Source organism: Streptomyces sp. NPDC050703 (genome assembly GCF_040654435.1).
Classification (GTDB): Bacteria; Actinomycetota; Actinomycetes; order Streptomycetales; family Streptomycetaceae; genus Streptomyces.
Genome location: NZ_JBFAHX010000039.1, coordinates 1 through 56,811 on the forward strand (window position 1 = coordinate 1; position 56,811 = coordinate 56,811).

50 protein-coding genes and 1 riboswitch are annotated in these 56,811 nt (G+C 73.0%); of the genes, 14 read left to right on the top strand and 36 right to left on the bottom strand.

Translation table 11 applies throughout. The features are described from left to right. Positions 1-146 precede the first annotated feature (146 nt). The 4 genes from fxsA to AB0I16_RS28315 all read right to left on the bottom strand — a co-directional run bounded on the left by fxsA (position 147) and on the right by AB0I16_RS28315 (position 4,255). A complete protein-coding gene (gene fxsA / locus AB0I16_RS28300) occupies positions 147-725 on the bottom strand; it encodes an FxsA family membrane protein (protein WP_363252434.1) in 579 nt (192 codons plus the stop codon). Positions 726-805: 80 nt separating this feature from the next. Beyond that, positions 806-1,597 (bottom strand): polyprenol monophosphomannose synthase, encoded by a 792-nt coding sequence (locus AB0I16_RS28305; protein WP_363252435.1) that lies wholly within the window; start codon positions 1,595-1,597, stop codon positions 806-808. A gap of 491 nt (positions 1,598-2,088) precedes the next feature. Continuing rightward, the gene (locus tag AB0I16_RS28310) at positions 2,089-3,750 is read right to left on the bottom strand and encodes an amidohydrolase (protein WP_363252436.1); all 1,662 of its coding nucleotides are present in this window, start codon (positions 3,748-3,750) and stop codon (positions 2,089-2,091) included. A gap of 64 nt (positions 3,751-3,814) precedes the next feature. Beyond that, positions 3,815-4,255, bottom strand: a complete 441-nt coding sequence (locus tag AB0I16_RS28315) for an Lrp/AsnC family transcriptional regulator (protein ID WP_062779655.1) — start codon at positions 4,253-4,255, stop codon at positions 3,815-3,817. Positions 4,256-4,513: 258 nt separating this feature from the next. Between AB0I16_RS28315 and AB0I16_RS28320 the strand changes: the two genes are divergently transcribed. Then, on the top strand, positions 4,514-4,942 hold the full coding sequence (locus tag AB0I16_RS28320) for a hypothetical protein (protein ID WP_363252437.1): 429 nt from the start codon (positions 4,514-4,516) through the stop codon (positions 4,940-4,942). A gap of 372 nt (positions 4,943-5,314) precedes the next feature. Then, a complete protein-coding gene (locus AB0I16_RS28325; protein ID WP_363252485.1) occupies positions 5,315-5,545 on the top strand; it encodes a hypothetical protein in 231 nt (76 codons plus the stop codon). Here the strand turns inward: AB0I16_RS28325 and AB0I16_RS28330 are convergent. Then, entirely contained in the window at positions 5,508-6,680 is a 1,173-nt protein-coding gene (locus AB0I16_RS28330; RefSeq protein WP_363252438.1) for an acyl-CoA dehydrogenase family protein, read from the bottom strand. The two genes, AB0I16_RS28325 and AB0I16_RS28330, sit on opposite strands and share 38 nt — an antisense overlap. Before the next feature lie 407 nt (positions 6,681-7,087). Here AB0I16_RS28330 and AB0I16_RS28335 point away from each other — a divergent pair, with 407 nt between their 5' ends. Continuing rightward, entirely contained in the window at positions 7,088-8,332 is a 1,245-nt protein-coding gene (locus tag AB0I16_RS28335) for a glycoside hydrolase family 18 protein (protein WP_363252439.1), read from the top strand. 72 nt (positions 8,333-8,404) lie between these two features. On the opposite strand, the gene AB0I16_RS28340 is transcribed toward AB0I16_RS28335, so the two are convergent. Continuing rightward, entirely contained in the window at positions 8,405-8,551 is a 147-nt protein-coding gene (locus AB0I16_RS28340; RefSeq protein ID WP_363252440.1) for an SCO1431 family membrane protein, read from the bottom strand. A 194-nt stretch (positions 8,552-8,745) separates the two neighbouring features. Here AB0I16_RS28340 and AB0I16_RS28345 point away from each other — a divergent pair, with 194 nt between their 5' ends. Beyond that, complete coding sequence (locus AB0I16_RS28345; RefSeq protein ID WP_363252441.1) at positions 8,746-10,233, top strand: M1 family metallopeptidase; 1,488 nt, start codon at positions 8,746-8,748, stop codon at positions 10,231-10,233. Positions 10,234-10,304: 71 nt separating this feature from the next. Here AB0I16_RS28345 and AB0I16_RS28350 read toward each other — a convergent pair whose 3' ends face one another. Continuing rightward, positions 10,305-11,696, bottom strand: a complete 1,392-nt coding sequence (locus tag AB0I16_RS28350) for a peptidase C39 family protein (protein WP_363252442.1) — start codon at positions 11,694-11,696, stop codon at positions 10,305-10,307. Between the two features lie 205 nt (positions 11,697-11,901). Here AB0I16_RS28350 and AB0I16_RS28355 point away from each other — a divergent pair, with 205 nt between their 5' ends. Together AB0I16_RS28355 and AB0I16_RS28360 are read left to right on the top strand one after the other, a co-directional pair. Further along, positions 11,902-12,579: a hypothetical protein gene (locus AB0I16_RS28355; protein ID WP_363252443.1), complete on the top strand. Its 678-nt coding sequence runs from the start codon at positions 11,902-11,904 to the stop codon at positions 12,577-12,579. Positions 12,580-13,025: 446 nt separating this feature from the next. Continuing rightward, on the top strand, positions 13,026-14,945 hold the full coding sequence (locus AB0I16_RS28360; RefSeq protein WP_363252444.1) for an AAA family ATPase: 1,920 nt from the start codon (positions 13,026-13,028) through the stop codon (positions 14,943-14,945). Positions 14,946-14,973: 28 nt separating this feature from the next. On the opposite strand, the gene AB0I16_RS28365 is transcribed toward AB0I16_RS28360, so the two are convergent. From AB0I16_RS28365 to ribD, 10 genes are all read right to left on the bottom strand, one after another. Next, complete coding sequence (locus AB0I16_RS28365) at positions 14,974-16,065, bottom strand: hemolysin family protein (protein WP_363252445.1); 1,092 nt, start codon at positions 16,063-16,065, stop codon at positions 14,974-14,976. Further along, complete coding sequence (locus AB0I16_RS28370) at positions 16,062-17,402, bottom strand: hemolysin family protein (RefSeq protein WP_363252446.1); 1,341 nt, start codon at positions 17,400-17,402, stop codon at positions 16,062-16,064. The genes AB0I16_RS28365 and AB0I16_RS28370 overlap by 4 nt, the downstream gene beginning before the upstream one ends. A 216-nt stretch (positions 17,403-17,618) precedes the next feature. After that, a complete protein-coding gene (locus AB0I16_RS28375; protein ID WP_363252448.1) occupies positions 17,619-18,059 on the bottom strand; it encodes a PH domain-containing protein in 441 nt (146 codons plus the stop codon). 19 nt (positions 18,060-18,078) lie between these two features. Further along, the gene (gene hisG, locus AB0I16_RS28380; protein WP_363252449.1) at positions 18,079-18,936 is read right to left on the bottom strand and encodes an ATP phosphoribosyltransferase; all 858 of its coding nucleotides are present in this window, start codon (positions 18,934-18,936) and stop codon (positions 18,079-18,081) included. A 50-nt stretch (positions 18,937-18,986) separates the two neighbouring features. Beyond that, on the bottom strand, positions 18,987-19,259 hold the full coding sequence (locus AB0I16_RS28385; protein ID WP_055564821.1) for a phosphoribosyl-ATP diphosphatase: 273 nt from the start codon (positions 19,257-19,259) through the stop codon (positions 18,987-18,989). A 35-nt stretch (positions 19,260-19,294) separates the two neighbouring features. Further along, complete coding sequence (ribH, locus tag AB0I16_RS28390; RefSeq protein ID WP_363252450.1) at positions 19,295-19,780, bottom strand: 6,7-dimethyl-8-ribityllumazine synthase; 486 nt, start codon at positions 19,778-19,780, stop codon at positions 19,295-19,297. A 46-nt stretch (positions 19,781-19,826) separates the two neighbouring features. After that, positions 19,827-21,125: a bifunctional 3,4-dihydroxy-2-butanone-4-phosphate synthase/GTP cyclohydrolase II gene (locus tag AB0I16_RS28395; protein WP_363252451.1), complete on the bottom strand. Its 1,299-nt coding sequence runs from the start codon at positions 21,123-21,125 to the stop codon at positions 19,827-19,829. Then, positions 21,122-21,721: a nicotinamide mononucleotide transporter family protein gene (locus AB0I16_RS28400; RefSeq protein WP_363252486.1), complete on the bottom strand. Its 600-nt coding sequence runs from the start codon at positions 21,719-21,721 to the stop codon at positions 21,122-21,124. The genes AB0I16_RS28395 and AB0I16_RS28400 overlap by 4 nt, the downstream gene beginning before the upstream one ends. Before the next feature lie 44 nt (positions 21,722-21,765). Beyond that, entirely contained in the window at positions 21,766-22,386 is a 621-nt protein-coding gene (locus tag AB0I16_RS28405; RefSeq protein WP_363252452.1) for a riboflavin synthase, read from the bottom strand. Between the two features lies 1 nt (position 22,387). After that, entirely contained in the window at positions 22,388-23,446 is a 1,059-nt protein-coding gene (gene ribD / locus AB0I16_RS28410) for a bifunctional diaminohydroxyphosphoribosylaminopyrimidine deaminase/5-amino-6-(5-phosphoribosylamino)uracil reductase RibD (protein WP_363252487.1), read from the bottom strand. A gap of 239 nt (positions 23,447-23,685) precedes the next feature. Next, positions 23,686-23,816: riboswitch (FMN riboswitch) on the bottom strand. A 312-nt stretch (positions 23,817-24,128) separates the two neighbouring features. Here ribD and AB0I16_RS28415 point away from each other — a divergent pair. Next, entirely contained in the window at positions 24,129-26,456 is a 2,328-nt protein-coding gene (locus tag AB0I16_RS28415) for a chitinase C-terminal domain-containing protein (protein ID WP_363252453.1), read from the top strand. A 66-nt stretch (positions 26,457-26,522) separates the two neighbouring features. Here the strand turns inward: AB0I16_RS28415 and AB0I16_RS28420 are convergent, their stop codons facing one another. Continuing rightward, entirely contained in the window at positions 26,523-27,677 is a 1,155-nt protein-coding gene (locus AB0I16_RS28420; protein WP_363252454.1) for an ROK family transcriptional regulator, read from the bottom strand. Between the two features lie 97 nt (positions 27,678-27,774). Between AB0I16_RS28420 and AB0I16_RS28425 the strand changes: the two genes are divergently transcribed. The 4 genes from AB0I16_RS28425 (at position 27,775) to AB0I16_RS28440 (ending at position 32,750) form a co-directional block, all read left to right on the top strand. Next, positions 27,775-28,986, top strand: a complete 1,212-nt coding sequence (locus AB0I16_RS28425; protein WP_363252455.1) for an MFS transporter — start codon at positions 27,775-27,777, stop codon at positions 28,984-28,986. Positions 28,987-29,137: 151 nt separating this feature from the next. Beyond that, the gene (locus tag AB0I16_RS28430) at positions 29,138-30,550 is read left to right on the top strand and encodes a solute carrier family 23 protein (RefSeq protein WP_363252456.1); all 1,413 of its coding nucleotides are present in this window, start codon (positions 29,138-29,140) and stop codon (positions 30,548-30,550) included. Between the two features lie 231 nt (positions 30,551-30,781). Continuing rightward, positions 30,782-32,029, top strand: coding sequence for a Cmx/CmrA family chloramphenicol efflux MFS transporter (locus tag AB0I16_RS28435; protein WP_363252457.1), 1,248 nt, complete (start codon positions 30,782-30,784; stop codon positions 32,027-32,029). A 16-nt stretch (positions 32,030-32,045) separates the two neighbouring features. After that, positions 32,046-32,750: a DUF5995 family protein gene (locus AB0I16_RS28440; protein ID WP_363252458.1), complete on the top strand. Its 705-nt coding sequence runs from the start codon at positions 32,046-32,048 to the stop codon at positions 32,748-32,750. Positions 32,751-32,767: 17 nt separating this feature from the next. On the opposite strand, the gene AB0I16_RS28445 is transcribed toward AB0I16_RS28440, so the two are convergent. Both AB0I16_RS28445 and AB0I16_RS28450 read right to left on the bottom strand, forming a co-directional pair. Next, a complete protein-coding gene (locus AB0I16_RS28445; RefSeq protein ID WP_363252459.1) occupies positions 32,768-34,477 on the bottom strand; it encodes an NAD(P)/FAD-dependent oxidoreductase in 1,710 nt (569 codons plus the stop codon). 59 nt (positions 34,478-34,536) lie between these two features. Beyond that, complete coding sequence (locus AB0I16_RS28450) at positions 34,537-35,334, bottom strand: carbon-nitrogen hydrolase family protein (protein ID WP_363252460.1); 798 nt, start codon at positions 35,332-35,334, stop codon at positions 34,537-34,539. Positions 35,335-35,667: 333 nt separating this feature from the next. Between AB0I16_RS28450 and AB0I16_RS28455 the strand changes: the two genes are divergently transcribed. Then, positions 35,668-36,312 (top strand): Repetin, encoded by a 645-nt coding sequence (locus AB0I16_RS28455; protein WP_363252462.1) that lies wholly within the window; start codon positions 35,668-35,670, stop codon positions 36,310-36,312. Between the two features lie 4 nt (positions 36,313-36,316). Here the strand turns inward: AB0I16_RS28455 and AB0I16_RS28460 are convergent, their stop codons facing one another. From AB0I16_RS28460 to rpe, 6 genes are all read right to left on the bottom strand, one after another. Continuing rightward, the gene (locus tag AB0I16_RS28460) at positions 36,317-36,772 is read right to left on the bottom strand and encodes an Lrp/AsnC family transcriptional regulator (protein ID WP_363252463.1); all 456 of its coding nucleotides are present in this window, start codon (positions 36,770-36,772) and stop codon (positions 36,317-36,319) included. Positions 36,773-36,782: 10 nt separating this feature from the next. Further along, positions 36,783-38,252, bottom strand: a complete 1,470-nt coding sequence (locus AB0I16_RS28465) for an amino acid permease (protein WP_363252464.1) — start codon at positions 38,250-38,252, stop codon at positions 36,783-36,785. Positions 38,253-38,571: 319 nt separating this feature from the next. Beyond that, the gene (locus AB0I16_RS28470) at positions 38,572-40,014 is read right to left on the bottom strand and encodes a GuaB1 family IMP dehydrogenase-related protein (RefSeq protein ID WP_363252465.1); all 1,443 of its coding nucleotides are present in this window, start codon (positions 40,012-40,014) and stop codon (positions 38,572-38,574) included. A gap of 184 nt (positions 40,015-40,198) precedes the next feature. Continuing rightward, positions 40,199-40,528: a barstar family protein gene (locus AB0I16_RS28475; RefSeq protein WP_363252466.1), complete on the bottom strand. Its 330-nt coding sequence runs from the start codon at positions 40,526-40,528 to the stop codon at positions 40,199-40,201. 38 nt (positions 40,529-40,566) lie between these two features. Continuing rightward, positions 40,567-41,619, bottom strand: coding sequence for a sugar-binding domain-containing protein (locus AB0I16_RS28480; RefSeq protein WP_363252467.1), 1,053 nt, complete (start codon positions 41,617-41,619; stop codon positions 40,567-40,569). Positions 41,620-41,697: 78 nt separating this feature from the next. Further along, a complete protein-coding gene (gene rpe, locus AB0I16_RS28485; protein WP_363252468.1) occupies positions 41,698-42,384 on the bottom strand; it encodes a ribulose-phosphate 3-epimerase in 687 nt (228 codons plus the stop codon). Between the two features lie 138 nt (positions 42,385-42,522). Between rpe and AB0I16_RS28490 the strand changes: the two genes are divergently transcribed. Continuing rightward, positions 42,523-44,709 carry an MMPL family transporter gene (locus tag AB0I16_RS28490; protein ID WP_363252469.1) on the top strand — a complete coding sequence of 729 codons (2,187 nt, stop codon included), beginning with the start codon at positions 42,523-42,525 and terminating at the stop codon, positions 44,707-44,709. On the opposite strand, the gene AB0I16_RS28495 is transcribed toward AB0I16_RS28490, so the two are convergent. Further along, positions 44,683-46,155, bottom strand: coding sequence for a transcription antitermination factor NusB (locus AB0I16_RS28495; RefSeq protein WP_363252470.1), 1,473 nt, complete (start codon positions 46,153-46,155; stop codon positions 44,683-44,685). The genes AB0I16_RS28490 and AB0I16_RS28495 overlap by 27 nt on opposite strands. Before the next feature lie 56 nt (positions 46,156-46,211). After that, positions 46,212-47,156, bottom strand: coding sequence for a methionyl-tRNA formyltransferase (fmt, locus tag AB0I16_RS28500; RefSeq protein ID WP_363252471.1), 945 nt, complete (start codon positions 47,154-47,156; stop codon positions 46,212-46,214). A 263-nt stretch (positions 47,157-47,419) separates the two neighbouring features. Here fmt and AB0I16_RS28505 point away from each other — a divergent pair, with 263 nt between their 5' ends. Further along, positions 47,420-47,983, top strand: a complete 564-nt coding sequence (locus AB0I16_RS28505; RefSeq protein WP_363252472.1) for a hypothetical protein — start codon at positions 47,420-47,422, stop codon at positions 47,981-47,983. 185 nt (positions 47,984-48,168) lie between these two features. Here the strand turns inward: AB0I16_RS28505 and AB0I16_RS28510 are convergent, their stop codons facing one another. From AB0I16_RS28510 to AB0I16_RS28545, 8 genes are all read right to left on the bottom strand, one after another. Next, positions 48,169-50,352, bottom strand: a complete 2,184-nt coding sequence (locus AB0I16_RS28510) for a primosomal protein N' (protein ID WP_363252473.1) — start codon at positions 50,350-50,352, stop codon at positions 48,169-48,171. A 102-nt stretch (positions 50,353-50,454) separates the two neighbouring features. After that, a complete protein-coding gene (gene metK / locus AB0I16_RS28515) occupies positions 50,455-51,663 on the bottom strand; it encodes a methionine adenosyltransferase (RefSeq protein ID WP_363252474.1) in 1,209 nt (402 codons plus the stop codon). 347 nt (positions 51,664-52,010) lie between these two features. Next, on the bottom strand, positions 52,011-53,216 hold the full coding sequence (gene coaBC, locus AB0I16_RS28520) for a bifunctional phosphopantothenoylcysteine decarboxylase/phosphopantothenate--cysteine ligase CoaBC (protein WP_363252475.1): 1,206 nt from the start codon (positions 53,214-53,216) through the stop codon (positions 52,011-52,013). A 97-nt stretch (positions 53,217-53,313) separates the two neighbouring features. Continuing rightward, a complete protein-coding gene (gene rpoZ / locus AB0I16_RS28525; protein ID WP_005319902.1) occupies positions 53,314-53,586 on the bottom strand; it encodes a DNA-directed RNA polymerase subunit omega in 273 nt (90 codons plus the stop codon). Between the two features lie 62 nt (positions 53,587-53,648). Next, a complete protein-coding gene (gmk, locus tag AB0I16_RS28530) occupies positions 53,649-54,242 on the bottom strand; it encodes a guanylate kinase (RefSeq protein ID WP_363252476.1) in 594 nt (197 codons plus the stop codon). A gap of 38 nt (positions 54,243-54,280) precedes the next feature. Further along, on the bottom strand, positions 54,281-54,604 hold the full coding sequence (locus AB0I16_RS28535) for an integration host factor (RefSeq protein ID WP_005319887.1): 324 nt from the start codon (positions 54,602-54,604) through the stop codon (positions 54,281-54,283). 221 nt (positions 54,605-54,825) lie between these two features. Next, a complete protein-coding gene (gene pyrF / locus AB0I16_RS28540; RefSeq protein WP_363252477.1) occupies positions 54,826-55,671 on the bottom strand; it encodes an orotidine-5'-phosphate decarboxylase in 846 nt (281 codons plus the stop codon). After that, positions 55,668-56,774 (bottom strand): quinone-dependent dihydroorotate dehydrogenase, encoded by a 1,107-nt coding sequence (locus tag AB0I16_RS28545; protein WP_363252478.1) that lies wholly within the window; start codon positions 56,772-56,774, stop codon positions 55,668-55,670. The genes pyrF and AB0I16_RS28545 overlap by 4 nt, the downstream gene beginning before the upstream one ends. Positions 56,775-56,811: the final 37 nt, after the last annotated feature.

Below are 56,811 nucleotides of genomic sequence, written 5' to 3' on the forward strand. Positions count from 1 at the left end.
CTCAGTCCAAAGGATTCCCTGGCCCTGATCGACTCAGTGGCGCAGGATTACGGGCATGGAGAACAGCACCCTTGAGTATGCGTACGACCTGAGCGTTCGCGTGCGTCGCGTCCCGCGTGTGCCGCGGTCGCCTCGCCGGAGCCGCCTCAGCGCGGGAGGCGCGGGCCGTCGGGGCGCGGGCCGCGCGGCGGCTCGTCGTCCCTGACGACCTCGCCGGGCACGACCTTGCCGTCGGGGCGGTGCATCCGGGCCTGCTGGAAGGCGTCCCCGAAGCCGCCGGGCGTCGCCTCGCGGACCTTGCGCTCGAAGGTGCGCTCCGCATACCGCCCCAGCGCCTTCTGGACCGGCGGCACGAGCAGGATCAGCCCCAGGGCGTCCGAGATCAGTCCCGGCAGGATGATCAGCAGGCCGCCCAGCATCGTCAGGGCGCCGCCACCGCCCCGACGCTCCTCGGTGGGGGTGATGCCGCTCTGCTGCTGTTGCACGGCCTCCTGGAGCTTGCGGAACGCCCTGCGCCCCGCCCGCTTGATCACCGCGGAGCCGAGCAGCAGGCCGCCCACCAGGAGCAGGAAGACCACGAACCCGCTCGTGGCGCCCGCCACGACCGTGAGCAGCCAGATCTCCAGGACCAGCCAGGCGGCGACGCCGAGCGGCAGATACCTCAGCGGTCCTGAGCGGCGGCGGGGCCCGGCGGGGCGGAGGGGAGGCGGTGCGCCATTCGTCATGCCCCCAGTGTGCCTGGCCCCGCCTCAGGCCGGGATAAGGGGGATGATCACGAAGCGGCCGCGGGTCATGACACGGGTCCTCAGGGCTGCTTGCGGCCGATGGCCCGGCCCACGCGCTCGCCGACGCCCCAGGCCGTGACCCGCCACAGCGCCTCGACCACGATGTTCTGGCTCATCTTGCTGTCGCCCAGCTCCCGCTCGACGAAGGTGATGGGCACCTCGACGACGTGGTAGCCCGCCTTGACGGCGCGGCGCGCCAGGTCGACCTGGAAGCAGTAGCCCTGCGACTCGACCTCGCCGAGGCCGAGCCCTTCGAGGGTCTCGCGGCGGAAGGCGCGGTAGCCGCCCGTCACGTCGCGGATCGGCACGTCGAGCAGGAGGCGCGAGTACGTGCTGCCGCCCCGCGAGATGAACTCGCGGTGCTTGGGCCAGTTGACCACCCGGCCGCCCGGCACCCAGCGCGAGCCGAGCACGAGGTCGGCGCCCTTGAGCGCGGTCAGGAGCCGCGGCAGTTCCTCGGGCTGGTGGGAGCCGTCCGCGTCCATCTCGATGAGGACGCCGTAGTCGTTCTCCAGGCCCCAGCGGAAGCCCGCCAGATAGGCGGCGCCGAGCCCTTCCTTGCCCTTGCGGTGCAGCACGTGCACCTGGTCGTCGCCGGCCGCGAGCTCATCGGCGATCTTGCCCGTGCCGTCGGGGCTGTTGTCGTCGGCCACCAGGACGTGCGCGTCCGGGACCGCGGCCCGCACCCGGCCGACGATGGACTTGATGTTCTCCGCCTCGTCGTAGGTCGGAATGATCACCAAGGCCGTGCCGAGCGAGCCGAACTGCCTCCCCTGGTCCCCCGCTTCGGAGACCCGACCGCCGTCGTTCACTACTGCCCCTTCGTTCGTACGCAGAGGACCACCATAGTGGCCGCGGCCTGCGCCGCAGCGTCGGCACGGGGTCGGGGCTCACGTGCCGTGCGGATCAGGGCCCGGCGCCCTTCGGGCCGGCCTGGGACCCGCTGGCTGCGGATCGACCGAGAGCCGTTGTCTACTGAGCGTCCGGGCCCCACCCGAGTTCCACCTGCCGGCCGGCTGATGCGTTCCCTCTTCTCCGCGTCGCGGGCGCTGGACCTGGCTCCCGGTGGTGGTGTGCCGGTGCGGCACACCGCCCGTGACCCAGCGGCGTTCGACGACCGCGTGGAGGTTCGCCGGTCGGACGTCCTGTGGTGGACCCGGCCGAACCTACCGGCCCGCGACGGCTCCCTGTCAATAGCCCCGTGAACTGCGGTGTCCTCCGGGGCCGCCGGGTCAGCGCCCGGGATTCCCCGGCAGTACGGAGCCGCGCGGGGCCGTGAGCGGTGCCGCGCACCGCCGTGACATCACTCTTGTGGCCGCACGTAGACCTGCCGTCCGGCCACCACCGTGCGCAGGCAGACGGGGAGTTCGGCCCCCGGCGAGAGGTCGGGCAGACCGGGCGTGCCCGAGCGCGGGTCGGTCGACCAGCGGGCGACCCGGTCGTCCGGGGCCTGCACCACCAGATCGGAGGTGCGCCACACGGCGTAGTCCGCGGGCGCGCCGGGCACCAGGACGCCGGCGTCGTCGCGGCCGACCGCCCGCCAGCCGCCCCGCGTGTGGGCGGTGAACGCGGCCCGCGCCGAGACGCGGTGCTCGGGCGTGCGGTGGAAGGCGGCGGCGCGGACCGTGCCCCAGGGGTCGAGCGGCGTGACCGGGCTGTCGGAGCCGAAGGCCAGGGGCACGCCCGCGCGCAGCAGGGCCGCGAACGGGTTGAGGGTGCGCGCGCGCTCGGCCCCGAGGCGCTGGGCGTACATGCCGTACTCGCCGCCCCACAGGGCGTCGAAGGCCGGCTGCACGGACGCGGTGAGGCCGAACTCGGCGAAGGCGGCCACGGTGTCCGGCGTGAGCATCTCGGCGTGCTCCACGCGGTGCCTGGCGGCCCGTACGCGGGCCGGGCCGACCTTCTCGGCGGCCCGGCGCATGCCGTCGGCCACGGAGCTCACCGCGGCGTCCCCGATGGCGTGGAAGCCCGCCTGGAGGCCCGCCTCGGTGCACGCCACGACGTGGGCCGCAACGGCGGCGGCGTCCAGGTGGGCCGTGCCGGTGTGGTCGCCGTCGGCGTAGGGCTGGTGCAGGCAGGCGGTGTGCGAGCCCAGGGCGCCGTCCACGAAGAGATCGCCCGCGGCGCCGGCCGCGCCCAGCTCACGCGCGCGTGCCACGCCTTCGGGGCCGTGTTCGGCCCAGTAGCCGATCACGCGCGGCCCGGCCTCGTCGGCGGCGAGCCGCAGCAGCCCGGTGAAGTCGTCCTCGTCGGAGATCTCGGGCCCCGCGCACTCGTGGACGGAGCCGATGCCGAGGGAGGCGGCGTGCCGCAGGGCGACCCGCTGGGCCTCCTCGCGCTGGGCGGGGGTGACGGCGGCGAGGGCCGCGGCCCGCACGCCGTGGTGGGCGTCGTCGGTCAGCGGGGCGTCCCGGTGGAAGCCGGTCCGCGCGGTGACGCCGGGCACCAGGTCGAGCAGGGCGGTGGTGGCGACCGCCGAGTGGACGTCGATGCGGGAGAGGTAGAGCGGCCGGCCGCCGGTGGCCTCGTCGAGCTCCTCGCGCGTGGGCGGGCGGCCGCCGGGCCAGCGGGCGGCGTCCCAGCCGTGGCCGAGCAGCACCTCGTCGTGCGGCCTCGCGGCGGTGTGTTCGCGTACGAGAACGAGCGCCTCGTCCAGGGAGCGGGCCCCGGAGAGGTCGAGTCCCGTCAGCGCGAGGCCGGTGGCCGTCGTGTGCACGTGGGCGTCCGTGAACGCCGGGGTGACCAGGGCGCCTTCGAGGTCGACCACCTCGTCGACGCCGGCGGCGAAGGCGTCGGCCGCTCCCTCGGAGCCGACCCAGGCGACATGTCCGCGTTCGACGACCATCGCGGTGGCGAACGGGTCGGCGGGGCTGTGGACCTCGCCGCCGCGCAGCAGCACGGTGCGGTGTCCCTGGGGGGCGTCGGGGTCCCGCGGGTCGGTCCCGGGGGCGGTGCTCTCACTCATGGGTCCAGTCTCGCCCCTGCGTGCGGGCGCCCGACGCCGGGGTGGCCCGCCGGGCGTGCCGGGGTCAGAGCTGCGGCGGGCGGGCCTCGTAGGGCGTGGAGAGCACGACGGTGGTGCGTGTGGAGACGCCGGCGAGCGCGCGCAACCTGCTGAGCAGGTGCTCCAGCTCCAGCGGGGTGGCGACCCGCACCTTGAGGATGTAGTTCTCGTCGCCCGCGACGCTGTGGCAGGCCTCGATCTCCGGGACGCCCGCGAGGCGTTCGGCGATGTCGTCGGGGGCGCTGGGGTCGAACGGCTTGACCGAGATGAAGGCGGTCAGGGGCAGCCCGACGGCCTCGGGGTCGACGACCGCGGCATAGCCGCGGATCACGCCCCGCTGCTCCAGGCGGCGTACCCGCTGGTGCACGGCCGACGTGGACAGGCCCGTGGCCTTGCCCAGGTCGGTGTAGCTCATCCGCCCGTCCTTGACGAGCAGCTGCACGATCTGTCGGTCCAGCTCCTCCATGCCGTGAACCTACAGGGCGCGTGATCCCCCGGGATACCCGAGCGGCACGCGGGGTGTGCGGGACGCGCGTTCGCCCGTGTTCCTCCGGTGGCCACCGGAACGCCTCCCGCCAGGCAACTCCCCCCGGCATGTGACGAAGGACACATCCCTTCGGCCGTGTCCCGGGAGATGTCACGATTACCCCTACGACGGGACGGGAAGTGCTTGCTGTGGTCGAGGCCGCGGTGCCTTGTCGGCCCACCCAAGGGGGAGAGTCCCATGCAGAATCTGAAGCGTCCCGCCCGTGCCGCACGCGCGAAGCAGCAGCCGGTCGCAGAGCCCGAGCCGGAGGGCGTCGAACCGGCTGACGCCCTTCTCGACGCGTACGACACCTTCGAGATGTACCGCGTGACCTGCCCCGACTGCGGGCAGCCGATCGCGCTCCTGGCCGACGAGGACGTCCTGCCGGAGCACGCGCTGTGCCCCACTCCGTGGAACCCGTTCGGGCTCACGGTCTGCGCGGGCACCGGACGCGCGGCGACCGACGCGAAGCCCGCCGACGAGACGATGGAGGCCCAGGAGCAGGACACGGCCCTGCTGTTGACGCTCCCTCAGGGGCTCGACTGGCGGACGCAGCCGTTCTCGCACGTGGGCGGTCCCGGTTCGCGCCCCTTCCGCGTACCGCGGCAGGACCGGCCCGCGGCCTGAGCGGCCGCCGGGCCCGGCCCGGCACCCTCGCGACCGACCCGCGCCACGGCCGCCGGGCCGCCGTGGCGCGGTCGGACACGCCGCCCCACCCGCGCACCCTCTGAACTGACGCCCGAATCCGGGAAGCGGTGACTTCGGGGGCGCGGCGGGCGTTGGCCCGGCATGACCTCTACGGACAGCGGTCCGACGCACGTCCCCACCGGCCACCGACGACGCACCCTGGTGATGGTGCCCGCCTCCGCAGAATCGGTTACCCGGGGGGCCGGGCGTGCCCCGCGGACTCCGCAGCCCCCGCAGGCCGAACTGCCGCAGCAGCACTGGCAGCAGCCCCGCCCGTCACGGCAGCCCCAGCCGCAGCAGACGTACCAGGCGATGTACCCGCAGGCGCACCACACCGCCTACCAGCCGCCCCCGGCCGTCCAGCAGCCGCCGCAGCCGCACCTCCAGGACCCGCCGATCTACCGCGCCCTGATCCGGATCTGGGCCGACCGCGACCGGACCCTGCCGGGGCGCCACGACCCGGAGTGGTGCATGCTCACGGCGCCGCCGGTGCCGCACGGTCCGTTCAGCGGGAGTCGGGACCCGCGAGGTGACGCGCGATGACCATGCGCTGGATCTGATTGGTGCCCTCCACGATCTGGAGCACCTTGGCCTCGCGCATGAAGCGCTCGACGGGGAAGTCGGCGGTGTAGCCGTACCCGCCGAGGACCTGCACGGCGTCGGTCGTCACCTTCATCGCGGCGTCCGTGCAGAGCAGCTTCGCCATCGCCGCCTGCTTGGAGAACGGCCGGCCCGCGTCCCGCAGCCGCGCCGCGGACAGGTAGAGCGCGCGGCCCGCCTCGATCTGCGTCGCCATGTCCGCGAGCATGAAGCGAAGGCCCTGGAAGTCCGCGATGGGCCGGCCGAACTGCCGCCGCTCCGTGGCGTACGAGAGCGCCTCGTCGAGTGCCGCCTGGGCCACGCCGATCGCACAGGCCGCGATGCCGAGCCGCCCCGATTCCAGCGCGGAGAGCGCGATCGCGAAGCCGTGGCCCTCCTCGCCGATGCGGCGGGAGTCGGGCACGCGGACGCCGTCGAAGTGGATCTGGGCGGTGGGCGAGCCCTTCATGCCCATCTTCTTCTCGGGCGGCGCCGCGGAGAGGCCCTCGGCGTCGCCCGGCACCAGGAACGCCGTGACGCCGCGGGCGCCCTCGCCGCCGGTGCGGGCGAGGACGGTGTAGAAGTCGGCGACGCCGCCGTGCGTGATCCACGCCTTGGTGCCGGTGAGCACCCAGTCGTCGCCCTCGCGCACCGCCTTGGTGCGCAGCGAGGCGGCGTCGGAGCCGGACGAGGGCTCGGAGAGGCAGTACGCGCCGAGCAGGCCGCCGCCGAGCATGTCGGGCAGGTGCGCGGCTCGCTGCTCCTTGGTCCCGTACCTGGCCAGGGCGTGGCAGGACAGGGAGTGGACGCTGACACCGAGGCCGACCGTCAGCCGGGCCGCGGCGAGCTCTTCGAGCACCTGGAGGTAGACCTCGTAGGGCTGGTCGCCGCCGCCGAACTCGGAGGAGTAGGGGAGGCCGAGCAGACCCGACGCGGAGAGCAGCGTGAAGAGTTCGCGCGGGAAGTGCCCGGTGTCCTCCTCGTCGGCCGCCCTCGGTGCGATCTCGCGCTGGACTATGTCCCGGACGAGCGAGAGCAGATCCCTGGCCTCGTCCGTGGGCAGCTGACGTTCCACCGGCTGCAAGGCGTGGTCGGGCATGTCGCTCTCCTCCCTGTGGGGCTACGACGGGCGCCCGCGCAGGGTGAGGCGGCGCCGCCGGGTAACGATGCCGAGCCAGGGTCTCCTTCCGGGTCACGGAAGCGGCTGACCAGCGGCTGTGGCGCGTTGAGTATGCCCGATCGGCGGCAGCCAGTCACTAGTTAACGACCGCTTACTCGAAAGATGATGCGAGATTGCCGCCGGGGCCGCCGAGGCGTCCGCATTGGTACGCACCATTGACCGCACTGGTCTAGTCCTCCTACTGTTCCCCCGAACGTTTCACCGCGTTCATGCCAAGCGTGGGAACCATGCCGAGCGGGCCCTCCCGCGCCTGGCGCAGCGCAGGTCCACAGCACCACAGCCCCTTCCCCTTCGCAGGGTCCTCCCTCCCCCCACGAGGAGACACGATGCTCAGACCGCACACTTCCCGCACCGGCTTCCGGGCCCTCGTCGCCACCGCCTGTTCCGTCGTCCTCGGCGCGGGCCTGCTCGCCGGGGCGGGCACCGCGTCCGCCGGGCAGAGCGCCGCCCCGGAGCAGAAGGCCGCCGCGGGCTCCAAGGTCGTCGGCTACTTCACCGAGTGGGGCGTCTACGACCGGAACTACCACGTCAAGAACATCGAGACGTCCGGCTCCGCGAACAAGCTGACGCACATCAACTACTCCTTCGGCAACGTCCAGGGCGGCAAGTGCGCGATGGGCGACGCCTACGCGGCCACGGACAAGGCCTACACCGCCGACCAGTCGGTGGACGGCGTCGCCGACACCTGGGACCAGCCCCTGCGCGGCAACTTCAACCAGCTCCGCAAGCTGAAGAAGAAGCACCCGAACCTCAAGGTGCTGTGGTCCTTCGGCGGCTGGACCTGGTCGGGCGGGTTCACCGAGGCCGCGAAGAACCCCGAGGCGTTCGCCAAGTCCTGCTACGACCTGGTCGAGAACTCCAAGTGGGCCGATGTCTTCGACGGCATCGACATCGACTGGGAGTACCCGAACGCCTGCGGCCTGACGTGTGACACCAGCGGGCGCGACGCGTACAAGAAGCTGATGTCCGCGGTCCGTTCGAAGTTCGGCAGCGGCAACCTCGTGACCGCGGCGATCCCGGCCGACGCCTCGGCCGGCGGCAAGCTCGACGCGGCCGACTACGCGGGCGCCGCCCAGTACGTCGACTGGTACAACCCGATGACGTACGACTACTTCGGCGCCTGGGACGCGAAGGGCCCGACGGCCCCGCACTCGCCGCTCACGTCCTACAGCGGCATACCGAAGCAGGGCTACGACTCCGACGCCACCATCAAGAAGCTCAAGGGCCTCGGCATCCCCGCGAACAAGCTGCTGCTCGGCATCGGCTTCTACGGCCGCGGCTGGACGGGCGTCACGCAGAAGGCGCCCGGCGGCACGGCGACGGGCCCGGCGGCGGGCAAGTACGAGCAGGGCATCGACGACTACAAGGTGCTGAAGACCAAGTGCCCGGCCAACGGCACGGTCGGCGGGACCGCGTACGCGCACTGCGGCAACAACTGGTGGAGCTACGACACCCCGGCCACCATCGCGGGGAAGATGACCTACAAGAACCAGCAGGGACTCGGCGGCACGTTCTTCTGGGAGCTCAGCGGCGACACGGCCAACGGTGAGCTGATCAAGGCCATCAACTGACGCGGGCGACACCCGCGAGGGGGGTGGGAGCCGCGGACCGCGGCTCCCACCCCCCTCGCACGCGTGCGCCGGTCAGAGCAGACCGGCCTGGGTGACGAGCATCGCCAGGACGACGACGAGCGTCCAGCCCGCGAGGTGCTCGAACAGGTGGGGTCCGTCTTCCTTGGGGCCGCCGGTACGGGCGTGCACGCGGACAGCGGTGGCAGAGGTCGCGGTCATGTCTTCTCGCTGACGTTCGACTGGGCCGACTGGTCCGAGTACCAGCGGCTTCCCCCCACAGGACCCCTCCACCATGCCAGCCGCGCGGCCGGTTGCGGGAGAGAGCTTGGTCACCCCACAACCGGCCGGCCTCGCCGTGCGTCTGAACCGTGACACGACGCACGAACGGACAGCATCCGACCGAGAGGTTCCCGATGAGCACCTACCGGACGTCCCACCGTGGAGCACGGCTCGCCCTCGCGGCGGCGATCGCCGTGACGGCCGCCCTCACCGCTCCCGCCTCCCAGGCCGCCGGGGCCCCCGACGCCCCGGCCCGGAAGCCCACGCCGGGCGCGCCCGGCCTCGGTGACCCGCTGTTCCCGCTGGACGGGAACGGCGGCTACCGCGTGGACCGCTACTACCTGGACTTCGACTGGCAGGCGCCGAGGACGCCGTTCGAGGCGGCGACGACCATCGATGCGACCTCCACCCAGGCGCTCTCGCGCTTCAACCTGGACTTCGCGGGCAACACCCTGCACACCGTGACGGTGAACGGCGCGAAGGCGGACGCCGTACGGGACGGCGACGAGCTGACCGTGACGCCGAAATCCCCGATCGCCCACGGCGCCTCCTTCACCGTCAAGGTCACCTACACCGCCGACCCGACGCAGACCCGGCACCGCGACGACGCCATCGAGGACTACGGCTGGATACCCACCCCCGACGGCACGGTCGTCTACCCGCAGCCCAACGGCTCCCGGCTGATCTTCCCCGGCAACGACCACCCCGGTCAGCGCGCGCCGATCACCTTCCGCATCACCACGCCCGGCGACCGCACGGCCGTCGCCAACGGCAGGCTGGTCTCGCGCACCCGGGCCCCCGGCGGCAGGCTGCGCTGGACGTACGACTCCGGGCAGCCGCTCTCCACGCAGCTCGTCCAGCTCGCCGTGGGCAGGTTCGAGCTGGTCGAGAGCGAGGGACCCGGCGGTCTCCCGCTGCGGGACGTCGTGCCGGAGTCCCTCGTCGGACCGACCGCCGCCCACCGCGCGCTCACGCCCGAACACCTGAAGTGGCTGGAGGAGCGGCTCGGCCCCTATCCGTTCGACCGCTACGGCATCCTGGTCGGCGACACCGACCTCGGCGTCGCCCTGGAGACGCAGACGCTCTCGCTCGTCCCCAAGGCGGACCTGCTCGGCACCAAGGTCGACGCCGAGCGGAACATGGTGCACGAGCTGGCCCATCAGTGGTTCGGCGACAGCGTGGCCCTCAAGAGCTGGTCGGACCTCTGGGTGAGCGAAGGGCACGCCCGGTTCTACGAGCGGCTGTACTCGGAGGCCCACGGCGGAGACAGCTTCGAGGCCGCCATGAAGACGGCCTACGCGGCCCACGACCAGTGGCGCAAGGACTTCGGCGCCCCCGCCGAGCCGACCGAGCCGAACCTCTTCAAGCGCATGCGGTACGACGGCTCCGCACTCGTCCTGTACGCGCTGCGCGAGGAGGTGGGCGAGGCCACGTTCCAGAAGATCGAGCGCGCCTGGGTGAGCGGCTTCAAGGGCCGCGCGGCGAGCACGCGGCAGTTCATCGCCCTGGCGTCGAAGGTCGCGGGCGAGGACCTCGAAGGCTTCCTCCACCCGTGGCTGTACGGCTCGAAGACCCCGCCGATGCCGGGGCACCCCGACTGGGTGGTCGACCCGGTGACGTGATGCGGGGGCCGGGGTGCCGGGGGTGCCGGGGGTGCGGACGCGGACGCCCGCATCCCCGGCCGGTCAGCCCCTCACTTGACGCCGACGGCCGCCAGCGCCTTCTTCTGCGCCGCGCTCAGCTTCGTCGGGAAGTACAGGTAGCAGACGCCGCCGGTGCCGGAGACGACCTTGCCCGCGGCGTTCTTGCGCTTGGTGCGGAGCCAGATGTTCTCCCACTCCCGGCGCTTGTAGACGCGGCGCACCGCCGGGTTGCTGGGGGACGCCGGGTCGTTGGCGACGACGTCGCCGCCGGCCGTGAAGCCGATGACGGTCATCAGGTGGCCCGCCGTGCCGTACCCGGCACCCGTCAGCTCCTCCTTGAGGAAGGACTGCGACGTGATGACCGGGATGCCCGCGGCGATCAGCGTCTCCAGCTCCGTCAGCGAGGCGAGGCGGGTCACGACGCCCTGGAGGTCCCTGTACGTGGCCGCGTACGCCGCGTTGAAGGGCCAGTTGCCGCAGCCGTCGTACTGGTAGTCGAACGTCTGACGGGCCGCGTGGCAGACCTGCGGGTCGGCGTAGGAGGGGTCGACCCAGGCCAGATCGGCCGGCGTGGGCCGCCGGCCCCAGTACTCGATGATCATCTGCGAGGAGGTGGGGCTGCACCACGCCTCGCCGCCGTTGTCGTACTCGGGGTACTGGCCCGCGTGGATCTCCTGCGAGTACCGCGGGACCTTCAGCTCCTTGGCGAGCCCCGGCCTCGACGCCGGGACCGTGAAGCGGTCGGGCACCGCGGAGGCCATCGCGCCGGCCCGCCAGACCGTGGGCGTCACGCTCGCCCCCGGCCTGCGGTACAGCGTGAGGCGCAGCTGGTACGAGACGACACGGGGCCCCGCCGCGGCGTCGTCCAGCGACAGCGTGTCCGTCCAGACCGTGGACCTGCCGTCGGTCTGGTCGTCGACGGAGGTCCGCCGGATGTCCTTGTCCTTGTCGTCCCCCGAGGCCCAGCGGCCCATCACGTACCAGGGGGTCATGGTCCCGTCGTCGTACGTGCCCCGCAGCTCGGTCTGGAGCCAGGTGCCCGTGGGCGTGTCCGCGTTCCAGGAGGCGATCAGCTCCGTCGCGGGGACGGTGGAGCGGTGGACGGGCGAGGTCCACCGGGCGTACTCCCAGGTGGCCGTCCTGCCGGTGTGCGGGTCCGCGTACTCGGTGCGGCCCGCGGCCTCGGCGACGCGCAGCCCGGGCCGGGCGCCCGCGGCGACGGCCGTGCCCTCCGCGGTCCCGGTGCGCCAGTGCGCGGCCGTGGTCCAGAAGCGGTTGTCCACGTGCCGGTCGGCGCGCGGGCGGCCGTGTCCCCGCCCCGCGCCCGGCACGGCGAGCGCGGGGCCCGCGCCCGCCGTGATGGCGGCCATGGCGGCGGCCGCGGCCAGGACGGATCTGCGGGACATGGCGTCAGCTCGGTCGGGTCGGTCAGCTCGGTCCATCAAGGGGACCCCCAGTCGACGTGGTTTCCTGCGGGATGGGGAAAGGCTCGGTCAGGTGCACGGAAGTGGGCCAACTATGGCCGCTCCCCGCCGCCTCCTGCCAGCGCTTCGGGCACCGTCGCACCCACTTATATTGGCCTCAACCAATGGCATGACCTGCGGCGGCGCGCGGAACACCTCCTTCCGCGGTCGTACGCTTGCCGGGATGAACCCCGACCTGCCCGCGACGGCGCCCGAGCCGCGCGATCCGCTGACCCCGCTGCCCCGCGTCGCCGGCGCCCTGCGCCGTCTGCCGCCCTCCTGCGGCCCCGTCCGGCTGGTCGCCGTGGACGGACACGCGGGATCGGGGAAGTCCACGTTCGCGCGGCGCCTCGCCGGGGCGCTCGGCGGCGCGCCCGTCCTGCGGCTCGACGACATCGCCTGCCACGACGAGCTGTTCGCCTGGACGGACCGGCTGCGGCGGTGGGTCCTCGGGCCGCTCGCCCGCGGCGAGGCCGCGCGCTTCACGGCGTACGACTGGTCCGGGCGCCGGTTCGGCCCCGACGAGCAGACGCTGCCGCCCGCGCCCGTGGTGATCGTCGAGGGGGTCGGCGCCGGCCGCGAGGCGCTGCGGCCGCACCTCGCCGCCGTGCTGTGGATGGACGTGGCGCGGGAGACGGCGTGGCGCCGCGGGCGCCTGCGGGACGGGGCGGCCCAGCGGGATTTCTGGGACGGGTGGGAACCCGCGGAGCTCCAGCACTTCACCGAGGACCCCTCACGGCCCTTCGCCGACGTTTTGGTGCGGCAGTTTCCCGAGGGATACGAGGTGCTGCAAGGGCCGCATGGGACACCAGTAGGGACCCGACTGGTCACGGAGTGTGAAGGACCGTCGGCGGTCCGCTGAACGTTCGGAAGACGCCTTCCGGACGGCCGCGAGACTTTTCCACGAGTGCCTCAACTCTGCTTGACCCAGGGGCCTTACAGGACTTACGTTCTGAATGTGCGGTCCCGAAAGGACCGGCCGCAGACGCGAAGCCCCCGGTTGTTCCCCCGTGATCGGGGGCTTCGTTCTGCCCTCAGCCCCATATTTTCGGCCGCCACGCGCCGTCATTCGCTCACCCTCGGTCACCATCGGGGCTGCTCCCCCGCGGTCACCCACGGCCGATCTCGCGGTGCGGCACCCTACGGCCGACCGCTCCCCCGCAGGTACGATGCCCATCGGTGCGCCTTTCCGGACGGCTGCTCTGTGCACCGAGACAACTCCCGTCCACAGCACGGCGGTTCGACGAAGTGGCCGACGGGCACCGGTCCGGCGGTTCGCACACGGGGGCACGGTTTGTGGGGGACGTGATGGACTTCGACGCGGTGGGCACACCCGCCCCGGCCGACCTCGCCTGGCTGAGGGGCGTCGACGCCTACACGATGGGCGCCTATCCACAGGCGGAGGAGGAGTTCCGCTCCGCGGTCCGGATGGATCCCGGCATGGCCGACGGCTGGCTCGGGCTGCACGCGTTACGCATCGACACGACGACGGCACTGCTGCGGATGTTCCAGTACCGCGAGCGGTTCGGCGAGCAGCGCAGGCGGCACGCGCGGACCCTCAACTCCTGGTACTGGCTCGGCTGGTGGGTCCAGCCCGTCCTGGAGAGCTCCCGCGACCTGCTCCTCGCGCACGCCTCGCACTGGCTCGACGGCCGCCACGTCCCCGAGCTCGACCGGGCGCTCGCGGGGCTGCCGCCGGTCGACGCCGACCCGCAGGTCCGCTTCCTGCACGCCTGCCGCGCCTACCTCGTCAAGGACTGGGACCAGCTCGTACGGCACACCGACCCGCTGGTCGACGACCCGATGCTGGGCATCGAGGCCGGTCTCTTCGGCGGCATGGCCCGGGTGCGCCTGGAGATGTACGGGCAGGCGGAGCCGCTGCTCTCCGCCGCCCTGATGCGCTGCCGCAGCGAACAGCCGCAGCGCAAGGAGCTGCGGTACTGGCTGGCCAGGGCGCACGAGGGCACGGGACGCTCGGCCGCGGCGCTCCCCCTGTACCGCGCGGTGCACCGGGTCGACGCCTCCTTCATGGACACCTCGGCGCGGCTCGCCGCCATCGCCGAGGGCGACGGCTACGACGAGGCGGCCGACCTCGCCGCCGCGATCAGCCTCGCGGGCGCGGGGCAGGACGCCCTCGAAGGGCCGGACGGCATCGACACGTTCTTCGGCGGCGAGGGCCGCGACGTGAAGGTGACCGACTCCCTGCCTCCCCCGGCCGGCGGCGTGCCGGGCCCGCAGGGCCCGGGCGGCAGCGGCCCCGCGGGGCCCTCCGGCGCCGACGCGGTCCGCGAGAAGGCCATCGTCCCGGTCAAGCCGGACGGCGCCCCGCAGCTCCCGCCGGGCTCCACCGACCCCGCCCTCCTGGAGGCCGCCCTCGCCGAACTGGAGGGCATGGTCGGCCTCGAACCCGTGAAGCGGCAGGTCAAGGCGCTCTCCGCACAGCTCAACATGGCGCGGCTGCGGGCCGCGCAGGGACTGCCTGTGCAGCCGCCGAAACGACACTTCGTCTTCTCCGGGCCCTCGGGCACCGGCAAGACCACCGTGGCCCGCATCCTCGGCCGCGTCTTCTACGCGCTCGGGCTGCTCGGCGGCGACCACCTGGTGGAGGCGCAACGCGCCGACCTGGTCGGCGAGTACCTGGGCCAGACCGCCGTGAAGGCCAACGAACTGATCGACTCCGCGATCGGCGGCGTCCTCTTCGTCGACGAGGCCTACTCCCTGTCCAACTCCGGGTACGGCAAGGGCGACGCCTACGGCGACGAGGCCCTGCAGGTACTGCTCAAACGGGCCGAGGACAACCGGCACCACCTCGTCGTGATCCTCGCGGGCTACCCCGAGGGCATGGACCGGCTGCTCGCCGCCAACCCCGGCCTGTCCTCGCGCTTCACGACGCGCGTCGACTTCCCCTCGTACCGCCCCCTCGAACTGACCGCCATCGGCGAAGTGCTGGCGGCCGAGAACGGCGACGTGTGGGACGAGGAGGCGCTCGAAGAGCTGCGCTCCATCAGCGGGCACGTCGTCGACCAGGCGTGGATCGACGAGCTGGGCAACGGGCGGTTCCTGCGCACGCTGTACGAGAAGAGCTGCGCCTACCGCGATCTGCGGCTCTCCGGCTACCCCGGCGAGCCGTCCCGCGACGACCTCGCCACGCTGCGCCTGCCGGATCTGATGCAGGCCTACGGAGAGGTCCTCTCGGGGCGGGGGCCGCAGGACGCGCCGGGGATCTGAGCCCCGGGCACGCCCTGCGGCGTCCGGCTCAGCCCACCAGGGCGCCGTCCAGGCTCTCGGGCGCTCCCGCGGCCTCCGGCTGCGGGCGCGGCACGGCCGCCACGCGGTGTGCCGGGTCGCGGACCTCGCCGACCAGGAGTTCGAGGACGTCCTCCAGGGCGACGAGGCCGAGCACCTTCCCCGAGGCGTCGGCGACCTGGGCCAGGTGCGTGGCGGCGTGGCGCATCACGGTCAGGGCGTCGTCCAGCGGCAGCTCCGCCCGCAGGGTCGTCATCGGCCGCCACACCTGCTGCGGCACGGCGCGGTCGCTCTCCTCCAGGTCGAGGACGTCCTTGACGTGGAGGTAGCCCATGAAGGCGCCGTTCTCCGCGCGGACGGGGAAGCGGGAGAAGCCGGTGCGTCCGGTCAGCTCCACGACCTGGCCCGGGGTGACCGAGGCGTCGACGGTCACCAGTGACGCCCGGTCGAGCAGCACGTCCGTCACCGGGCGCGAGCCCAGCTCCAGGGCGTCCTCAAGGCGCTCCTGCTCCTCGCGGTCGAGCAGGCCCGCCTGGCCCGAGTCCTCCACGAGGCGGTTGAGCTGCTCGCTGGTGAAGACGGCCTCCACCTCGTCCTTGGGCTCGACCCGGAAGAGCCGCAGGACGACCCGCGCGCACGCGCCGAGCGCCACCGTCACCGGGCGGCAGAGACGCGCGAAGGCGACGAGCCCCGGGCTGAACCAGAGCGCGGTCTTCTCGGGGGCCGCCATCGCGAGGTTCTTCGGGACCATCTCGCCGATGACGAGGTGGAGGAAGACGACGACGGCGAGCGCGATCACGTAGCCGAGGGGGTGGATCATGCCCTCGGGCAGGTGGGCCGCCTCGAACAGCGGCTCAAGGAGGTGCGCGACGGTGGGTTCGGCGACCGCGCCGAGCGTCAGTGAGCAGACGGTGATGCCGAACTGGGCGGCGGCCATCATCTGCGGCAGGTGTTCGAGCCCGTAGAGGACCTGGCGGGCCCGCTTGGAGTCCAGGGGCTCGATCTGGCTGCGGCGCACGGAGACGAGCGCGAACTCGGCGCCCACGAAGAAGCCGTTGGCGAGCACGAGGAGGAGGGCGAAGAGAAGCTGGAGCAGGCTCATCGGAGTGCCTCCGCGGCTACGGGGGCCGGGACGTCCGCCACCCTGACGATCCTGACCCGCTCGGCGCGGTAGTGCCCGACCTGGCGCACCGAGAGCCGCCAGCCCGGCAGCTCGGCCCGGTCGCCGGGGACCGGGATGCGGCCGAGCAGATCGGCCACGAGGCCCGCGACGGTCTCGTACGGTCCCTCGGGCACGTCGAGCCCGATGCGCCGCAGTACGTCGACCCGGCAGCCGCCGTCGGCGTCCCAGCCGGGCCTGCCGTCCTCGGGCGGGGCCGCGCACAGCTCGGGCAGGTCGTGCAGGTCGTGCTCGTCGCGGACCTCACCGACGAGTTCCTCGACGATGTCCTCCAGGGTGACCACGCCCGCCGTGCCCCCGTACTCGTCGACGACGACGGCCATGGGCTGCTCGCTGCGCAGCCGCTCAAGGAGCGGCTTCACGGGCAGCGTCTCGGGGACCAGGAGCGGCGGCTGCGCGATGCGGCCGACCGGGGTGCGGAGACGTTCGTGCGCGGGCACCGCGAGGGCGTCCTTGAGGTGCACCACGCCGACGACCTCGTCGATCCGCTCGCGGTACACGGGAAAGCGCGACAGGCCGGTGGCGCGGGTCAGGTTGACCACGTCCTCCGCCGTCGCCGACGACTGGAGCGCGCTGACCTTCACGCGCGGCGTCATCACGTGCTGCGCGGTCAGCTCCCCGAGCGAGAGGGTGCGGACGAACAGGTCGGCGGTGTCCTGTTCGAGGGCGCCGGCCTGCGCCGAGTGCCGGGCCAGGGAGACCAGTTCGCCGGGGGTGCGGGCGGAGGCAAGCTCCTCGGCGGGCTCCACGCCGAGCATCCGCACCAGGCGGTTGGCGACGGCGTTCAGAAGGGCGATCACGGGCCGCAGGAGCCGCGCGAAGGCGTGCTGCGGGCCCGCGACGAACCGGGCGACCTGGAGCGGCCTGGACACCGCCCAGTTCTTGGGGACCAGCTCGCCGATGACCATCTGCACGGCGGACGCGAGCAGCATGCCGACCACCACGGAGACACCGCTCACGGCGCCCTCGGGCACACCGATGGCGGTGAACGGGGGCGCGAGCAGCTCGGCGAGCGCCGGTTCGGCGAGCATGCCGACGACGAGCGAGGTGATCGTGATGCCGAGCTGGGTGCCGGAGAGCTGGAACGACAGCTCCTTGAGGGCCTGGACGACCGTGCGGGCCCGGCGGTCGCCGTCGGCCGCGGCCTTCTCCGCCTCGGGCCGCTCCACGGTGACGAGACCGAACTCGGCCGCCACGAAGAAGCCGTTGGCGAGAATCAGCAGGAATGCCGCCCCGAGGAGCAGCAGCGGGACTGTCATGCCGCCGCCTCCTCTGTCGTACGGGTCCCGGTGTGCCGGGAGGGGGCGGCGCAGGTACTACAGGACGATCCGTCCATCGCTGGAGGGAGTCACTCCTCGGGTAGCAGGAGCCCCTGGGGGCCGGGCGGGCCCGTCAGGGGCGGGGCGGCACACCGGGCCGCCCCGCCAACAGATTAATCAGAGTCCGGCGGGGTTGGTCAGACCCCGGGCGGAGCGTCAGTCGCCGAGCGGGGCGCGGGCCTCGGTGAGGGCGCGCAGGGCCTTGGCGTCGGCGACGGCCTGCTGCCTGGCGACGCCCGGCTGGATGCCGAGGGCGGGGAGGCTGGTGCCGTCGCTGAGGTTCAGGAACACCCAGGGGTCGCCGGGGCGCAGGGTGACCTGGACGATCTGCGCCCACTCCAGGCGCCTGCTGGTCGCGATGTTGACGACGCGTACGCCGGTCTCGTCGGCGACGACCTTGGGCCTGGCGAGCAGGACGAGCACGCCGAGGAGCAGCGCGCCGGTGAAGACGAAGCTGGTCCGCTCGCCGGGGCTGAGGTTCGGCAGCAGGAAGGCGATCACGGTGAGGACGACGAACATCACGGCGCCCGCACCGAGGAGGACCGTGCGGGTCCGCCTCGGCCTGAAGGTGACGGGAAGCTCGGGAAGCTCGGACATGCGGCGGTTCTCCTGCCGGTCAGAGGCGACAGGCGTGGATCGCCGTGGTCAGGATGGCCCGCGCCCCGAGGGCGTACAGGTCGTCCATGACGCGCTGGGCCTCCTTGGCGGGAACCATGGAGCGCACGGCGACCCAGCCTTCGTTGTGCAGAGGTGAGATGGTCGGCGACTCCAGGCCCGGGGTGAGGGCGACGGCGCGCTCCAGGTGCTCGGCGCGGCAGTCGTAGTCCATCATCACGTACGAGCGGGCGACGAGGACGCCCTGGAGGCGGCGGAGGAACTGCTCGATCTTGGGCTGCGCGGGGTCGGAGGTGTCGGCGCCGGTGCGCCGGATGACGACCGCCTCCGACGTCATGATGGGCTCGCCGAAGACTTCGAGGCCCGCGTTGCGCAGGGAGGTGCCGGTCTCGACGACGTCCGCGATGACCTGGGCGACGCCCAGCTCGATGGCGGTCTCGACGGCGCCGTCGAGGTGGACCACGGAGGCGTCGACGCCGTGCTCCGCGAGGTGCTTGGCGACGATGCCCTCGTACGAGGTCGCGACGGTCCTGCCCGCGAGGTCCTCGACGCCGGTCGCCGTGCCCGGCCTGGCGGCGAAGCGGAAGGTGGAGCGGGCGAAGCCGAGCGGCAGGATGGCCTCGGCGCCGGCGCCCGAGTCGACGAGGAGGTCCTGGCCGGTGATGCCGATGTCGAGGCGGCCGGCCGAGACGTAGATCGCGATGTCCTTGGGGCGCAGGTAGAAGAACTCGACCTCGTTCTCCGGGTCGACGAGGACGAGTTCCTTGGACTCCTTGCGCTGCTGGTATCCGGCCTCATGGAGCATCGCCGACGCAGGTCCGGACAGTGAACCCTTGTTGGGGACGGCGATGCGCAGCATGAGGTCGGATTCCTTCGCGTGGTGTGGGTGGGACGAGCCGGGGTGGCGGCTCAGAGGTGGGCGTACACGTCGTCGAGGGAGATGCCGCGGGCGACCATCATCACCTGGACGTGGTAGAGGAGCTGGGAGATCTCCTCGGCGGCGGCTTCCTTGCCCTCGTGCTCGGCGGCCATCCAGACCTCGGCGGCCTCCTCGACGACCTTCTTGCCGATGGCATGGACGCCCTTGTCCACCAGCTCGGCGGTGCGGGAGGTCGCGGGGTCGCCGTTGGCGGCCTTGTGCTGGAGCTCGGTGAAGAGCTCCTCGAAAGTCTTCTTGGACATGATGCCGTTCACTCTACGCGCCCGCGCGGCGCCGCTCAGCGCCAGGGCTCGGAGACGGTGCGCAGCGTGGTCGCGGTGGCGACGGCCGCGGTGACCGCTTCGTGCCCCTTGTCCTCGCTGGACCCCACGAGACCCGCGCGGTCGAGTGCCTGCTCCTCCGTGTCGCAGGTCAGCACGCCGAAGCCGATGGGCACCCCGGTGTCCACGGAGACCTGCGTGAGGCCCTGGGTGACGCCCTGGCACACGTACTCGAAGTGGGGGGTTCCGCCGCGGATGACGACGCCCAGCGCGACGATCGCGTCGTATCCGCGTCCGGCGAGGACCTTCGCGACGACCGGCAGCTCGTAGCTGCCGGGCACGCGCAGGACGGTCGGCTCGCTGATGCCCAGCTCCGTCAGGGCGCGCAGGGCGCCGTCGACGAGGCCGTCCATGACCTTCTCGTGCCACTGCGCGGCGATCACCGCGACCCGCAGGTCGCCGCAGTTCTTCACGCTCAGTTCGGGTGCACCCTTGCCGCTCACGCGCTTCTCCTGGTCGATTCCGTGGTGTGTGTACGTTGCTCGCCGGTCACTGGCTGCCGCAAGCGGAGACGCCGGGGGCGTCGAGCCAGGGCAGGTCGTGGCCCATGCGGTCCCGCTTGGTGCGCAGGTAGCGCAGGTTGTGCTCGCCGGCCTTGACGGGCATGGGCTCGCGCCCGGTGACCTTCAGGCCGTGCCGCAGGACCGCGTCGGTCTTGTCGGGGTTGTTGGTCATCAGCCGGACGCCGCGCACGCCGAGGTCGGCGAGGATGCGGGCGCCCGCGCCGTAGTCCCTGGCGTCGGCGGGCAGGCCGAGCTCCAGGTTGGCGTCGAGGGTGTCGCTGCCGCGCTCCTGGAGTTCGTAGGCGCGCAGCTTGGAGAGCAGGCCGATGCCGCGCCCCTCGTGGCCGCGGAGGTAGACGACGACGCCGCGGCCCTCCGCGGTGACGCGCTCCATGGACGCCTGGAGCTGCGGTCCGCAGTCGCAGCGCAGGGAGTGGAAGACGTCGCCGGTCAGGCACTCGGAGTGCAGCCGCACCAGGACGTCCTCGCCGTCGCCGATGTCGCCGTGGACGAGGGCGACGTGCTCGACGCCGTCGACGGTGGAGCGGTAGCCGTACGCGGTGAAGTCGCCGAAGGCGGTGGGCAGCCGGACCTCGGCCTCACGGCGGACGGTGGGCTCCGAGGAGCGGCGGTAGGCGATCAGGTCCTCGATGGAGATGATCGTCAGGCCGTGCTTGCGGGCGAACGGGACGAGTTCCGGCAGGCGGAGCATCCTGCCGTCCTCGCCGGCGATCTCCACGATGGCCCCGGCGGGGCGCAGGCCCGCGAGGCGGGCGAGGTCGACGGCGGCCTCGGTGTGGCCGTCGCGGGCGAGGACGCCGCCGGGCCTGGCGCGCAGCGGGAAGATGTGGCCGGGCCGCACGAAGTCGTCGGCGCCGGCCTCGCCGCCCGCGAGGAGCCGGAGCGTGGCCGCGCGGTCGGCGGCGGAGATGCCGGTGCTCACGCCGTGCGCGGCCGAGGCGTCGACGGAGACGGTGAAGGCGGTGCTCATCGACTCGGTGTTGCGCTCGACCATCTGCGGGAGCCGCAGCCGGTCGAGTTCGTCGGCCTCCATGGGCGCGCAGATCAGGCCGCGGCACTCGCTCATCATGAAGGCGACGATCTCGGGGGTCGCCATCTCGGCGGCGACGACGAGGTCGCCCTCGTTCTCGCGGTCCTCGTCGTCGACGACCACGACGGGCCGGCCCGCGGCGATGTCGCGGACGGCCTGCTCGACGGGGTCGAGGGCGAGGGCCGGGTCGTCCTCGTCGTGGGCCGTGCTGTACCGAACGGGCGCCGTGCTCATGCCGGGGCTCCTTCCATGACGGGCCGGGAGGCCGCCGCGCGGGAGCGCAGCCACCAGTCGCGCATGCCCCAGAGGACGAGGGCGAGGTAGATGACGTAGACGAGGCCGGAGAAGGCCAGGCCGCTGCTGAAGGCGAGCGGCACGCCGACGACGTCGACGAGCAGCCAGGCGAACCAGAACTCGACGAGGCCGCGGGCCTGGGCGACCATCGCGGCGAGCGTGCCGACGAAGATGTAGGCGTCGGGCCAGGGGTTCCAGGACAGGTCGGGTACGGCGCTGAAGAGGGCGCCGACCGCGAGCGTGCCGACGGCGGTGCCGCCGAGCAGGACGCCCCGCTCCCTCCAGGTGGCGAACCGGATGGCGATGGAGCCGTCCTGCGCCTGCTGCCTGCCGCGCGTCCACTGCCGCCAGCCCCACACCGCGACGCCGATGACGAGGAGCTGCTTGCCGACGCCGCCGGAGAGCTGCGCGGAGGCGTACGCGGCGACGAGGATGACGCCGGAGAGGAGCTGGGCGGGCCAGGTCCATATGGAGCGCCGCCAGCCGAGGGCGAGGGCGACGAGACCGACGGTGTTGCCGATCATGTCGGACCACATGATGTGCTGACCGAAGGCGGTGAACGCCTCGGAGTTGAGCCAGTTCACTGGGTGGCCTCCTGACCCGGGGCGTGGGCGCGGTCGCCGAGGAGGCGCTCCACGTACTTGGCGATGACGTCGACTTCGAGGTTGACCTGGTCGCCGGGCCGCTTGATGCCGAGCGTGGTCAGCGCGAGGGTGGTGGGGATGAGGCTGATGGTGAAGAAGTCGGGGCCCGCCTCGACCACGGTCAGGCTGACGCCGTCGACGGTGATGGAGCCCTTCTCCACGACGTAGCGCGCGAGTCCGGCGGGGAGGGAGATCCTGACGATCTCCCAGTTCTCGGACGGCTCGCGCCCGATGATCTCGCCGGTGCCGTCGACGTGGCCCTGCACGATGTGTCCGCCGAGGCGCGCCCCGACGGCGGTGGGGCGCTCCAGGTTGACGCGGGAGCCGACCGTGAGCGCGCCGAGACAGGAGCGGTCGAGGGTCTCCGCCATGACGTCGGCGGTGAACTCCTCGCCCTCGTGCTCCACGACCGTCAGGCAGACGCCGTTGACCGCGATGGAGTCGCCGTGCCCGGCGCCCTCGGTGACCACGGGGCCGCGCAGGCGGAACCGGGAGGCGTCGGGAAGGTTCTCGACGGCGGTGATCTCGCCCAGCTCTTCGACGATTCCGGTGAACACGTCAGTGCTCCTTCGCTACGAGGGTCGCGGTGATCCGCAGGTCGGGTCCGAGGCGGCGGGTCTCGCTCACGTCGAGCCGCAACGCTTGGGTGAGGGTGGTGATTCCGCCGCCCGTGAGGGCGGCGGGGCCCGCGCCGAGCAGGACGGGGGCGAGGTAGCCGACGACGCGGTCGACGGCGCCCGCGGCGACGAAGGCCCCGGCGAGCGTCGGGCCGCCTTCGAGGAGCACGGACCGCACCCCGCGCGTGTGCAGCGCGTCGAGCAGGGCGGGGACGTCGAGGCCGCCGCCCTCGGCGCGCGGCAGCCGTACGGTCTCAGCGTCGACGGCCGGCGTGACGTCGTCGGCGACGGCGATCAGGGTCGGCGCCGCGTCGTCGAGGATGCGGGCGCCGGGCGTGACGGCGGTGCCGCTGGTGTCGACGACGACCCGCAGCGGCTGGACGGCGCCCTCCACCCCGCGTACGGCGAGGTGCGGGTCGTCGGCGCGCTGGGTGCCGGAGCCGACGACCACGGCGTCGCACTCGGCGCGCAGCCGGTGGACGTCGGCGCGGGCCTCCGCGGAGGTGATCCAGCGGCTCGTGCCGTCGGCGGCGGCGACGCGGCCGTCGAGGGTGGCGGCGTACTTCCAGGTGACGTGGGGGCGGCCGAGGCGCACGGAGGTCAGCCAGGCGGCGTTCACCTCGGCGGCCTCGGCCTCGCACAGGCCCTGCTCGACACGGATGCCTGCGTCACGGAGGGTCTGGGCGCCGCCGGTGGCCTCGGGGGTCGGGTCGCTGACCGCGTAGACGACGCGGGCGACGCCGGCCTCGATGAGCGCCTGCGCGCACGGGCCCGTGCGGCCGGTGTGGTTGCAGGGTTCGAGGGTGACGAGGGCGGTGCCGCCGCGGGCCCGTCCGCCGGCCGCGCGCAGGGCGTTGACCTCGGCGTGCGGGCCTCCCGCGCGCTGGTGCCAGCCCTCGCCCGCGACCTCGCCGGAGGCGTCGAGGACGACGCAGCCGACGACGGGGTTGGGGCTCGTGGCTCCGAGGCCGAGCGCTGAGAGCGCGAGCGCGCGCCGCATGGCGGCTTCTTCGGCTGCGGCGGTGGCCACCGGGTCCTCCTGCCTCTTCGGGCACGGACTCCGGGGCTGTCGAAAGACGACACGTACGGGCGAAGGCACCTGTGGCGACGCCGACGCCGATGACACCTGCTCCCGGGATCGCCCGGGCACCGGCTCCCGGAATTAACCCGAGAACCGCCCCCGGCCTCGTACGAGGCCAGGAACAAGCAACTACGGCGGCGCGCAAGGATGCCCGCCCGCCGCGCACTGCCTCCCATCCGGACTTTCACCGTCGGTCCAGGAATTTCACCTGGTCAACCGGCCGCTGGAGGCGGCCGGGTCGCGGACTGTAACCGCCGGTTCGGAATTACACCGACCCCGGAGTGCGCTGCTTCTGGTACGAGGCCAGTGTGCCACGTCTGATCGCCGCCCCGCCGGGCGGCGGCCTGTGGGCTGACTCACAGGCCGTGCGGGCGCGCGGCCCGCGCGCTCCGGCCGCGGCGCGAGCGGCTGGAGGCATGCGCCCCCACCGTACGACTTTGGTCCAGACCTATTGACGCTGTGGTCTAGTCCTCTTAATCTCTGCGTCACCTCCGAGGAGCGGGAGCCGACGGTGTGCGCACACCGGGCCCCGGCACGTTTCACGTCATCGCCCGTGTGTTCCGCCCCGTTCGTGTACCGCCCCCGCACCTGGAGGTTCCCCTTGCCGTCCCTCACCCGCGCGAGACCCACTCTGCTCGCGACCGGCGCCGCCGTCGGCGGACTGCTGCTCGGCCTGGTCTCCGGCGGCGCCTCGCACGCCGCCGACGACGCGTCCTGCCGCCCCGACGGCCTGTACAAGACCCCGGGCGTCGACGTCCCGTACTGCTCCGTCTACGACGGCGAGGGACGGGAGAAGATGGGCGCCGACCACCAGCGGCGCGTCATCGGCTACTTCACCGGCTGGCGCACGGGCAAGAACGGCGAGCCCGCCTATCTCGCCCCCGACATCCCGTGGGACAAGGTCACCCACGTCAACTACGCCTTCGCGCACGTCGGCAAGGACAACAAGGTCTCCGTCGGCGCCGACGGCGAGAAGAACGCCGCCACCGGGATGACCTGGCCGGGCGTCGCGGGCGCCGAGATGGACCCGTCGCTGCCCTACAAGGGCCACTTCAACCTGCTGAACAAGTTCAAGAAGAAGCACCCGGACGTCAAGACGCTGATCTCCGTGGGCGGCTGGGCCGAGACCGGCGGCTACTTCGGCGAGGACGGCAAGCGCGTCGGCTCCGGCGGCTTCTACTCGATGGCGACCAACGCCGACGGCTCGGTGAACCAGGCGGGCATCGACACCTTCGCGGACTCCGCCGTCGCCTTCATCAAGAAGTACGGCTTCAACGGCGTCGACATCGACTACGAGTACCCGACCTCGATGAAGGACGCGGGCCACCCCGCCGACTTCCCGATCTCCAACGCCCGGCGCGGCGGCCTGGTCAAGGGCTACGCGGCGCTGATGAAGAGCCTGCGCGAGAAGCTCGACAAGGCGGGCGCGGCCGACGGCAAGCACTACATGCTCACCGTGGCGGCCCCCTCCTCCGGCTATCTGCTGCGCGGCATGGAGACCTTCCAGGTCCAGAAGTACCTGGACTACGTCAACATCATGTCGTACGACCTGCACGGCGCCTGGAACGAGTACGTCGGCCCCAACGCCTCGCTCTTCGACGACGGCAAGGACGCCGAGCTCGCGGCGGCGAACGTCTACGGCAGCCAGCAGTACGGCGGCATCGGCTACCTGAACACCGACTGGGCCTACCACTACTTCCGCGGCTCGATGCCGGCGGGCCGCATCAACATCGGCCTGCCGTACTACACGCGCGGCCACAAGAACGTGCAGGGCGGCACCGACGGACTCTGGGGCAAGGCGGCGGCGAGCAGCTGCCCCGCCGGTTCCGGCCTGACCAAGTGCGGTGACGGCGCGGTCGGCATCGACAACCTCTGGCACGACAAGGACGACAACGGCAAGGAGTCCCCGGCGGGCTCCAACCCGATGTGGCACGCGAAGAACCTGGAGAAGGGGATCGTCGGCGACTACGTCACCAAGTACGGCTTCCCCGCGGACACCAAGCTGACCGGCACCTACGCGCGCAAGTACGACGCGAAGCTGGTCGCCCCGTGGCTGTGGAACGCCGAGAAGAAGGTCTTCCTCTCCACCGAGGACGAGACGTCGGTGGCCGAGAAGGCCGACTACGTGGTCGACCGCGGCATCGGCGGCACCATGGTCTGGGAGATGGCGGGCGACTACCGCTGGAACGCGGCCAAGGGCCAGTACGAGATCGGCGACACGCTCACCTCGCTGATGTACGACAAGTTCAAGACCGCCAAGCCCTACGGCGCGAAGGTCTCGAACAAGGAGCTGCCCACCAAGGCGGTGGACATCGGCGTCGAGTTCGGCGACTTCAAGCTCGGCGACTCCAACTACCCGATCACCCCGAAGGTGAAGATCACCAACAACACGAAGACGACGCTGCCCGGCGGCACGGAGTTCCAGTTCGACTACTCGACCTCGGCCCCCGGCAACGCCTCGGACCAGTCCGGCTTCGGCACCAAGGTGATCAGCAGCGACCACACCGGCAGCAACGTCGGCGGCCTGAAGGGCGACTTCCACCGCGTCTCGCTGAAGCTGCCGGCCTGGCAGACGCTCGCGCCCGGCGCCTCGGTGGACCTCTCCTTCAACTACTACCTGCCGACGTCCACGCCGTGGAACTGGACCGTCGAGATCGGCGGCACGAAGTACGCGCTCGCCGGTGACCTGGCGCGCGGCACCACGCTGGTCGAGCCCGGCACGGGCGGCCCCGGCCCGACCGACCCGCCGGGGCCGACGGACCCGCCCGGCACCTGCACCGCCCCGGCGTGGAGCGCGTCGGCCGAGTACGGCTCGGGCAAGACGGTCTCCCACAAGTCCCACACCTGGAAGGCCAAGTGGTGGACGAAGGGCGACGAGCCCGGCGCCGGCGGCGAGTGGGGCGTCTGGCAGGACCTCGGCGCCTGCTGAACCGCTGACCGCCGCTCACGCCCACCGGCCCGCCCCGGTGGGTGTGAGCGGCTTTCGCGCGCCCGTTCAGACCCCCGGCCCGAACAGCTCGTCCTGGGCCGCGTCCCGTGCGGCGAGCAGCGCGCCCCGCAGGACCGCCGAGCCGCCGAGGGTGCTCGCGCGCACCTCCGTGCGCAGCGGGGACATGGCCGTGACGCGGTCCTCCACCCGGGCGGCTAGCGCGGCGCCGCCCGCGCGGCCCACCTCGCCGCCGAGGACGACACACCCGGGGTCGAGGATCGCCGCCATGGCGGCGGCGCCCACGGCGACGCGGTCCGCGACGGCGTCCAGGAAGGCGCCGTCGGCGCTCTCCACCGCGTGCCGCACGAGGTCGGACGCGGACGTCCCCGCGGCCGTGAGCCCGTGCTCCGCGCCCAGGCGCAGCAGCGCCGCGGCGCAGACCAGCGAGTGGAAGCCGCCCTCGCAGCCGGTGGCCGAGGGCAGGCCGCCCGTGCCGGGCACCGGCAGGAAGCCGATCTCCCCCGTACCGCCCGACGCGCCCCTGCGCAGCGTGCCGTCGAGCACGACGGCGGCCCCCACGCCGTCCCCGAGCCAGAGCAGCACGAACGTGTCCGTGCCGTGCGCGGCGCCGTCCCGCTGTTCGGCGCGGGCCGCCAGGTTCGTCTCGTTCTCCACCAGGACGCGGGCGCCCAGCCGCTCCTGGAGGGCGCCCGCCAGCGCGCGGTGCCAGGCGGGCAGGGACGTGGTGTCGTGCAGGTCGCCCGTGGCGGGGTCGATGAGGCCCGGCGCGCCGACGCCGACCGTGTGCAGCCGCTGGACGCCGCCGCCGGCCGCGGTGTCGGCGACGAGGCCGAGGGCGCGCTCCAGGGCGGCGTCCGTGTCGCCGCCGACGGGCGCGGACGCCTCGGCGAGGACCGCGCCGAGCAGGTCCGTGACGACGACGGAGACGCTGTCCGTGCGGACGTCGAGCGCGGCGAGGTGGGCCCGGTCCGCGACGATCCCGTACAGCCGTGCGTTGGGCCCGCGCCGCTGGGCACCCGCCTCGCCCACGACGGTGATGAGCCCGGAGCCCTGGAGCCGTTCGACGAGATCGGCCACGGAGGGCCTGGAGAGTCCGGTGAGCTGCTTCAACTGGTTGGCCGTGAGGGGGCCTTCGCTCTGCAGGAGGCCCAGCGCGAGCCGGTCGTTGATGGCCCGAGCGGTACTCGGTGAGGCAGGCATGCCGGAATCCTTCCACACGGCGCTTCTATTTATCAGGCAGGGTTCCTGATAGTTTACGTCGCCGTATCGGGACAGTCCTCGGGAGGGGCGGAACGGGATGAGTGAAGTGGTCTTCGACAAGGCACGGCTGCGGCGCGCGCGGATCGCCGTGGCGGCCGTGTTCTGCGTGCACGGCGCGGTCACCGGTTCCTTCGCGACCCGGGTGCCCTGGATCCAGGAGCACGCGTCGGTCAGCGCGGGCATGCTCGGCCTCGCGCTCGCCTTCCCCGCGATCGGCGCCTCCGTGGCGATGCCGCTCGCGAGCAGCGTCAGCCACCGCTTCGGCGCGCGCACCGCGCTGCGCGGCCTGCTCGCGATGTGGACGCTGTCCCTGATCCTGCCCTCGCTCGCCCCCAACCTGCTCACGCTCTGCCTGGCGCTCTTCGTGTACGGCGCCTCGTCCGGCATGTCGGACGTGGTGATGAACGCCCTCGGCGTCGAGACCGAGACCCGTATCGGCAAGTCGATCATGTCGGGCCTGCACGGCATGTGGAGCGTCGGCGCCCTGATCGGCTCGGCGGCCGGCACGGTCGCCGCCCACCTCGGCTCCGACGCCCGGCTGCACCACGCCCTCGCCGCCGCCGCGCTCACCGCGCTCGGCCTCGCGGCCTGCCAGGGCGTGCTCGACGTCCAGGCGGAGCCCGAGGAGGAGGCGCCGCCGCGGTTCTCGCTGCCGCCGAAGTCCGCGCTGCTCATCGGCGCGGTCGGCTTCTGCGCGGTCTTCGCCGAGGGCGCGAGCCTGGACTGGTCGGCGGTCTACCTGCGGGACGTCCTCGACACGTCCGCGGGTGTCGCCGCCGCGTCGACCACCGGCTTCACGCTCACCATGGCGATCGCGCGGCTCGCGGGCGACGCCGTGGTCGACCGGTTCGGCGCGGTGCGCACGGTGCGCGCGGGCGGCGTCCTCGCGGTGCTCGGCGGGCTGCTCGTGGTCCTCGCCTCGCACCCGCTGATGGCCATGGCCGGTTTCGCGCTGCTCGGCCTCGGCATCGCGGTCGTGGTCCCGCTGGCCTTCGCCGCGGCCGGACGCAGCGGCCCCAACCCCAGCCAGGCCATCGCGGGCGTCGCCACGATCACGTACACCTCGGGACTGATCGCGCCGTCGGCGATCGGGACGCTGGCGGACGCCACGAGCCTCGTGACCTCCTTCGGCCTGGTGACGCTGCTCGCCTGCGGCCTCGTGGTCTTCGCGAACGTGCTGCGCACGGACGGCCGCAAGGCGGCGCAGGGCTCGGCGGCGGACGCGACGGTGCCCGGCCACAAGCCCTGATCCGCTCCCCCGAGGGCCGCCCGGGGACGGACCGGGGAGCGGGCCGGGGAGCGGACCGGGGAGAAGTCGCACTTGCGTCGCATTAACATGGCGTCGATCATTTCGGGCCACGCGACACGGCCCGCTCAGCGCACAGAAAGCGACACTCACCATGGATCTCGGCGTGCGCTGGAAAGTCCACGGCGACGGCCGTTCCCCCGCCCCGGGCGCCGTCGTACGGCCCGACGAGCGCCTCTCGTGGCCGCGGACCTTCGGGCTCGGCGCCCAGCACGTGGTGGCCATGTTCGGCGCCTCGTTCGTGGCACCCGTCCTGATGGGTCTCGACCCGAACCTCGCCATCATGATGTCGGGCGTCGCGACCGCCATCTTCCTGCTCGCGACGCGCGGCCGGGTCCCCAGCTACCTGGGCTGCTCGCTCTCCTTCGTCGGCGTCGCCGCCGTGATCCGGGCGCAGGGCGGCTCCAGCGCGACCGTGACCGGCGCGGTCCTCGTGGTCGGCGCCGCGCTGTTCCTGGTGGGCGTAGCCGTGCAGAAGTTCGGCGCGCGGATCATCCACGCGGCGATGCCGCCGATCGTGACCGGTGCGGTCGTCATGCTGATCGGCTTCAACCTGGCGCCGGTCACCGCCTCGACCTACTGGCCGCAGGACCAGTGGACGGCGCTCCTGGTGATGCTCTTCACCGGATTGGCCGTGGTGTGCCTGCGCGGTTTCTGGTCGCGCGTCGCGATCTTCCTCGGCCTGATCTTCGGCTATGGGATCTCCTGGGTCTTCGACCAGGTCTTCGGCAAGATCCACTCGGCGGACGCCTCGGGCAAGGTCGTCGACCACTGGCGCCTGGACCTGTCCGCCGTCGGCAAGGCCGACTGGATCGGCCTGCCCTCCTTCCACGCGCCGAGCTTCGAGTGGTCCGCGATCCTCGTGGCGCTGCCCGTCGTCATCGCCCTGGTCGCGGAGAACGCGGGGCACGTCAAGGCCGTCGGCGAGATGACCGGCGACAACCTCGACGACAAGCTGGGCACCGCGATCTCCGCCGACGGCGCCGCCTCCGTGCTCTCCACCGCCGTCGGCGGCCCGCCCAACACGACGTACTCCGAGAACATCGGCGTGATGGCGGCGACCCGCGTCTACTCCACGGCCGCGTACTGGGCCGCCGCCTGCTTCGCGCTGCTCTTCGGGCTCTGCCCCAAGTTCGGCGCCGTCGTCGCCGCCATCCCCGGCGGTGTGCTCGGCGGCATCACCGTCATCCTGTACGGAATGATCGGCCTGCTCGGCGCGCAGATCTGGATCAACGCCAAGGTCGACCTGCGCAATCCGCTGAACCTCGTCCCCGCCGCCGCGGGCATCATCATCGGCGTCGGCGGCGTCTCGCTGAAGTTCACCGACAACTTCGAGCTGAGCGGCATCGCCCTCGGCACCATCGTGGTCATCACCGGCTACCACGTGCTGCGCGCCTTCGCCCCGCCGCACCTGAAGTCGCAGGAGCCGCTGCTGGACGCGGGCACCTCCACGTACGACGAGAAGGCGGGCTCCGACGGCGCCGACGGCGCGGGCGCCAAGCGCTGAGCGGCGGATACCCGCTGGACGCGGTGCGCGGCCCCGGTTAGGGTTGCGCACCATGTCGAGCCCCGAGGCGTCAAGACTCCGGCCACCGGTCGTCCGGTGGCTTCCCGTGCTGTCGCGCTGACGCTCCGCCGCCCTCCGAGCGGCCGTCCGCGACCCCTGGCACCGCCACCACCGGATCACCGCCCCGTGCCCTGATCCCCTTGCTGCACCTCGTGGTTGCGGAGTCCCGCTGTGCCCTTTGCCATCTACCTGCTCGGCCTTGCCGTCTTCGCGCAAGGCACCTCCGAATTCATGCTGTCAGGACTGGTCTCCGGCATCGCCGGGGACCTCGGCGTCTCCATTCCGGCCGCAGGCCATCTGACCTCGGCGTTCGCCGTGGGCATGGTGGTCGGGGCGCCGCTGATGGCCGTCCTGAGCCGTCGTTTCCCGCGTCGGCGCGCCCTGCTGGCCTTCCTCGTCGCCTTCCTCGCCGCGCATGTGGCCGGCGCGCTCACGACGAGCTTCGCCGTGCTGCTCCTGACCCGCGTCGTCGGCGCGCTCGCCAACGCCGGGTTCCTCGCGGTCGCCCTCGTCACCGCCGCCGGCCTGGCCGGGCCGGACGCCAAGGGGCGCGCGACCTCCGCGCTGCTCGGCGGCGTGACCGTCGCGTGCGTCGCCGGCGTGCCCGCCGGTGCCCTGCTCGGCGAGGTCTGGGGCTGGCGGTCGGCGTTCTGGGCCGTGGCGCTGCTCTCCCTGCCCGCGCTGGTCGCCATCGCCAGGGCGGTGCCCGCGGGCGCCCCCGACACCGCGGCCCCGCACCCCGCCGGACAGGAAGACGCGGGGCCGAACCTCCTCGGTGAGCTGCGCGCGCTGCGCTCGCCGCGGCTCCGGCTGACCCTGCTGCTCGGCGCGCTGGTCAACGGCGCGACCTTCTGCACGTTCACCTACCTGGCACCGCTGGTCACCGAGGTCACCGGGCTCGGCTCCGGCTGGGTCCCCGCGGTCCTCGCGCTCTTCGGCACCGGCTCGTTCGCCGGGGTGAGCCTGGCGGGGCGCGTCGCCGACGCACGGCCCCTGCCGCTCCTCGCGGGCGGCTCGTGCGCGCTGCTCGGCGCCCTGGCCCTGCTCGCGGTGAGCGCCACGCACCCGGCGGCGGTGGCGGTCCTCGTCCTGCTGCTCGGCGCCCTGTCGTTCGGCGTCGGCGCCACGCTGATCTCGCAGGTGCTCTACGCGGCGAGCGGCGCCCCCACCCTCGCGGGCGGCTTCGCCACGGCCGCGTTCAACGTGGGCGCCGCGTTCGGCCCCTGGTGCGGCGGCCTCGCCCTCTCCGCGGGGCTCGGTCATCGCGCCCCGCTCTGGGTCAGCGCCCTGCTCGTCGGCGTCGCGCTGGCCGTCGGGGGCACGGCATACGCCCGGCGGCGGAGGGGCGGGGCCCCCGCGCCTGCCGTTCCCTCGTTTCGGGGAAGCGGACGGTGCGCCCGCACCCCGCCCCGGCCGTAGCTGGGACCCTGCCGCCATGGCGCCTTTGGAGCGGTTCGCGGAGAGCAGGACCCCGGCGCACGGGGTCGGCGGCGTGGTGGCACGGATGCGTGCGCTGGGCGACGGATGGCCGCCGCGGGACGGCGTGGCCGTCTTCAACCGGGTCTATCTGTCGGTCACCGAGGAGGTCGGCAGACGGCTCGGCACCGGCACCTTCCCCGACGCGCGCAGCGCCGCCACGCTGGGCGTCCGGTTCGCCGAGCGCTATCTCACGGCCGTCGAGCCCGGCCCCGACGGGCTCCGCGTGCCCGCCTGCTGGCGCCCGCTCCTGCAGTACCGCCGCCATCCCGGCGTGCGTCCGCTGCAGTTCGCGCTAGCCGGCATCAACGCGCACATCGGCCACGACCTGGCGCTGGCCCTGGTGGACTCCTGCCACGCGCTGGGCTGCGAACCGGCCGACCTGGAGGACGAGTTCGACGCCGTCGGCGACATCCTCGTCGCCCTTGAGGAGCGCATCCGCGAGGAGCTGATGCCGGGGCCCGACCTGCTCCAGATCGGCGATCCGCTGACGCACCTGGCCAATTCCTGGAGCCTGGAGCGGGCCAGGGACGGCGCGTGGGCGACGGCGCGCGCCCTGTGGGCGCTGCGCCATCTGCCCGGCGTCGCAGCGGAGTTCGGGGAGCGGCTCGACGGGGCGGTGGGCCTCGTGGGCCGCGTCCTGCTCACCCCGCTGCCGGACTGAACCGGTCCCCGCGGGGATCAGTCCTCCGGCAGTTCCACCGGCGCGATCTCGTCGTACAGGTCGCCCGGGCCCGGGTTGGTCGGGTCCGTGGCGCCGCCGAGCTGGTGCATCACGCCCCAGACCGCGTTCAGCGCGGTCTGGACGGCGCCCTCGGCCCAGCCGGCCGTCCAGGAGATGTCGTCGCCCGCGAGGAAGATGCCGCGCTTGTCCTCGGGGAGCCTGTCCTGCATGAAGTGGGTGAACAGGCGCCGCTGGTAGCGGTAGTGGCCCGGCAGGTTCGCCTTGAAGGCGCCCATGAAGTAGGGCTCGTTCTCCCAGGACACGGTCACCGGGTTGCCGATGATGTGCTTCCTGATGTCGACCTTCGGGTAGATCTCGCCGAGCGACTTGAGCATGACCTCCATGCGCTCGTTCGCCGTGAGCGGCAGCCACTTCAGGCTGTCGTCGCACCAGGTGTAGGAGAGGCAGATGACGGCGGGCTTGTCCGGGCCGTCGTCGAGCAGGTAGGTGCCGCGCGTCATGCGGTCGGTGAGCGTCATCGACATCACGTCACGGCCGGTCGGGTTCCCCTTGTCGTCGACGGCCTTGTCCAGCCAGAACGGCCGGTCCACCGGCACGAAGAGCTTCGAGCTCTCCATGTAGTGGGTCCGCTCCATCGCCGTCCAGTGGTCGATGGGGAACAGCGAGTCGTCGCACTCGATCTTCGAGAGCAGCAGCCAGGACTGGGCGGTGAAGATCGCCGCCTGGTAGGTGCGGATGTCGCCCGAGGCGTCCGTGACGGTGACGCGGTTGCCCGCGGTGCGGTGCAGCCGGGTCACGGCCGGCCGCGGCTCGCCCGCCTCGTGCAGCGAGCTGAGGGAGGTGCCCGCCGGCCAGTGCACGATCTTCTGCGGCTCGCGCTCCCACAGGCGCAGCGGGAGCTGCTGGCTGCCGCCGACGATGCCGCGGTGGTGGTCGTCGGCCTCGGTGTAGACGACGCGCAGGATCTCCAGGATGGAGTTGGGGAAGTCGGTGTCCCAGCCGCCGGTGCCGAAGCCGACCTGGCCGAAGATCTCGCGGTGCCGGAAGGACTTGAAGGCATCGGAGTCGCAGAGGAAGCCGTAGAAGGTCTGGTTGTCGAGCTTCTCGACGAGCTTCGACCAGATCTCGCGGATCTTCGGTACGTCGCGCTCGCGCAGCGCGCGGTTCATGTCGGAGAAGTCCGCGCCCTCCTCCAGGCAGTCGCTCCACGCCTTCGCCACGTCGCGGTAGACCTGCGGCAGGTCGGCGACGGTCTCCGCGTAGTGCGACTCGCCCTTGAGGTCGACGACCGTGGAGGGCGTCGACTCGGCGAGGGGGTTGGGGAACGGCTGGGTGGTGAGGCCCACCAGGTCGATGTAGTGCTGGAGCGCGGTCGAGGACGGCGGGAACCGCATGGCGCCCATCTCGGCGGTCAGCGACGGGTCGCAGCCCTCGAAGCCGACGGTGCGCAGCCGGCCGCCGATCTGGTCGGCCTCGTAGACGACGGGCTTGAGGCCCATCTTCATCAGCTCGTACGCGGCGACGACGCCGGAGAGCCCGCCGCCGATGACGGCGACCTCGGTGCCGTGCTCGGTCGCGGGTATCTGGCCGAGCCCCGCCGGGTGCGCGAGGAAGTCGTCGTACGCGTACGGGAAGTCCGGGCCGAACATGGTGATCGGCGGCTGGGCGTCGGTGTGCTGGATGGCGGTGGGCACCGTGGACGTCATGGGGGTACGGACTCCTTGCGCGGACTGAACGAGGTGAGGGGGGGAGGGCGCGGGCGCGGTCAGGCGAGCGAGGCGTACAGCCCGGGGCGGCGGTCGCTCAGGTACGGGTTGGCCGCGCGGGACGCGCTCAGGAAGGCGGGGTCGACGTCGCCGACGACCAGCTCGGTGGCGCGGCCCGCGCGGGCGCGCGGCACGCCGTCGGGGCCCGCCAGCGTGGAGAGCCCGACGAACTCGAACTCGCCCTCCCGGCCGACCCGGTTGACGTAGGCGACGTACATCTGGTTCTCGAAGGCCCGCACCGGTACGACGGACTCGGCGACGAACTGGAAGGGGTGCATCTGCGCGGTCGGGACGGCCAGGAGGTCGGTGCCGGCCAGCGCGTGCGCCCGGACGTTCTCGGGAAACTCGACGTCGTAGCAGATCATGAGGCCCACGCGGACGCCGCCGAGGTCGGCCTGGACGACGGACTCGTCACCCGGGGTGAAGGCGCCGCGCTCGAAGTCGCCGAAGAGGTGGGTCTTGCGGTAGTTCGCGAGCGGCGTCCCGTCGGGGCCGATGAGCCGGGCGGAGTTGTAGACGGTGCCGCCGTCGCGCTCGGGGTAGCCGTAGACGACGCCGACCCCGTGCCGTGCCGCGATCCCCGCGATCGCGGTGGCGGACGCGCCGTCGGCGGGCTCGGCCAGGCGGGCCACGTCGTCGCCGATCGCGTACCCGGTGAGGAACAGCTCCGGCGCCATGAGCAGCCCCGCGCCCGCGGCGGCGGCGCGCTCCGCGGCCCCGTCGAGTTCCGCGAGGTTCGCGTCGACGGACCCGGGCTGCCCGGAGCTCTGGAGCAGGGCGGTGCGGAGCGCAGGCATGGCGAATCCTCGTGACGTGCGGAAGGGGCTTGTGGGGTCCGTTAGACGGTACGGTCGGCGGCCATATCCGGACAAGGCGCGAGTGTTGCGGGCAGTCGCACGATCCGTTGCGCGTGAGGGCGCCGAGGCGGCGATTCGTTGCGTGGCGGCCGGGCGGGGCGTGCGCCCCCGGTACCGGTGCCGTCCGCCTCCGGGCGTACGGCGTACGGGCCGGTCCCCGCCGCGCGGCGGAAGCGGGGTGCCGCCCGTGGCCCGACGCGGCGCGCACCCGTTCCGAGAGAGCGTGGTCCCACCCGGAGACACCGGGTGAACGCCTCGCAGACGGAGGGCCCCATGAACCGCACGACCACCGACCGCACCCGTACCGGTACGCGCGTCCGCCGCCCCGTCCGCGCCCTCGCCGTGGCCACGGCGCTGCTGCTGACCGCGGGGACCGCGGGCGTCGCGGTCGCGGCCGGTGGGGACGGTGCGGACGACGCGCGTCCGGCGGCCTCCGCGAGCGCGGGGAAGCGTGCGGCCGCCGCGCTGACCGGCTCGGCGAAGATGTACCGCAAGACCACCGAGGACGTCACGTTCACGTTCGACGCGCGTCTGGCCGCCGCGGACAACAAGCGCCCGGACAAGGCGACCGGCACCTTCGAGTTCGTCCACCTGGACAGGCCGGGCGGCGACGGCGGCTGGGCGAGGGGCCGCATCGACTGCCTGGTCACGGGCGGCAAGGTGGCCACGGCGACCGGCATCATCACCGAGACGAGCCCCGACGCCCGGATGCGTTCGCTCAGGGGCGGCCGCGTCGGCTTCAGCGTCCACGACCAGGGCAGGCACGACCGCGTCGGCTACAGCTGGGGAGCGACGGGCGGCCCGGACGGCACCAAGAAGCTGTCGAAGTGCAACAGCGTCGCCCCGTTCGAGAAGGTCAGGAAGGGCACGGGCGACTTCCGCGTCCTGCCGTGGAAGGTCCCGTACCCGACGGCCTGACGGGTCAGGCGGGCGACCCGGACGAATATCTCCGCATCAGGGGCGAGAGCACGAGCACGGACTTCGTCCGCTCCACGAACGGCTCGCCCGCGATCCGTTCGAGGACCCGCTCGAAGTGCCGCATGTCGGCGGCGAAGACCTGCACGATGGCGTCCGCGTCACCGGTCACGGTGGACGCGGACGCCACCTCGGGATAGCGCTCCAGGCCGCGCTTGATGGCCTCGGGCGAGGTGTTCCTGCGGCAGTACATCTCGATGAACCCCTCGGTCTCCCAGCCGAGGGCCGCCGGGTCCACCCGTACGGTGAACCCGGTGATGGCGCCCGTCGCCCGCAGCCTGTCCACGCGCCGCTTCACGGCGGGCGCGGAGAGGCCCACCAGCTGGCCGATGTCGGCGTAGGAGCGGCGGGCGTCCTCGGCGAGGGCGTGCACGATGCGTTCGTCGAGATCGTTCAGTCGCACGGCGGGTGGATCACTTCTCTGCTGTGGCCAGTCGGGAGCGGCGCATGCCGTACCCGAAGTAGAACACGAGGCCGACGGCCATCCAGACACCGAAGACGATCCAGGTCACGGAGTCGAGGCTGAACATGTTGTAGGCGCAGAAGCCGAAGCCGAGCACCGGGAAGAGCCAGCCGAGCGGGACACGGAAGGTGCGGGGCATGTCGGGGCGCGTCCTGCGCAGCACGATGACGGCGATGTTGACCAGGCCGAACGCGAAGAGCGTGCCGATGCTGGTGGCGTCGACGAGCTTGCCGAGCGGGATGACCGAGGCGAGGGCGCCGCAGAACAGGGACACGATGACCGTGTTCACGCGGGGCGTGCCGGTCTTCTTGCTGACCTTGCCGAACGCCTTGGGGACCAGGCCGTCGCGGGACATCGCGAAGAGCACCCGGGTCTGGCCGTACAGGACGGTGAGGACGACGGAGGCGATGGAGATCACGGCGCCGGCGGCGAGCAGCGTGCCGAAGAAGGACTGGCCGCTGACGTCGTTCATGATCGCGGCGAGCGTGGCCTCGGAGCCCTCGAAGTCCTTCCAGTTCCAGGCGCCGACGGCGACGGCGGCGACCAGGACGTAGAGGGCGGTGACGATGATCAGCGAGAGCATGATCGCGCGCGGCAGGTCGCGCTGCGGGTTCTTGGCCTCCTCACCGGCGGTGGAGGCGGCGTCGAAGCCGATGTAGGAGAAGAAGAGGCTCGCTCCTGCGGCGCTGACGCCCGCCATGCCGAGCGGCATGAAGTCGGAGTAGTTGCCGGACTTGAAGCCCATGAAGCCGATGGCGCAGAAGAGCACGAGCGCGGCGATCTTCACGATGACCATGATCGTGTTGGCGCGCGCCGACTCCTTGGCGCCGCCGAGCAGGAAGACCATGGCGAGGAGCACCACGAGCAGGCCCGGCAGGTTGATGATGGCGCCGTCGACCTCGCCGGGGGCCGCGGAGAGCGCGTCCGGGATCGTCACGCCGATGGTGCCGTCGAGCAGTTCGTTGAGGTACTCGCCCCAGCCGACGGCCACGGCGGCGACGGACACCCCGTACTCCAGGACCAGGCACCAGCCGCAGACCCAGGCGATCAGTTCGCCCATCGTTGCGTACGCATACGAGTAGGAGGAGCCCGCGACCGGTATGGAGCCGGCCAGCTCGGCGTACGAGAGGGCCGAGAAGAGGGCGGTGAGTCCGGCGATCACGAAGGACAGGGTCACGGCGGGCCCGGCCTTGGGGACGCTCTCGCCGAGGACGACGAAGATGCCGGTGCCGAGGGTGGCACCGATGCTGATCATGGTCAGCTGCCACATGCCGAGGGAGCGCCTGAGCGAGCCACCCTCGCCCTGACCGCCCTCCTCGACCAGGGCCTCAACCGGCTTGCGGCGCATCAAGCGGCCGCCGAGCCCGGTGGGTGCCCGCGGGCTCGGTGGGTTCTGCGGGGGTGCGCCTTGGTCGAGCACGCGCTGGCTCCTTCATCGCTGCCGGTCAGGCGGCGAGGACCCGTGGGACCCGCACCAGAGGTGGGGAACCGCCGAGCAGGCAGTCCCCGCCACTCACGTTCAGCGCCTGACTCTAAGGTCAGCGCCTTCCCGACCGTAATGCAGCAACCTTGCGCAGCGCCAGTCGATCATTGCGCACTTCCGTCATATGCGCCTCTTCGTTGCGCAGTCCGTTTCGTCCGTTGCGTGCGGGTGCCGCGACGCATGCCCCGAAAACGTGGAGACCCCGCGCCCCTATCGGGGGCGCGGGGTCTCCACCGGCAGCGGCCGGCGGCGGCGATCAGCTCCAGCTGGCGTGCAGGGGCTTGCCCTCGGCGTAGCCCGCGGCGCTCTGGATGCCGACCGTGGCACGCTCGGCGAACTCCTCCAGGGACGCGGCGCCCGCGTAGGTGCAGGAGGAGCGGACGCCCGCGATGATCGAGTCGATCAGGTCCTCGACGCCGGGGCGGGCCGGGTCGAGGAACATGCGGGAGGTCGAGATGCCCTCCTCGAACAGCGCCTTGCGGGCCCGGTCGTACGCCGACTCCTCGCTCGTGCGGTTCTTCACCGCGCGGGCCGAGGCCATGCCGAACGACTCCTTGTACGCGCGGCCCTGGGCGTCGTGCTGGAGGTCGCCCGGGGACTCGTACGTCCCGGCGAACCAGGAGCCGATCATGACGTTCGAGGCGCCGGCGGCCAGCGCCATGGCGACGTCGCGGGGGTGGCGGACACCGCCGTCGGCCCAGACGTGCTTGCCGAACTTCCTGGCCTCGGCGGCGCATTCGAGGACGGCGGAGAACTGCGGGCGGCCGACGCCGGTCATCATGCGCGTGGTGCACATGGCGCCGGGACCGACACCCACCTTGATGATGTCGGCGCCGGCCTCGATGAGGTCACGCACGCCCTCGGCGGCGACGATGTTGCCCGCGACGACCGGCACCTGCGGGTCGAGCGCCCGCACGGCCTTGACCGCGGAGATCATCGACTCCTGGTGGCCGTGGGCGGTGTCCACCACGAGGGTGTCGACGCCCGCGTCGAGGAGCTGCTTGGCCTTGCCCGCGACGTCGCCGTTGATGCCGACAGCGGCGGCGACGCGCAGCCCGCCGTTGGCGTCCACTGCCGGGGTGTACAGGGTCGCGCGCAGGGCGCCCGTGCGGGTGAGGATGCCCGCGAGGCGGCCGTCCTTGTCCACCGCGGGGGCGTACCTGCGGTTGGCGCCGTCCAGCTTGTTGAACGCGTCGCGCGGGTCTATGTCGGCGTCGAGGAGCAGCAGGTCCCTGGACATGACCTCGGAGAGCTGGGTGAAGCGGTCCACGCCGTTCAGGTCGGCGTCCGTGACGACGCCCACCGGCCGGGAGTCCTCGTCGACCACGACACCGGCGTCGTGCGCGCGCTTGGGCAGCAGCGCGAGGGCGTCCGCGACGGTCTGGGTCGGGGCGAGGACGATCGGGGTGTCCAGGACGTGGTGGCGCGTCTTGACCCAGGCGACGACCTCGGTGACGACCTCGATCGGGATGTCCTGCGGAATGACGACCAGGCCGCCGCGGCGGGCGACGGTCTCGGCCATGCGGCGGCCGGCGATCGCGGTCATGTTGGCGACGACCAGCGGGATCGTGGTGCCGGTGCCGTCGGGCGACGAGAGGTCCACGCCCTGGCGGGAACCGACGGCGGAGCGCCTCGGGACCATGAAGACGTCGTCGTACGTCAGGTCGTACGCAGGCTGTATGTCGTTGAGGAAGCGCACGTGCTGCTCATCCCAGTCGATCAGAGGTGGCCCCCGGACAGTTAGCCCGGGGGAAAAGCACGTACTTCAGTGTCCCATGCCGGGGGGCCCGCGTGTCCTGGGACGATCACCCAGGCGGGCGGCGGAGCCCCTGGTCTGATCGTCCAAGCGGGCCGGTCGCGCGGAACGGTGCGTGCAGCTCTCGTCACGTGTCGTCACCGGTGGTGTCGGCGAACACGAGGCGGAAACCGCCGTCCGCCGTGCCCCGCCAGTGCGCGGCGGCGTCGGAGAGCACCTGACGCGCGGCCTCCCACTCCCCCGGCGCGGCCCGCGCGTACTCCTGCCAGCCGGACACCACGACGAGCCCTGCGCGGATGTCCGGGGCCCAGGAGAGGTCGGTCAGGCAGTCGGCGAGGGCGTCCCAGTTCCGCCCGAACCAGCCGGGCAGCCGGAAGGTCCGCGCGCACCGCTCCATGAACGCGGCCTTGTCCCGCACCCCGGCGAGGGAGAGCACCACGGCGTCGTCACCGGTCACCAGGGGCCCCGATGCCGCCACACGGGCCGCGGCCGGTCTCAGACGCCGTCCGGGTCCGCCCGGTCGAGGGCGGGCCGGGGCGCGGGCCCCGCCACGAGGAGCTGGTCGGCGGCAGCGGTGTCCGTGACCAGGCTGGTGACGAGCCCCGACCGCAGCACCGCGTCGATGGCCGCGGCCTTCCGCCGGCCCCCGGCGATGGCGACGACCTCGGGAATCCGCCGGAGCCGGTCGGCCTCGACGGTGATGCACCGCTCCCCGAGGTCCCGCCCGACCCGGCGCCCCTCGGCGTCGAAGAGGTGCGCGGACATCTCGGCGGCCACGCCCAGCGAGGCGTAGTGCGCGCGCTCCTCGTCGCTGAGCATGTCGTGGACGGTGGAGATCCCCGGCTCCCAGGAGCCGATGGAGACCGCGGCGACCGTGACCTTGTCGAAGTACTCGAAGGCCCGCGCGATGCCGGTCTGGTTGCGCAGCGCCGCCGCGGTGGCCGGGTCCGGCAGCAGCATCGGCGCGTAGATGGGGTGGGCCTCGCCGCCGGATACCTGGGCCGCGCGGCGGACCGCCTCGACGGAGCCGCGCTCGGCGGTGCCCGCGTCGTAGACGCCGGTGAGCTGCACGACCGTGCACGGCGGCAGCTGGTCGAGCGCGGCGGCCATGTGGATGGTCGAGCGCCCCCAGGCGAGGCCGAGCACGTCGCCCTCGGTGACGAGTTCGCCGAGGAGGTCCGCCGCGACCTCGCCGAGGTTCTCCGGGTCCGGGGACTCGTCGATCTCGTCGGCGGGCGCGGGCGACTCCACGACGACCGCGTGCCGCAGGCCGTAGCGCGCCCGGAGCGCGTCGGAGCGCTCGGCGTCCAGTTCCGCGGGGACCCTGATCTCGATGCGCACGAGATCCCGCTCCAGGGCGGTCTCAAGGACCCGGGCCACCTTGAAGCGGCTGACGCCGAACTCCTCGGCGATCTGGATCTTGGACTTGCCCTCAAGGTAGAAGCGGCGGGCCATGGCCGCCGCCTGCACCAGCTCCGCGGGTCCCATCCGCATGGCTGACCGACCCGCCGACATGGCCGACACGGCGCTCTCCTCACTGCTGTTCACAAAGTGCGTACGCCGTTCATCCTTGCAGATCCGGCCCAGTTGATCAGCCCTGAGGGACTGCGTTCACGTTCCCGTGGCTCAGTGGCCGCATGCCCAGGCGCTTGACGCCGTCTTTGCCGCCGCTTGGGCACGCAGTGAACGTACCGCCTCGGCGGGATCGTCGGCCCCGTAGACCGCCGAGCCCGCGACGAAGACGTCGGCGCCCGCCTCGGCGCAGCGCTCGATCGTCGAGGCCGAGACGCCGCCGTCGACCTGGAGCCAGAGCTCCAGACCGTGCTTGCTGATCAGCTCACGGGTGCGGCGGATCTTGGGCAGCATGATGTCGAGGAACGCCTGGCCGCCGAAGCCCGGCTCGACCGTCATGATCAGCAGCATGTCGAGCTCGGCGAGCAGGTCCTCGTACGGCTCGATGGGCGTCGCGGGCTTCAGCGCCATGGAGGCGCGGGCGCCCTTGGCGCGGATCTCGCGGGCGAGCCGCACCGGAGCGGCGGCGGCCTCCGCGTGGAAGGTGACCGATCCGGCCCCCGCTTCGACGTACCGCGGCGCCCAGCGATCGGGGTCCTCGATCATCAGGTGGCAGTCCAGAGGCGTGTCCGTCGCGCGGGCGAGCGACTCTACGACCGGCACCCCGAGGGTGAGGTTCGGGACGAAGTGGTTGTCCATGACGTCGACGTGGAGCCAGTCGGCGCCTTCGACGGCCTGTGCCTCCTCGGCGAGGCGCGCGAAGTCCGCGGACAGGATGCTGGGGTTGATCTGCGGGGCCATGCCCCAAGCCTGCCATGTCCGGCGCCGCTCGCGGACCGCGGTCCACGCCCCCGGCACAGCGCCTCCCCCGGGGGCCCGCCCCGTGCCATGCTGAGCGGTCCATCGGCACCGCGGCCACGGCCCGGCGGGGGGAAAGCCATGGCGGACGTACGGGGGCGGCACGAGCGGCGTGGAGCCGCGTGGCTGGTGTGCGGGCGGCGCACGAAGTGGCTGGTGGTGCTCTTCTGGCTGCTCGCCGTCGTCGTCGCGGCGCCGCTCGCCCAGAAGCTGACCGACGCCCAGGAGAACGACGCGGACTCCTGGCTGCCCGGCTCCGCCGAGTCCACCCAAGTCCTTGAGGTGTCCGCGGACTTCAGGCCCGAGGTCATCCCCGCGATCGTCGTGTACGCCCGTGAGGGCGGCCTCACGGCGGCCGACCGCGCCCGGATACGCGAGGACGTGCGCCAGACCCGGGAGCTGCGCGCCCACGGCGTCCGCGGCGCCGAGGTCCGCGGGCCCGTGTACGACGACGAGCGGGACCCGCGGGCCGCCCGGGTCTCCGTCCCGATCACGATGGACGCCGAGAGCTGGGAGCGGATCGCGCCCGCCGTCGACTCCGTCCGCGAGCGCGTGGGCGACGGCGAGGCCGGTCTCCGGGTGCATGTGACGGGGCCGGGGGGCATGGGCGCCGACTCCGCGGAGGCGTTCGAGGGCATCGACTCGACGCTGCTGCTCGCGGCCGCCGGCATCGTCGTGGTGATCCTGCTGCTCACCTACCGCAGCCCCACCCTGCTGCTCGCCCCGCTGGTCGCGGCCGTCACGGCGCTCTTCGCCGCGCAGGCGTTCATCTACCTGCTCGCCGAGCACGCGGACCTGACCGTCAACGGGCAGAGCGCGGGCATCCTGACCGTCCTCGTCTTCGGCGCGGGCACCGACTACGCCCTGCTCCTCGTCGCTCGCTATCGCGAAGAGCTGCGCCGCCACGAGGACCGCCACGAGGCGATGGCGCTCGCCCTGCACCGGGCGGGGCCGGCAGTCCTCGCCTCGGGCGCGACGGTCGTCCTGAGCATGCTGGTCCTGCTCGCCGCCGAGATGAACTCCACGCGGGGCCTCGGCCCGGTCGCCGCCATCGGTGTCGCCGTCGGCCTCCTCGCGATGCTCTCCCTCTTCCCCGCACTCCTGGTGATCTTCGGGCGCTGGCTCTTCTGGCCGCTGATCCCGCACAGGGGCTCCCCCGAGCCGACCGAGCGCGGCCTGTGGGCCCGCGCGGGCCGGCGCATCGCCCGCCGCCCGCGGGTGGTCTGGGGCGCCACGGCGGCGGCCCTCGCGCTGCTCTCCCTCGGCCTGCTCCAGCTGCGGGCCGAGGGGCTCGGCAACGCGGACTCGTTCACCGACAAGCCGGACTCCGTCACCGGCCAGGAGGTGCTCGCCGAGTACTTCCCCGCGGGCTCGGGCGATCCGCTGGTCGTCGTGGCGGACCGGGCGCGGGCCCGCGAGGTCGCCGACGCCGTCCGGCGGACGCGGGGCGTGGCGCCCGGGAGCGTCGGCCGGCCGCCCGGGGCGAAGGCCGTGCACGACGGCGAGGTCCTGCTGGAGGCGACACCCGTCGACCCGCCCGACAGCCGGGCGGCCAAGCGGACCGTGGAACGGGTGCGCGACGCCGTCCACGCCGTGCCCGGCGCCGACGCCCGGGTGGGCGGGGGCACGGCGGCCCTGGTCGACATGGACGACGCCACCGCGCACGACAACAAGCTGGTCATCCCGCTGGTCCTGGCCGTGGTGCTGCTGATCCTCGGGGGGCTGCTGCGGGCGGTCGTCGCCCCGCTGCTGCTCATCGGCACGGTGGTCCTGTCCTTCACCGCGGCCCTCGGCGTGAGCGCGCTCGCCTTCCGCCACCTCTTCGACTACCCGGGCGAGCCGACCGACTTCCCGCTCTTCGTCTTCGTGTTCCTGGTGGCGCTCGGCATCGACTACAACATCTTCCTGGCGACCCGCATCCGCGAGGAGGCCGCCCGCCAGGGCTCCCGTGCGGGCGTCCTGACGGGGCTCGCGGCCACCGGCGCGGTGATCACCTCGGCGGGCCTGGTCCTCGCGGGCACGTTCGCCGCGCTCGGCACGCTGCCGCTGGTGGCGTTCGCCGAGATCGGCTTCGCGGTGGCCCTCGGCGTGCTCATCGACACCTTCGTCGTACGGTCGGTCCTGGTCACGGCCCTGTTCCTGGACGTCGGCCCGAAGGTGTGGTGGCCGCACGCCCTCGCCCGGCGACCGGAGCCGGACGGGGCGGGCTCAGGCGGAGCGCCGGAGCCGGGTGCGGCAGCCTCAGGCGGTCCGCCGGATCAGCGCTAGGTACATGGCGTCCGTGCCGTGCAGATGCGGCCACAGCTGGACGTCGGGGCCGTCGCCGAGGCCGGGGACGCCCGCCATGAGGGGGCGCGCGTCGATGAGTTCGGCGCCCGCCACGTGCTTGAGGACGTCGTCGACGACCGCGCGGGTCTCCGCCAGGTGCGGTGAGCAGGTGGCGTAGCCGACGACCCCGCCGATCCGCACGGACTCCAGTGCCGTGCGGAGCAGGGAGCGCTGGAGCGGGGCGAAGCCGTCCAGGTCCTGCGGACGACGGCGCCAGCGGGCCTCGGGACGCCGGCGCAGCGCGCCGAGGCCGGTGCACGGCACGTCCATCAGGACGCGGTCGAAGGTGCCGGGCCGCCACGGCGGGCGGGTGCCGTCGGCGGCGACGACCTGGTAGGGGCCGGGGTTGCCCGCGAGCGCCTGGGCGACGAGCCCGGCCCGGTGCGGCTGCTTCTCCGAGGCGAGCAGGGTCGCGCCGCGCCGGGCGGCGAGCCCGGCGAGCAGGGCCGCCTTGCCGCCGGGGCCCGCGCAGCCGTCCAGCCACGCCTTGTCGGGGCCTTCGAGCGGGGCGTCGGCCAGGGCGAGCGCGACGAGCTGGCTGCCCTCGTCCTGCACGCCCGCGCGGCCCTCGCGCACCGCCTCGACGAGACCGGGCTCCCCGCCCTCGCTGAGCCGCACGGCGTACGGGGACCAGCGGCCGGGCAGCGCCGACTCCTCGCCCACCGAGTCGAGCAGTTCGTCGGCGGTGGAGCGGCCGGGCCGGGCGACGAGCGTGACCTCGGGGCGTTCGTTGTCGGCTTCGAGCAGGTCCTCGATGCCGGCCCGGCCGCCGCCGAGCGAGTCCCACAGGGCCGAGACGACCCAGCGGGGGTGCGAGTGCACGACGGCGAGGTGGTCCTCCGGGTCCTCGTCGTAGGGCGGCGCGACCTTCTCCACCCAGCCGTCGAGGTCGTCCCGCGCGACCTTGCGCAGCACGGCGTTGACGAACTTGGCGCGGCCGTCGCCGAGCACCACGCGTGCCAGCTCCACCGAGGCGGAGACGGCCGCGTGCGTCGGGATGCGCGTGCCGAGGAGCTGGTGCACCCCGAGGTTGAGCACGTCGAGGACCGGCGGGTCGACCTCGCGCAGCGGCCGGTCCACGCAGGCCGCCACGATCGCGTCGTACGTCCCCTGGCGGCGCAGCGTCCCGTAGACCAGCTCGGTGGCGAGGGCGGCGTCCCGCGCGTCGAACTTGTCGGGGCCCTCCTTCTCCCTCGCCTTGCGCAGCAGCGGCGGCAGGACGAGGTTGGCGTACGCGTCGCGCTCGTCCACGGCCCGCAGCGCCTCGAAGGCGAGGAAGCGGACGGGGTCCTTCTGGGGGCGGCGGTAGGGCTTGCCCGACTTCCCCGGCCCGCCCGCGGGCTTGCCTGTCGTCTTGCGGGGACGCCGGTTCGGCTGGTCGTTCAAAGGTGCTCCGCTGCTGGTGTGGGCCGGACCCGTCCGGTGCCGTGGGTCGAACCCGTCTAGCCTACGTCGCCCGCGCCCACGCGCTCGCCGGGGGCGATGCGCACGCCGCGGGCCCAGTCGGCGCCGCGCATCGGCTTCTTGCCCTGCGGCTGCACCCAGAGCAGCTCGACGGCGTGCGAGCCGGAGCCCACGTACACGTTGTTCTTGGCCGGGGACAGCTCGCCCGGCGCGAGGTCGGCGCGGTCGGGGACGAGGGCGGCCTGGACGACCTTCAGCCGCTCGCCGCGGAACAGGGTCCAGGCGCCCGGCGCGGGGGTGCAGCCGCGCACCACGCGGTCGACCCGCAGGGCGGGCGCGGCCCAGTCGATCTCGGCGTCCTCAACGGTCAGCTTCGGGGCGAGGGTGACACCGTCGGCGGGCTGCGGTACCGCCTTCAGGCTGCCGTCCTCGATGCCGTCCATGGTGGCGACGAGCAGCCCGGAGCCCGCGAGGGCCAGCCGCGTCAGCAGGTCCCCGCTGGTGTCGGTCGGGCGCACCTCCTCGGTCACCGTGCCGTAGACGGGGCCGGAGTCGAGCCCCTGCTCGATCAGGAAGGTGGAGGCCCCGGTGATCTCGTCGCCCGCCATCACCGCGTGCTGCACGGGGGCGGCGCCGCGCCAGGCGGGCAGCAGCGAGAAGTGCAGGTTCACCCAGCCGTGGGCGGGCACGTCGAGCGCGACCCGCGGCAGCAGCGCGCCGTAGGCGACGACGGGGCAGCAGTCGGGCCCGATCTCGCGCAGGCGCGCCAGGAAGTCCTCGTCCCGCGGCCTCGCCGGCTTCAGCACCTCGATGCCCGCCTCCTCGGCCCGCTGCGCGACCGGGCTGGCGACGAGCCTGCGGCCCCGGCCCGCGGGGGCGTCGGGGCGGGTCACGACGGCGGCCACCTCGTGCCGGTCGGAGGCGATCAGGGCGTCCAGCGCGGGGACGGCGACCTCAGGGGTGCCTGCGAAGACGAGCTTCACGGGGGGATACCTCGGATCTCTTGAGGGGGCGAGGGCGGCGCACCAGTCTATGGGCCGCTCAGGGGCACGGCCGGGGCGGCTTCCGGGGCGGTTCCGCGGACGTCGCCGGGGGCGTACGGAGCGCCGCGCGCCCTGTGCGTATGCACATACGCCCCCCGCACCGTGACCCCTCAGGGGCTGGCGCGTTGGTCAAGAAAGAGTTGACCACAAGGGGCCGCACAAACGGCCCGATCCTTTTCAACGCCGGTTCGAGAGGCTTGTTCATGGCCGACCACGCAACCCACGACGCCCAGGCTCGGGCCAGCCTGCACCTTCTGGTACGGGACATCGAGCGGGTCCGCCGGCAGGTGGACGCACTGCGCACGCTCACCGCCCAGCTCGGAAACGTCTACCGCCCCCGCCGCTCCAGCCCCTCCGCGGGCTTCGTCGTCTACGGCCGGGCCCCCGCCCCGACCGTACGCCTGGCCCAGGAACTGCGGGACAGCGTCGAGACCCTGGTCACGGCGGCGGTGGACTTCGACCGCTCGCTCGGATTCTCGTGGGACGCGGTGGGCTCCGCCCTCGGGGTCACCAAGCAGGCGGTCCACCGCCGCTACGGCGCGCGGCGGGCCACCACGCAGGCCGCCGCCGAGGCGGAACGGGCGGCGGAGTCACCGGCTCCGGCCGCGGCGACGACCACGGCCACGGTCACCCGTCCGGTGCAGGTCGGTGCTCCCCTGCCGTCCGTCCCGGCGGCGCGCACGATGCCGACCCAGCCGACCGCGGGCAGCCCCACCCTCCGCGAGGAGCCGAGGCCCCCCGCCTTCCCCGGCCCCCGCAACGGCTGACCCGCCCGAGCGACAACCCATGTCCCGCCCCCTCGCCGCACGGCCTGGGGGCGGGGGTGTTTCCGCGGGGGCCTCTGTCGCGGAGCCCTCTGTCGCAGGACCGCTTTCTCGGCCGCCGCCCTCTCAGCCGCCGGCTGCCTCCACCGCCCGCCCTCAGCCGCCCGCTGCCTCCACCGCCCGCCCGCTCAGCCGATGTCCAGCGGGTCCACCCGGATGCGGACCGCTTCGGCCGGGCTCTCGCGCGAGCCCTTGGCGCCACGGGCCATCCGGGCCGCCTGCGCCACCTTCAGGGCGGCGGCGAGCGCCGCACCGCTGCCCGGCGGGACCCGGATCAGCACCCGCTCCCACCGCTCGCCGGGCGGCGCCGCGCCGAGCCGCCGCGAGGGGCCCGGCCCCGCTTCCCGCACCGGGACGGGGCCCAGCACCGCGGCGTCCGGCGGCAGTTCGGCCGCCGCGAGGAACTCGGCGAGGGCCGTGGGCCTGCCGGAGACCGCGGCCATCCGGGAGACCGGCGGGAACCCCAGCTCGGCCCGCTCCCCCAGCTCCCGCACCGCGTGCCCCACGGGGTCCCACCGCACGAGGGCCTGGACGGGCCGCAGCGTCGGCTCGGCCACGACGACGACCGTGCCGCCCGCGTTCTGCGGGCGCACGAGCGAGGCGGCGGCGATCCACCGCCGCAGCGCGTCCTCACCGGCCCGCAGATCGGGCCGCCCCAGCATGGCCCAGCCGTCGAGCAGCAGGGCGGCCGCATAGCCGCCGTCCGCGACGGGCTCGGCCCCCGGCGTGCTCACCACCAGGGCCGGCGCGCCCGGAACGGTGTCGAGCACCTGCTCGCGCCCCGAGGTCCGCACCGGCACGGCGGGAAAGGCCCGCCCCAGCTCCTCCGCGGTCCGCCGGGCCCCGACGACCTGCGCCCGCAGCCGGAACCCGCCGCACTCCCCGCAGTGCCAGGCGCCTTCCTCCACCCCGCACCAGCCGCACCGCAGCGCGGCCCCGCTGTCCTGCGCCTCCAGCGGCCCCGCGCACCTGCGGCAGCGGGCGGGCTCCCGGCAGCGCTCGCAGGCAAGGCGCGGCACATAGCCGCGCCGCGGCACCTGCACCAGGACGGGCCCGTGCCGCAGCCCCTCCCTGACGGCCCGCCAGGCGAGCGTCGGCAGCCGGGCGGCCCGCGCCGCCTCGTCCCGCGCGAGGTCGCCGTCGCCCACGGTCCGCACCAGCGGCGCGGCCCCGCGCACCTGCTCGCGGTCGGCGACGAGCGGCGCGGCCCAGCCGCTCTCGACGAGCTGGGCGGCCTCGACCGTGCAGCTCAGGCCACCGAGCAGGAAGCCGCACCTGTCGCGCGTCGCCCGCAGTTCGAGGACCTCCCGCACATGCGGGAAGGGAGCGCGGTCGTCGCTGTGGTTGGCGTCCCCGTCGTCCCAGACGACGACGAGCCCCAGATCCCGGACGGGCGCGAACATCGCGGCCCGCGTCCCGACGACGGCCCGCACCTCCCCGCGCCGCACGGAGAGCCATTCGCGGTAGCGCCGCTCCTGCCCGGCGTCGGCGGTGAGCAGCGCGTGCTGCCCCTCGCCGAGCAGGTCGGTCAGCGCGGCGTCCACGCGCGCGGCGGGCCGCCCGGTCGGCACCACGACGAGGGCGCCCCGGCCCGAGGCCAGCGTGGCCTGCACGGCACGGGCGATCTCCTCCGCCCACCGGGGCCCCGGCAGCGCGGTCCACACCGCACGCGGGGAGGCCCCGGAGGCGAGCGCGGAAAGGAACTCCTCCCCGTGCCCATACCGCCGCCAGCTCCCGGCGTCGGGCGGGGCGGGCGGAGGCGGGGGCGGGACGGCGGCCCGCGACTCGGCCCGCGCGTGCCGCGGCGGGACGGCGAGCTGCAGCACGTCGGCGAGGCTCCCCGCGTACCGGTCGGCGACGGCCCGCGCGAGGCCGAGCAGCTCCTCGCCGAGCACGGGCTCCGGCGACACGACCTGGGCCAGCGCGGCCAGCGGCCCCGTGTACTCGGTCTCGGCGCGGCGCTCGACGATGAACCCGTCGATCAGTCCGCCGCCCTCACGCCGGCCCTCCCGCACGTTCCGCGAACCGGCGCCGAAGCGGACCCTGACCCGGACCCCGGGCTGGGCCGCCTCGTCCAGCTCCTCCGGCACCGCGTAGTCGAAGTACCGGTCGAGGTGCAGCACGCCCTTGTCGACGAGGACCCGCGCCACGGGCAGCTCCTTGGCCAGCGCGGCCCCCCGCCAGGTCCGCGGCTTGGCCCGGGGCACCTTGGCCTCGCGCACGCTCTCCCGGATCAGGGCAAGCTGCTCGGGCTCGGGGACCCCGCCCCCGCCCCCGCCCTCGCCCGCACCGGCCCCGTTCTCCCTGCTCACAGCAGCATTCCTACCAGAAGGGACTGACACCGCCGACAGCGCGCGAAGGCCCGGCCCCTCCCGAGGGAGGAGCCGGGCCCCGGCGGACGGCGGAGGCGGGTACTACAGCCCCGCCGCCTTGCGCAGCGCGTCCACGCGGTCCGTGCGCTCCCAGGTGAAGTCGGGCAGCGCCCGGCCGAAGTGGCCGTACGCGGCGGTCTGGGAGTAGATCGGGCGGAGCAGGTCGAGGTCGCGGATGATCGCGGCGGGGCGGAGGTCGAAGACCTCGCTGATCGCCGTCTCGATCTTCTCCGTGTCGACCGTGGCCGTGCCGAAGGTCTCGACGAAGAGGCCGACCGGCTCGGCCTTGCCGATCGCGTAGGCCACCTGGACCTCGCAGCGGGCCGCGAGGCCGGCCGCGACGACGTTCTTGGCGACCCAGCGCATCGCGTACGCCGCGGAGCGGTCCACCTTGGACGGGTCCTTGCCGGAGAAGGCGCCGCCGCCGTGGCGGGCCATGCCGCCGTACGTGTCGATGATGATCTTGCGGCCGGTGAGGCCGGCGTCGCCCATCGGGCCGCCGATCTCGAAGCGCCCCGTCGGGTTGACCAGGAGGCGGTAGCCCTCGGTGTCCAGCTTGATGCCGTCGTCCAGGAGGGCCTTCAGCTCGGCCTCGACGACGAACTCGCGGATGTCGGGGGCCAGGAGCGAGTCCAGGTCGATGTCCGACGCGTGCTGCGAGGAGACCACGACGGTGTCGAGGCGGACGGCCTTGTCGCCGTCGTACTCGATGGTGACCTGGGTCTTGCCGTCGGGGCGCAGGTAGGGGATCGTGCCGTTCTTGCGCACCTCGGACAGGCGCCGCGAGAGGCGGTGCGCGAGGTGGATCGGGAGCGGCATGAGCTCCGGGGTCTCGTCGCAGGCGTACCCGAACATCAGGCCCTGGTCGCCCGCGCCCTGCTTGTCCAGCTCGTCCTCATCGCCCTCGACACGCTTCTCGTACGCCGTGTCGACGCCCTGCGCGATGTCGGGGGACTGCGAGCCGATGGACACCGAGACGCCGCAGGAGGCGCCGTCGAAGCCCTTCTTCGAGGAGTCGTATCCGATCTCGAGGATCTTCTCGCGCACGAGCTGCGCGATCGGCGCGTACGCCTTCGTCGTGACCTCGCCGGCCACGTGGACGAGGCCGGTGGTGATCAGCGTCTCCACGGCGACCCGGGACGTCGGGTCCTCCCGCAGAAGCGCGTCGAGAATGGTGTCGCTGATCTGGTCAGCGATCTTGTCGGGGTGACCCTCGGTCACAGACTCCGAGGTGAAGAGGCGCCGGGACACATCGCTCCCTGTGGTTGCAGCGGCTGCTGGCTGATCATTGGTGGACTGCCGGGAGCTGCGCCCGGCTCGTCCGAGACCAGTTTATCGGTCACTCTCGTCCGCCGGACCACATGTCTCGCCACTTGGGAGCCCTGTGACCTGCGGCACTGCATTGTGCGTCAAGAGGATCAGTCTCCACCAGAGGGCCACGCGCCCGATTCACCCCGGTTTCGCGGCCCTCAGTGGGACGAAAGTGACATTGAGCCCTCAATTCGAACGCTCCGTCAAGTAACGCGTCGGAACGTGGCCGAGTTCCACCACGTTCCGCCGGAAGAGGACCGGCCGGCGTCCGGCCGTCCCGCCCCGCCTCACGCGAGTCGCGGCGCCACCAGATTCCACACCGTGTCGGCGAGCGCCTCCTTGGGACCGTACGGCACCGGCGTCTCGCTGCCGTCGGCGCCGAGCACCACGGCCTCGTTCTCCTCGGAGCCGAAGGTCTTGCGCTCGCCCACCTCGTTGACGACCAGCAGGTCGCAGCCCTTGCGTGCGAGCTTGGCCCGGCCGTTGGCGAGGACGTCGTCCGTCTCGGCCGCGAAGCCCACGATCACCTGGCCGGGGCGCGGGCGCTCCCCCGCGATCTCCGCGAGGATGTCGGGGTTGCGGACCAGGGCGATGGGCGCGGGCTCCTCGCCGTCCTTCTTCTTGATCTTTCCCGCCGCGTACGTCCCGGGACGGAAATCGGCCACGGCGGCGGCCATCACCACGGCGTCGGCGTCGGCCGCGGCCTTCAGGACCGCCTCGCGGAGCTGCACGGCCGTGCCGACCCGCACGACGTCCACTCCCGCGGGGTCGGGCAGCGCCGCGTTGGCCGCCACGAGCGTGACGCGGGCGCCGCGGGCGGCGGCGCTGCGGGCGAGCGCGTAGCCCTGCTTGCCCGACGAGCGGTTGCCCAGGAAGCGGACCGGGTCGAGCGGCTCACGGGTGCCGCCCGCGCTGACGACGACATGGCGCCCCGCCAGGTCCTGGCCGAGGTCCCCGCGGGCGAGGACGCGGCGTACGACCTCGAAGAGCTCCACGGGGTCGGGGAGGCGGCCCTTGCCGGTGTCGACGCCCGTGAGCCTGCCGACGGCGGGCTCGACGACGAGGGCGCCGCGGCGGCGCAGCGTGGCCACGTTCTCCTGGGTGGCCGGGTGCTCCCACATCTCGGTGTGCATGGCGGGGGCGAAGACCACGGGGCAGCGCGCCGTGAGGAGCGTGTTGGTGAGCAGGTCGTCGGCGAGGCCGTGGGCCGCCTTGGCCAGCATGTCGGCGGTGGCGGGCGCGACGATCACGAGGTCGGCGCCCTGGCCGATGCGGACGTGCGGGACCTCGTGGACGTCGGACCAGACCTCGGTCGACACCGGGTTCCCGGAGAGCGCCGACCAGGTCGCGGCGCCGACGAAGTGCAGCGCCGACGCGGTCGGCACCACGCGCACGTCGTGTCCGGACTCGGTCAGCCGCCGCAGCAGCTCGCACGCCTTGTAGGCGGCGATGCCACCGCTGACCCCCAGGACCACCTTCGGCTTCTCGGCCACTGCCTTCGTCTCCCCAGCGCTCGGATGTCTACTGCTCCATGACACACCACAGGCCCGGCAGTCGTACTGCCGGGCCTGTGGTGAAGTGACGAACCGCTTACTGCGCCGGGCCCTCGATGGCCTCGGACGTCAGCAGACCCGCGTTGATCTCGCGGAGCGCGATCGAGAGCGGCTTCTCGTGGACGTGCGTGTCCACCAGCGGGCCGACGTACTCCAGGAGGCCTTCACCGAGCTGCGAGTAGTACGCGTTGATCTGGCGCGCGCGCTTGGCGGCGTAGATCACGAGGCTGTACTTCGAGTCGGTGGCTTCGAGCAGCTCATCAATCGGCGGGTTGATGATGCCCTCGGGCGCGGTGATGGAAGAGGACACTCTCTGCCTTCCGATGGGTTCAAGTGGTGCCCGCGGCCGGAGACCGGGACAGGGGTGGAGATCTAAAGGACTTTCATCAAGGCTAGCAGCTCACGCGCCACGTCCTCGACGGAGGTGTTGACCAGGGTGGTGTCGAACTCGGCCTCGGCGGCCAGCTCGATCCTGGCGGCGGCCAGCCTGCGCTCGATGACCTCGGGCGCCTCGGTCCCCCGGCCGGTGAGCCTGCGGACCAGCTCCTCCCAGCTCGGCGGGGCGAGGAAGACGAGCTGCGCCTCGGGCATGGACTCGCGCACCAGGCGCGCGCCCTGCAGGTCGATCTCCAGGAGGACGGGCTCGCCCGCCTCCAGACGGGCGAGCACCGCGTCGCGCGGGGTGCCGTAGCGGTTGCCCGCGAACTCGGCCCACTCCAGGAGCTCGCCGTTGGCGATCAGCTTGTCCATCTCGTCGTCGGAGACGAAGAAGTACTGGACACCGTGCTTCTCACCGGGGCGCGGCTTCCGCGTGGTGGCGGAGACCGAGAGCCAGACCTCGGGGTGCTCCTTGCGCATATGAGCGACGACCGTGCTCTTGCCGACCCCGGAGGGGCCGGAGAGCACGGTCAGCCGCGGACGTACGTCCGGGGGTACGGGGGTCGTCCCCCGGGATGTTGCAGCCATGCAGCGATTATCCAGGTTCTCAGGAGTGCCTGAGAACGTCAGGCAGCGCCACCACCGAACTCGCGCTCGAGCGACGCGATCTGGTTGGAGCCGAGACCGCGCACGCGGCGGCTCTCGGAGATGCCAAGACGCTCCATGATCTGCTTGGCGCGGACCTTGCCCACGCCCGGCAGGGACTCCAGGAGGGCGGAGACCTTCATCTTGCCGATGACATCGTTCTCCTGGCCCTGCTTGATGACCTCGTGGAGAGAGGCACCGGAGTGCTTGAGTCGATTCTTGACCTCGGCCCGCTCCCGGCGAGCCGCGGCGGCCTTTTCGAGCGCGGCTGCGCGCTGTTCAGGGGTAAGGGGCGGAAGAGCCACGCCTACGTCACCTCGGATGTCGAACTGTCGGATACGGACCGGTGAGGAACCTAGTCGCCCCACACCTCTCGTCGGAGACTAGCGGCCATGGCCGCCAGAGTCAGCGAGAACAGACGAAAAGTCCTGGTCAGCCTCTGTCGAGCCGTACAAACCAGGCATTTCACCCCCGATTTTCGCTGACATGTCGTCAGTAAGAGCGGGGGCGCCGCCCCGCGCTCCCCTCAGGCCCCCTCGACGGCCGTTCTGATCTCGTCCGCGAAGCGCTCCGCGGCCTCCCGCAGACCCGCGACGTCGGGTCCGTGCCGCAGCACTCCCCGGCTGACGTTCGGCACGACGTCGCGCACGGCCGCGCCGAAGACGCCCGGCAGATCGGCGGGGGTCGCGCCCTGCGCCCCGATGCCGGGGGCGAGCAGCGGGCCGTTGATGGCGAGGTCGTACGAGGACAGGTCGCCCAGCGTCGCGCCGACGACCGCGCCGAAGGACCCCAGGGGCGTCTCTCCCGCGTTCTCGGCGGCGAGGTGGCCGAGGACGGTGGCCGCGACCGTGCGCCCGTCCCCGCGGACCGCGTGCTGGACCTCGGCGCCCTCGGGGTTGGAGGTCAGGGCGAGCACGAAGAGCCCGGCGCCGTTCTCGCGCGCGAGGTCGACGGCCGGCTTCAGGGAGCCGTAGCCGAGGTAGGGCGAGACGGTGAGCGCGTCGCTGAACAGCGGCGAGTCCCTGTGCAGGAAGGTCTCGGCGTACGCGGCCATGGTCGAGCCGATGTCGCCGCGCTTGGCGTCCATGACGACCAGGGCGCCGGCCGACCGCAGCTCCGCGACCGCCTGCTCCAGGACGGCGACGCCCCGCGAGCCGAAGCGCTCGAAGAACGCGCTCTGCGGCTTGAAGACGGCGACGGACCCGGCGAGGGCCTCCACGACGGTGCCCGTGAACCGCTGGAGGCCCGCGATGTCGTCGCCCAGACCCCAGGCGGAGAGCAGCGTGGCGTGCGGGTCGATGCCGACGCAGAGCGGGCCGCGCTCGTCCATGGCGCGGCGAAGGCGTGTGCCGAAGGTCTCCTGGCCGCTCATGCGGACTTCCTCACGTCGGCGCCGACCGCGTCGGCGAGGGTGGCGTACGGGCTCCGGCGCAGCCGCGCGGCGAGGCCCTTGTGGATGGCGCGGGCCCAGAAGGGGCCCTCGTAGATGAAGGCGCTGTACCCCTGCACGAGGGTGGCGCCCGCGAGGATGCGCCGCCAGGCGTCCTCGGCGTTCTCGACGCCGCCGACGCCCACGAGGGTGACGCGGTCGCCCACGCGCGCGTAGAGGCGCCTGAGGACCTCCAGGGAGCGCTCCTTGACCGGCGCCCCGGAGAGCCCGCCGGCCTCCTCGACCAGGGCCGGGTCCGACTTCAGGCCGAGGCCCTCGCGCGCGATGGTGGTGTTCGTGGCGATGATGCCGTCCAGGCCGAGCTCCACCGCGAGGTCGGCCACGGCGTCGACGTCCTCGTCGGCGAGGTCGGGCGCGATCTTGACGAGGAGCGGTACGCGGCGGCCCTCCGCGCTGCGGTCGGCGGCCTCGCGCACGGCGGTGAGCAGGGGACGCAGCGACTCGGTGGCCTGGAGGTCGCGCAGGCCGGGGGTGTTCGGGGACGACACGTTGACGACGAGGTAGTCGGCGTGGCGTGCGAGGCGCTCGGCCGACTTCACGTAGTCGGCGACCGCCGCCTCCTCGGAGACCACCTTGGTCTTGCCGATGTTGACGCCGACGACCGTCCTGAAGACCGGCCTGCGGGCGGCGAGGCGCGCGGCGACGGCCGCCGAGCCCTCGTTGTTGAAGCCCATGCGGTTGATCAGCGCGCGGTCGGCGACGAGGCGGAAGAGGCGCTTCTTGGGGTTGCCGGGCTGCGCCTCCCCCGTGACGGTGCCGATCTCGATGTGGTCGAAGCCGAGCATCGACATGCCGTCGATGGCGACGGCGTTCTTGTCGAAGCCCGCCGCGAGCCCGAAGGGGCCGTGCATCCGCAGCCCCAGGGCCTCGGTGCGCAGCTCCTTGTGGCGCGGCGCGAGGACGGCCGCGGCGAAGGTGCGCAGGACGGGGACGCGGGCCGCCAGACGAATCCAGCGGAAGGCCAGGTGGTGGGCCTGCTCCGGGTCCATGCGCTTGAAGACGAGGTGGAAGAAGAGCTTGTACATGAGACGTGTCCTCAGCAGAAGGGGGACACCGGATCGG

Bases quoted from the DNA above. Each gene is read 5' to 3' on its own strand.
- fxsA (WP_363252434.1), bottom strand. From the start codon at position 725: ATGACGAATGGCGCACCGCCTCCCCTCCGCCCCGCCGGGCCCCGCCGC.
- AB0I16_RS28310 (WP_363252436.1), bottom strand. From the start codon at position 3,750: ATGAGTGAGAGCACCGCCCCCGGGACCGACCCGCGGGACCCCGACGCC.
- AB0I16_RS28315 (WP_062779655.1), bottom strand. From the start codon at position 4,255: ATGGAGGAGCTGGACCGACAGATCGTGCAGCTGCTCGTCAAGGACGGG.
- AB0I16_RS28320 (WP_363252437.1), top strand. From the start codon at position 4,514: ATGCAGAATCTGAAGCGTCCCGCCCGTGCCGCACGCGCGAAGCAGCAG.
- AB0I16_RS28325 (WP_363252485.1), top strand. From the start codon at position 5,315: ATGTACCCGCAGGCGCACCACACCGCCTACCAGCCGCCCCCGGCCGTC.
- AB0I16_RS28330 (WP_363252438.1), bottom strand. From the start codon at position 6,680: ATGCCCGACCACGCCTTGCAGCCGGTGGAACGTCAGCTGCCCACGGAC.
- AB0I16_RS28335 (WP_363252439.1), top strand. From the start codon at position 7,088: ATGCTCAGACCGCACACTTCCCGCACCGGCTTCCGGGCCCTCGTCGCC.
- AB0I16_RS28340 (WP_363252440.1), bottom strand. From the start codon at position 8,551: ATGACCGCGACCTCTGCCACCGCTGTCCGCGTGCACGCCCGTACCGGC.
- AB0I16_RS28345 (WP_363252441.1), top strand. From the start codon at position 8,746: ATGAGCACCTACCGGACGTCCCACCGTGGAGCACGGCTCGCCCTCGCG.
- AB0I16_RS28350 (WP_363252442.1), bottom strand. From the start codon at position 11,696: ATGGACCGAGCTGACCGACCCGACCGAGCTGACGCCATGTCCCGCAGA.
- AB0I16_RS28355 (WP_363252443.1), top strand. From the start codon at position 11,902: ATGAACCCCGACCTGCCCGCGACGGCGCCCGAGCCGCGCGATCCGCTG.
- AB0I16_RS28360 (WP_363252444.1), top strand. From the start codon at position 13,026: ATGGACTTCGACGCGGTGGGCACACCCGCCCCGGCCGACCTCGCCTGG.
- AB0I16_RS28365 (WP_363252445.1), bottom strand. From the start codon at position 16,065: ATGAGCCTGCTCCAGCTTCTCTTCGCCCTCCTCCTCGTGCTCGCCAAC.
- AB0I16_RS28370 (WP_363252446.1), bottom strand. From the start codon at position 17,402: ATGACAGTCCCGCTGCTGCTCCTCGGGGCGGCATTCCTGCTGATTCTC.
- AB0I16_RS28375 (WP_363252448.1), bottom strand. From the start codon at position 18,059: ATGTCCGAGCTTCCCGAGCTTCCCGTCACCTTCAGGCCGAGGCGGACC.
- hisG (WP_363252449.1), bottom strand. From the start codon at position 18,936: ATGCTGCGCATCGCCGTCCCCAACAAGGGTTCACTGTCCGGACCTGCG.
- AB0I16_RS28385 (WP_055564821.1), bottom strand. From the start codon at position 19,259: ATGTCCAAGAAGACTTTCGAGGAGCTCTTCACCGAGCTCCAGCACAAG.
- AB0I16_RS28395 (WP_363252451.1), bottom strand. From the start codon at position 21,125: ATGAGCACGGCGCCCGTTCGGTACAGCACGGCCCACGACGAGGACGAC.
- AB0I16_RS28400 (WP_363252486.1), bottom strand. From the start codon at position 21,721: ATGTGGTCCGACATGATCGGCAACACCGTCGGTCTCGTCGCCCTCGCC.
- ribD (WP_363252487.1), bottom strand. From the start codon at position 23,446: ATGCGGCGCGCGCTCGCGCTCTCAGCGCTCGGCCTCGGAGCCACGAGC.
- AB0I16_RS28420 (WP_363252454.1), bottom strand. From the start codon at position 27,677: ATGCCTGCCTCACCGAGTACCGCTCGGGCCATCAACGACCGGCTCGCG.
- AB0I16_RS28425 (WP_363252455.1), top strand. From the start codon at position 27,775: ATGAGTGAAGTGGTCTTCGACAAGGCACGGCTGCGGCGCGCGCGGATC.
- AB0I16_RS28430 (WP_363252456.1), top strand. From the start codon at position 29,138: ATGGATCTCGGCGTGCGCTGGAAAGTCCACGGCGACGGCCGTTCCCCC.
- AB0I16_RS28440 (WP_363252458.1), top strand. From the start codon at position 32,046: ATGGCGCCTTTGGAGCGGTTCGCGGAGAGCAGGACCCCGGCGCACGGG.
- AB0I16_RS28445 (WP_363252459.1), bottom strand. From the start codon at position 34,477: ATGACGTCCACGGTGCCCACCGCCATCCAGCACACCGACGCCCAGCCG.
- AB0I16_RS28450 (WP_363252460.1), bottom strand. From the start codon at position 35,334: ATGCCTGCGCTCCGCACCGCCCTGCTCCAGAGCTCCGGGCAGCCCGGG.
- AB0I16_RS28455 (WP_363252462.1), top strand. From the start codon at position 35,668: ATGAACCGCACGACCACCGACCGCACCCGTACCGGTACGCGCGTCCGC.
- rpe (WP_363252468.1), bottom strand. From the start codon at position 42,384: ATGGCCCCGCAGATCAACCCCAGCATCCTGTCCGCGGACTTCGCGCGC.
- AB0I16_RS28490 (WP_363252469.1), top strand. From the start codon at position 42,523: ATGGCGGACGTACGGGGGCGGCACGAGCGGCGTGGAGCCGCGTGGCTG.
- AB0I16_RS28505 (WP_363252472.1), top strand. From the start codon at position 47,420: ATGGCCGACCACGCAACCCACGACGCCCAGGCTCGGGCCAGCCTGCAC.
- gmk (WP_363252476.1), bottom strand. From the start codon at position 54,242: ATGGCTGCAACATCCCGGGGGACGACCCCCGTACCCCCGGACGTACGT.
- pyrF (WP_363252477.1), bottom strand. From the start codon at position 55,671: ATGAGCGGCCAGGAGACCTTCGGCACACGCCTTCGCCGCGCCATGGAC.
- AB0I16_RS28545 (WP_363252478.1), bottom strand. From the start codon at position 56,774: ATGTACAAGCTCTTCTTCCACCTCGTCTTCAAGCGCATGGACCCGGAG.